This is a genomic window from Enterobacter sp. BIDMC92 (assembly GCF_001030225.1).
GTDB classification, from domain to species: Bacteria; Pseudomonadota; Gammaproteobacteria; order Enterobacterales; family Enterobacteriaceae; genus Enterobacter; species Enterobacter sichuanensis.
This window is the reverse complement of record NZ_KQ087598.1, coordinates 3,424,728-3,481,703: the sequence shown is the minus strand read 5'-3', so window position 1 is coordinate 3,481,703 and position 56,976 is coordinate 3,424,728. Positions and strand designations below refer to the sequence as shown.

The 56,976-nt window shown below is 55.8% G+C and carries 54 protein-coding genes, 2 tRNA genes, 1 other RNA gene and 1 pseudogene (1 of these 58 cut by a window edge); 32 read left to right on the top strand and 26 right to left on the bottom strand.

The genetic code is table 11. The annotated features are described in order from the left end of the window. Both SP99_RS16290 and celB read right to left on the bottom strand, forming a co-directional pair. A protein-coding gene (locus SP99_RS16290; RefSeq protein ID WP_047959200.1) for a glycosylasparaginase crosses the window boundary here: on the bottom strand, window positions 1-377 show its start. The gene continues 580 nt to the left of window position 1, outside the view; the window shows 377 of its 957 coding nt (coding positions 1-377); the start codon lies at window positions 375-377; its stop codon lies beyond the left edge, outside the window. Window positions 378-380: 3 nt separating this feature from the next. Further along, window positions 381-1,700: a PTS cellobiose transporter subunit IIC gene (gene celB / locus SP99_RS16285; protein WP_025758948.1), complete on the bottom strand. Its 1,320-nt coding sequence runs from the start codon at window positions 1,698-1,700 to the stop codon at window positions 381-383. Window positions 1,701-1,847: 147 nt separating this feature from the next. On the opposite strand from celB, the gene SP99_RS16280 reads away from it, so the two are divergent. Beyond that, the gene (locus SP99_RS16280) at window positions 1,848-2,672 is read left to right on the top strand and encodes a homeodomain-like domain protein (RefSeq protein WP_047959199.1); all 825 of its coding nucleotides are present in this window, start codon (window positions 1,848-1,850) and stop codon (window positions 2,670-2,672) included. Here the strand turns inward: SP99_RS16280 and arsC are convergent. Together arsC and bepA are read right to left on the bottom strand one after the other, a co-directional pair. Beyond that, window positions 2,669-3,025, bottom strand: a complete 357-nt coding sequence (gene arsC / locus SP99_RS16275; protein ID WP_047959198.1) for an arsenate reductase (glutaredoxin) — start codon at window positions 3,023-3,025, stop codon at window positions 2,669-2,671. The two genes, SP99_RS16280 and arsC, sit on opposite strands and share 4 nt — an antisense overlap. A gap of 18 nt (window positions 3,026-3,043) precedes the next feature. Continuing rightward, window positions 3,044-4,507 carry a beta-barrel assembly-enhancing protease gene (gene bepA, locus SP99_RS16270; protein WP_045284557.1) on the bottom strand — a complete coding sequence of 488 codons (1,464 nt, stop codon included), beginning with the start codon at window positions 4,505-4,507 and terminating at the stop codon, window positions 3,044-3,046. Between the two features lie 221 nt (window positions 4,508-4,728). Between bepA and SP99_RS16265 the strand changes: the two genes are divergently transcribed. Then, on the top strand, window positions 4,729-5,793 hold the full coding sequence (locus SP99_RS16265; RefSeq protein ID WP_045284556.1) for an AI-2E family transporter: 1,065 nt from the start codon (window positions 4,729-4,731) through the stop codon (window positions 5,791-5,793). Between the two features lie 92 nt (window positions 5,794-5,885). Here SP99_RS16265 and bcp read toward each other — a convergent pair whose 3' ends face one another. Together bcp and SP99_RS16255 are read right to left on the bottom strand one after the other, a co-directional pair. Continuing rightward, window positions 5,886-6,356 (bottom strand): thioredoxin-dependent thiol peroxidase, encoded by a 471-nt coding sequence (gene bcp / locus SP99_RS16260; RefSeq protein ID WP_025758956.1) that lies wholly within the window; start codon window positions 6,354-6,356, stop codon window positions 5,886-5,888. Further along, complete coding sequence (locus SP99_RS16255) at window positions 6,356-6,925, bottom strand: glycine cleavage system transcriptional repressor (protein WP_025758958.1); 570 nt, start codon at window positions 6,923-6,925, stop codon at window positions 6,356-6,358. The genes bcp and SP99_RS16255 overlap by 1 nt, the downstream gene beginning before the upstream one ends. Window positions 6,926-7,070: 145 nt before the next feature. On the opposite strand from SP99_RS16255, the gene dapA reads away from it, so the two are divergent. The 6 genes from dapA to ypfH all read left to right on the top strand — a co-directional run bounded on the left by dapA (window position 7,071) and on the right by ypfH (window position 13,528). Further along, a complete protein-coding gene (gene dapA / locus SP99_RS16250; protein WP_008501633.1) occupies window positions 7,071-7,949 on the top strand; it encodes a 4-hydroxy-tetrahydrodipicolinate synthase in 879 nt (292 codons plus the stop codon). 16 nt (window positions 7,950-7,965) lie between these two features. Continuing rightward, complete coding sequence (bamC, locus tag SP99_RS16245; RefSeq protein WP_047959197.1) at window positions 7,966-9,000, top strand: outer membrane protein assembly factor BamC; 1,035 nt, start codon at window positions 7,966-7,968, stop codon at window positions 8,998-9,000. A 109-nt stretch (window positions 9,001-9,109) separates the two neighbouring features. Continuing rightward, window positions 9,110-9,823, top strand: a complete 714-nt coding sequence (gene purC, locus SP99_RS16240) for a phosphoribosylaminoimidazolesuccinocarboxamide synthase (protein WP_047959196.1) — start codon at window positions 9,110-9,112, stop codon at window positions 9,821-9,823. A 120-nt stretch (window positions 9,824-9,943) separates the two neighbouring features. Continuing rightward, window positions 9,944-10,813, top strand: coding sequence for a KPN_02809 family neutral zinc metallopeptidase (ypfJ, locus tag SP99_RS16235; protein WP_047959195.1), 870 nt, complete (start codon window positions 9,944-9,946; stop codon window positions 10,811-10,813). Beyond that, window positions 10,813-12,759 (top strand): tRNA(Met) cytidine acetyltransferase TmcA, encoded by a 1,947-nt coding sequence (locus SP99_RS16230; RefSeq protein WP_047959194.1) that lies wholly within the window; start codon window positions 10,813-10,815, stop codon window positions 12,757-12,759. The genes ypfJ and SP99_RS16230 overlap by 1 nt, the downstream gene beginning before the upstream one ends. Window positions 12,760-12,832: 73 nt before the next feature. Next, a complete protein-coding gene (gene ypfH / locus SP99_RS16225) occupies window positions 12,833-13,528 on the top strand; it encodes an esterase (protein WP_047959193.1) in 696 nt (231 codons plus the stop codon). A 38-nt stretch (window positions 13,529-13,566) separates the two neighbouring features. Here ypfH and SP99_RS16220 read toward each other — a convergent pair whose 3' ends face one another. The 3 genes from SP99_RS16220 to SP99_RS16210 are packed head-to-tail and all read right to left on the bottom strand — an operon-like array spanning window position 13,567 to window position 15,277. Further along, the gene (locus tag SP99_RS16220) at window positions 13,567-13,764 is read right to left on the bottom strand and encodes a YpfN family protein (protein ID WP_008501627.1); all 198 of its coding nucleotides are present in this window, start codon (window positions 13,762-13,764) and stop codon (window positions 13,567-13,569) included. Between the two features lie 24 nt (window positions 13,765-13,788). Beyond that, entirely contained in the window at window positions 13,789-14,916 is a 1,128-nt protein-coding gene (dapE, locus tag SP99_RS16215) for a succinyl-diaminopimelate desuccinylase (RefSeq protein ID WP_025758963.1), read from the bottom strand. Between the two features lie 10 nt (window positions 14,917-14,926). Continuing rightward, entirely contained in the window at window positions 14,927-15,277 is a 351-nt protein-coding gene (locus SP99_RS16210) for an ArsC family reductase (protein WP_045284553.1), read from the bottom strand. A 387-nt stretch (window positions 15,278-15,664) separates the two neighbouring features. Between SP99_RS16210 and ypfM the strand changes: the two genes are divergently transcribed. Continuing rightward, window positions 15,665-15,724, top strand: a complete 60-nt coding sequence (gene ypfM, locus SP99_RS24740) for a protein YpfM (RefSeq protein ID WP_015572204.1) — start codon at window positions 15,665-15,667, stop codon at window positions 15,722-15,724. 109 nt (window positions 15,725-15,833) lie between these two features. Here the strand turns inward: ypfM and acrD are convergent, their stop codons facing one another. Beyond that, a complete protein-coding gene (gene acrD, locus SP99_RS16205) occupies window positions 15,834-18,947 on the bottom strand; it encodes a multidrug efflux RND transporter permease AcrD (protein ID WP_045286569.1) in 3,114 nt (1,037 codons plus the stop codon). Window positions 18,948-19,089: 142 nt separating this feature from the next. Continuing rightward, the gene (gene narQ, locus SP99_RS16200) at window positions 19,090-20,784 is read right to left on the bottom strand and encodes a nitrate/nitrite two-component system sensor histidine kinase NarQ (protein WP_047959840.1); all 1,695 of its coding nucleotides are present in this window, start codon (window positions 20,782-20,784) and stop codon (window positions 19,090-19,092) included. A gap of 152 nt (window positions 20,785-20,936) precedes the next feature. Between narQ and aegA the strand changes: the two genes are divergently transcribed. From aegA to SP99_RS16185, 3 genes are all read left to right on the top strand, one after another. Continuing rightward, entirely contained in the window at window positions 20,937-22,913 is a 1,977-nt protein-coding gene (gene aegA / locus SP99_RS16195) for a formate-dependent uric acid utilization protein AegA (RefSeq protein WP_047959192.1), read from the top strand. 66 nt (window positions 22,914-22,979) lie between these two features. Then, the gene (nudK, locus tag SP99_RS16190) at window positions 22,980-23,573 is read left to right on the top strand and encodes a GDP-mannose pyrophosphatase NudK (protein ID WP_047959191.1); all 594 of its coding nucleotides are present in this window, start codon (window positions 22,980-22,982) and stop codon (window positions 23,571-23,573) included. A gap of 105 nt (window positions 23,574-23,678) precedes the next feature. Then, window positions 23,679-24,722, top strand: coding sequence for a DUF1176 domain-containing protein (locus tag SP99_RS16185; RefSeq protein WP_047959190.1), 1,044 nt, complete (start codon window positions 23,679-23,681; stop codon window positions 24,720-24,722). Window positions 24,723-24,818: 96 nt separating this feature from the next. Here the strand turns inward: SP99_RS16185 and tkt are convergent, their stop codons facing one another. Together tkt and tal are read right to left on the bottom strand one after the other, a co-directional pair. Then, entirely contained in the window at window positions 24,819-26,807 is a 1,989-nt protein-coding gene (gene tkt, locus SP99_RS16180; protein WP_047959189.1) for a transketolase, read from the bottom strand. A 19-nt stretch (window positions 26,808-26,826) separates the two neighbouring features. Then, window positions 26,827-27,777 (bottom strand): transaldolase, encoded by a 951-nt coding sequence (tal, locus tag SP99_RS16175; RefSeq protein ID WP_025758795.1) that lies wholly within the window; start codon window positions 27,775-27,777, stop codon window positions 26,827-26,829. A gap of 246 nt (window positions 27,778-28,023) precedes the next feature. On the opposite strand from tal, the gene maeB reads away from it, so the two are divergent. Continuing rightward, window positions 28,024-30,303: an NADP-dependent oxaloacetate-decarboxylating malate dehydrogenase gene (gene maeB / locus SP99_RS16170; protein WP_025758794.1), complete on the top strand. Its 2,280-nt coding sequence runs from the start codon at window positions 28,024-28,026 to the stop codon at window positions 30,301-30,303. A gap of 54 nt (window positions 30,304-30,357) precedes the next feature. Here the strand turns inward: maeB and hemF are convergent, their stop codons facing one another. Further along, a complete protein-coding gene (hemF, locus tag SP99_RS16165) occupies window positions 30,358-31,257 on the bottom strand; it encodes an oxygen-dependent coproporphyrinogen oxidase (RefSeq protein WP_047959188.1) in 900 nt (299 codons plus the stop codon). Beyond that, window positions 31,257-32,132, bottom strand: a complete 876-nt coding sequence (gene amiA / locus SP99_RS16160; RefSeq protein WP_045286561.1) for an N-acetylmuramoyl-L-alanine amidase AmiA — start codon at window positions 32,130-32,132, stop codon at window positions 31,257-31,259. The genes hemF and amiA overlap by 1 nt, the downstream gene beginning before the upstream one ends. A 212-nt stretch (window positions 32,133-32,344) precedes the next feature. Here amiA and SP99_RS16155 point away from each other — a divergent pair, with 212 nt between their 5' ends. The 10 genes from SP99_RS16155 to pdxK all read left to right on the top strand — a co-directional run bounded on the left by SP99_RS16155 (window position 32,345) and on the right by pdxK (window position 40,691). Continuing rightward, on the top strand, window positions 32,345-32,770 hold the full coding sequence (locus tag SP99_RS16155) for a GNAT family acetyltransferase (RefSeq protein ID WP_023308738.1): 426 nt from the start codon (window positions 32,345-32,347) through the stop codon (window positions 32,768-32,770). After that, window positions 32,757-33,206 carry a DUF2919 domain-containing protein gene (locus SP99_RS16150; protein WP_047959187.1) on the top strand — a complete coding sequence of 150 codons (450 nt, stop codon included), beginning with the start codon at window positions 32,757-32,759 and terminating at the stop codon, window positions 33,204-33,206. Before SP99_RS16155 ends, SP99_RS16150 begins: the two co-directional genes overlap by 14 nt. 63 nt (window positions 33,207-33,269) lie before the next feature. After that, on the top strand, window positions 33,270-33,845 hold the full coding sequence (locus tag SP99_RS16145; protein WP_047959186.1) for an RpoE-regulated lipoprotein: 576 nt from the start codon (window positions 33,270-33,272) through the stop codon (window positions 33,843-33,845). A gap of 92 nt (window positions 33,846-33,937) precedes the next feature. Next, window positions 33,938-34,837: a Dyp-type peroxidase gene (locus SP99_RS16140; RefSeq protein WP_045286559.1), complete on the top strand. Its 900-nt coding sequence runs from the start codon at window positions 33,938-33,940 to the stop codon at window positions 34,835-34,837. A 176-nt stretch (window positions 34,838-35,013) separates the two neighbouring features. Next, window positions 35,014-36,027, top strand: coding sequence for a sulfate ABC transporter substrate-binding protein (locus SP99_RS16135; RefSeq protein WP_047959185.1), 1,014 nt, complete (start codon window positions 35,014-35,016; stop codon window positions 36,025-36,027). Then, window positions 36,027-36,860, top strand: a complete 834-nt coding sequence (gene cysT, locus SP99_RS16130; protein ID WP_045286558.1) for a sulfate/thiosulfate ABC transporter permease CysT — start codon at window positions 36,027-36,029, stop codon at window positions 36,858-36,860. Before SP99_RS16135 ends, cysT begins: the two co-directional genes overlap by 1 nt. Continuing rightward, complete coding sequence (cysW, locus tag SP99_RS16125) at window positions 36,860-37,735, top strand: sulfate/thiosulfate ABC transporter permease CysW (RefSeq protein WP_025758780.1); 876 nt, start codon at window positions 36,860-36,862, stop codon at window positions 37,733-37,735. Before cysT ends, cysW begins: the two co-directional genes overlap by 1 nt. Beyond that, window positions 37,725-38,819, top strand: a complete 1,095-nt coding sequence (gene cysA / locus SP99_RS16120; RefSeq protein WP_047959184.1) for a sulfate/thiosulfate ABC transporter ATP-binding protein CysA — start codon at window positions 37,725-37,727, stop codon at window positions 38,817-38,819. The genes cysW and cysA overlap by 11 nt, the downstream gene beginning before the upstream one ends. A gap of 118 nt (window positions 38,820-38,937) precedes the next feature. Continuing rightward, window positions 38,938-39,849 carry a cysteine synthase CysM gene (gene cysM, locus SP99_RS16115; protein WP_025758777.1) on the top strand — a complete coding sequence of 304 codons (912 nt, stop codon included), beginning with the start codon at window positions 38,938-38,940 and terminating at the stop codon, window positions 39,847-39,849. Between the two features lie 5 nt (window positions 39,850-39,854). Further along, complete coding sequence (gene pdxK, locus SP99_RS16110) at window positions 39,855-40,691, top strand: pyridoxine/pyridoxal/pyridoxamine kinase (protein ID WP_047959183.1); 837 nt, start codon at window positions 39,855-39,857, stop codon at window positions 40,689-40,691. A gap of 44 nt (window positions 40,692-40,735) precedes the next feature. On the opposite strand, the gene crr is transcribed toward pdxK, so the two are convergent. The 5 genes from crr to cysZ form a co-directional block, all read right to left on the bottom strand. Beyond that, complete coding sequence (gene crr / locus SP99_RS16105) at window positions 40,736-41,245, bottom strand: PTS glucose transporter subunit IIA (protein ID WP_003861316.1); 510 nt, start codon at window positions 41,243-41,245, stop codon at window positions 40,736-40,738. A gap of 40 nt (window positions 41,246-41,285) precedes the next feature. Next, on the bottom strand, window positions 41,286-43,013 hold the full coding sequence (gene ptsI, locus SP99_RS16100; RefSeq protein ID WP_047959182.1) for a phosphoenolpyruvate-protein phosphotransferase PtsI: 1,728 nt from the start codon (window positions 43,011-43,013) through the stop codon (window positions 41,286-41,288). A 44-nt stretch (window positions 43,014-43,057) separates the two neighbouring features. Further along, window positions 43,058-43,315 (bottom strand): phosphocarrier protein Hpr, encoded by a 258-nt coding sequence (gene ptsH / locus SP99_RS16095; protein WP_000487600.1) that lies wholly within the window; start codon window positions 43,313-43,315, stop codon window positions 43,058-43,060. A 317-nt stretch (window positions 43,316-43,632) separates the two neighbouring features. Next, window positions 43,633-44,604, bottom strand: a complete 972-nt coding sequence (gene cysK, locus SP99_RS16090; protein ID WP_014884739.1) for a cysteine synthase A — start codon at window positions 44,602-44,604, stop codon at window positions 43,633-43,635. Window positions 44,605-44,767: 163 nt separating this feature from the next. Next, a complete protein-coding gene (gene cysZ, locus SP99_RS16085) occupies window positions 44,768-45,529 on the bottom strand; it encodes a sulfate transporter CysZ (protein WP_025758773.1) in 762 nt (253 codons plus the stop codon). Window positions 45,530-45,759: 230 nt separating this feature from the next. Here cysZ and zipA point away from each other — a divergent pair, with 230 nt between their 5' ends. The 3 genes from zipA to SP99_RS16070 all read left to right on the top strand — a co-directional run bounded on the left by zipA (window position 45,760) and on the right by SP99_RS16070 (window position 49,045). After that, window positions 45,760-46,743: a cell division protein ZipA gene (gene zipA / locus SP99_RS16080; protein WP_025758771.1), complete on the top strand. Its 984-nt coding sequence runs from the start codon at window positions 45,760-45,762 to the stop codon at window positions 46,741-46,743. 69 nt (window positions 46,744-46,812) lie between these two features. Next, the gene (ligA, locus tag SP99_RS16075; RefSeq protein ID WP_047959181.1) at window positions 46,813-48,828 is read left to right on the top strand and encodes an NAD-dependent DNA ligase LigA; all 2,016 of its coding nucleotides are present in this window, start codon (window positions 46,813-46,815) and stop codon (window positions 48,826-48,828) included. A gap of 1 nt (window position 48,829) precedes the next feature. Further along, window positions 48,830-49,045 (top strand): DUF3820 family protein, encoded by a 216-nt coding sequence (locus SP99_RS16070; RefSeq protein ID WP_003861328.1) that lies wholly within the window; start codon window positions 48,830-48,832, stop codon window positions 49,043-49,045. Here the strand turns inward: SP99_RS16070 and SP99_RS16065 are convergent. Beyond that, entirely contained in the window at window positions 49,042-50,037 is a 996-nt protein-coding gene (locus tag SP99_RS16065; RefSeq protein WP_023325832.1) for a bile acid:sodium symporter family protein, read from the bottom strand. The genes SP99_RS16070 and SP99_RS16065 overlap by 4 nt on opposite strands. Before the next feature lie 89 nt (window positions 50,038-50,126). On the opposite strand from SP99_RS16065, the gene SP99_RS16060 reads away from it, so the two are divergent. Continuing rightward, a complete protein-coding gene (locus tag SP99_RS16060; protein WP_047959180.1) occupies window positions 50,127-51,062 on the top strand; it encodes a LysR family transcriptional regulator in 936 nt (311 codons plus the stop codon). Here the strand turns inward: SP99_RS16060 and SP99_RS16055 are convergent. Further along, window positions 51,059-51,397, bottom strand: coding sequence for a FlxA-like family protein (locus SP99_RS16055; protein ID WP_025758767.1), 339 nt, complete (start codon window positions 51,395-51,397; stop codon window positions 51,059-51,061). The genes SP99_RS16060 and SP99_RS16055 overlap by 4 nt on opposite strands. A gap of 87 nt (window positions 51,398-51,484) precedes the next feature. Between SP99_RS16055 and SP99_RS16050 the strand changes: the two are divergent. The 5 genes and pseudogenes from SP99_RS16050 to SP99_RS16030 all read left to right on the top strand — a co-directional run. Beyond that, window positions 51,485-51,700, top strand: a pseudogene (locus tag SP99_RS16050) (hypothetical protein); the annotation flags it as partial. 37 nt (window positions 51,701-51,737) lie between these two features. Beyond that, on the top strand, window positions 51,738-52,505 hold the full coding sequence (locus SP99_RS16045) for a LysR family transcriptional regulator (RefSeq protein ID WP_047959178.1): 768 nt from the start codon (window positions 51,738-51,740) through the stop codon (window positions 52,503-52,505). 193 nt (window positions 52,506-52,698) lie between these two features. Then, a complete protein-coding gene (pyk, locus tag SP99_RS16040) occupies window positions 52,699-54,126 on the top strand; it encodes a pyruvate kinase (RefSeq protein ID WP_047959177.1) in 1,428 nt (475 codons plus the stop codon). After that, on the top strand, window positions 54,127-54,861 hold the full coding sequence (locus SP99_RS16035; protein WP_047959176.1) for a TSUP family transporter: 735 nt from the start codon (window positions 54,127-54,129) through the stop codon (window positions 54,859-54,861). It begins immediately after the preceding gene. A gap of 5 nt (window positions 54,862-54,866) precedes the next feature. Next, the gene (locus tag SP99_RS16030) at window positions 54,867-55,793 is read left to right on the top strand and encodes an AEC family transporter (RefSeq protein WP_047959175.1); all 927 of its coding nucleotides are present in this window, start codon (window positions 54,867-54,869) and stop codon (window positions 55,791-55,793) included. Here SP99_RS16030 and SP99_RS16025 read toward each other — a convergent pair. The 4 genes from SP99_RS16025 to SP99_RS16015 form a co-directional block, all read right to left on the bottom strand. Continuing rightward, window positions 55,717-56,379: an HD domain-containing protein gene (locus SP99_RS16025; RefSeq protein WP_047959174.1), complete on the bottom strand. Its 663-nt coding sequence runs from the start codon at window positions 56,377-56,379 to the stop codon at window positions 55,717-55,719. The genes SP99_RS16030 and SP99_RS16025 overlap by 77 nt on opposite strands. A 267-nt stretch (window positions 56,380-56,646) precedes the next feature. Continuing rightward, a non-coding RNA gene (locus SP99_RS23915) (RtT sRNA) lies at window positions 56,647-56,774 on the bottom strand. 29 nt (window positions 56,775-56,803) lie between these two features. Next, a tRNA-Lys gene (locus SP99_RS16020) sits at window positions 56,804-56,879 on the bottom strand. A gap of 4 nt (window positions 56,880-56,883) precedes the next feature. After that, window positions 56,884-56,959, bottom strand: a tRNA-Val gene (locus tag SP99_RS16015). Window positions 56,960-56,976 lie beyond the last annotated feature (17 nt).

Genomic DNA, 56,976 nt, shown 5'->3' with positions numbered 1-56,976 from the left:
GCGCGGTCTGTGAGCATGGTTTTGTCCGCAAAGCCCTGGCTCAGGGCCCATTCGCGCGCCCCCTGGCCGACCAAAAGGCTGTTATACCGCTGACGGCTGAGCGCCTGCGCCACGCGCACCGGGTTGGCGATATCCACCAGATTACCCACGGCACCAAACGCCAGCGTGTCGCCGTCCATGTACGCCGCGTCCAGCTCAACCTCGCCGTTTTCAGTAGGTAACCCACCGTAGCCGACGGATTTATAAAACGGAAAATCTTCGACGGCGGCAACGGCATCCACCACTGCCGCAGAGACCGGTTTTCCCGCAGCCAGCGCAGAGGCAGACTCTGTGACGCCTTCAAGCGCCATTCGCCAGGTGGCGATAATTCCCCACATGCTTTACTCCTGTTTTGCAAGTGTCGTGTCGGTTTGCGTAACGGTCGCCACTTCCGCCGCGCGGTACTGCTTGTCCACAATGCGCATGAAAGGCAGATACAGCATGGCGCCAATCAGCAGATTGATAAGCTGCATCACGCTGCCGCTGAGGTGCCCGGTGACGATAAAACCGCTGATCACCGGCGGCAGCGTCCACGGGATAAACACCCCGGTGGTTACGGCGACCGCGCCAATTTTCATCGCTGCGTACTGCACGCTCACCAGCACCAGCGGCACAAGATTGAAGGGGATAAGCATGATCGGGTTCATGATTACCGGCAGACCGAACAGAATCGGTTCGTTGATGTTAAACACCGACGCCCCCGCGCCCAGGCGGGCGACTTCACGCATGTTTTTGCTGCGGGCGAAAATCAGCATCGCAATCACCAGCGACAGCGTGGCCCCTGCGCCACCCATCCAGATCATGTCAAAAAACTGTTCAGTAATGATATGCGGCGGCGTGGTGCCAGCCTGAATGGCGGCGATGTTATCAGTCTGGTTCTCCATCCACAGGGGACGAATAATGCCGTTAATCATCGAGCCGGAGTTAATGCCCACTGACCACAGAATGGTAATGCTGAACACCGTCATCAGCGCGCCAAAGTAAGAGGTGCCGTAGTGGCGTACCGGCGTGGCCACAACCTCATAAATAAACTGATGGATCGTGTTGTAATGGGTGTTCTCAAAGACGATGCGGATAACCAGCACCAGGATCATCACCAGCAGCGCCGGGATCAGCGCGGCGAACGACTCCTGTACCGCAGGCGGCACGCCGTCCGGCATTTTGATGACCAGATTTTTGCGCTTCAGCCAGCAGAACAGCTCCGTCCACAGCAGCGAGCCAATCATCGCCACGAACAGTCCTTTACTGCCAATCCACTCCACCGGCATCACGGTAATCCCGCCGTTCTCCGCCACTTTGATAAACGGCGTCAGGATCAGAAACGCAACCAGCGCCAGGATGCCGCAGGAGATGCGGTCTTCGCCGTAGTGTTCGGCCAGGCGGAACGCCACCAGGAAACTGATAAACAGCGACATGGTGGAGAACACCGCGTTGAACGGAATTTCGATGATGGCGCTCCAGCTCTCACCAAAGGCCTGAGACATAAACTGCTGATAGGTTTGATTCGGGAATGACGAGATCACCAGCAGAATCGAACCGACAATGATAAACGGCATGAACGACACGTAGGCGCCGCGAATGGCCCCGAGGTGACGCTGCTGTGCCGTTTTGGCTGCCAGCGGCATCAGCTTTGCTTCGAGAAATCCCAGAACATTGTTCATTGTGAACTCCGTACAAGATTGAGTGGTGCGGTTTATGTTATGTCTGTGGATTATCAGTGAAGCGTGGCGGGCGAAAGGTGAAATCGGTCACAAAGCAACCGCGTGTGCTATATAAATCTCATATGATTAGTTAATGGAATTGTTGCGATGGAAATTAAACTGCATGCTAATGCCACCACCACGCCACGTATTCGCCGTTATCTCCAGCAGTCCGATAAGAGCGACAGAGAGCTGGCGACTGAGCTGGGGATCTCCATCACCACCGTCAGGCGCTGGCGCAACCGTGAGCAGGTTTCAGATAAGCAGACAACGCCAAAAGTGATACACAAAGCGATGAGACAAGAGCAGGCTGTGCTGGTGAATGCGCTGCGCGACATCCTGAACGCGCCGCTGGATGAACTGCTGCTTCTGGTTAATAACGTACTGGGGATCCGCGTGTCCCGGGCAACGCTGAATCGCTATCTCAAACCCGCTGGCGCCAAACCGAAACGTGCGCCGCTGCGCGGTAAAAAAGCGCTGAAGGCCGGTATCGTGCCTCAGCAACTGATGCTGCATCATTTGCCGTTATCGCTTCATATGGACGACGGTGGGGAGCAACATCTGCTGTGGGCGCGGGAGCCGGTGAGCGGCTGGTGCTATGCGCGGCTCTATGCAGGGTTGTCGCCGCAGCTGTTGACGCGATGGACGCAGGCGCTGCTTGAGGCCTGTCCGGCCCCTGTACAATCTGTTGAGACTTTTGGTTTTGAGGTCACCCTGCCGGACAGTGAAATTGCCATCAACGTGCATCCCCGGGCCTCCCGGGCGGTGCAGGTCGCGGTACCCTTGCAGGACATTATTCCGCAGGTGAAAACGACGCCTGTCGGGGAGCTGTTGATTCAACTGTGTGAGAGTTACAACCGGGGAAAAGCGCAGAAGACGTTAGGTGAAAGCACGCCGCAGGCCTTTCTGGAAGCGCTGCGGCGTAACGATTAGAGGATCTCGAGCACATCTTCCGGCGGGCGACCAATGCGTGCCTGGCCGTTGGCCACCACAATAGGTCGTTCAATCAGCTTTGGATTTTCAACCATGGCCTGAACCAGCTCGGCTTCGGTGAGGCGGCTGTCGTCCAGGTTAAGCGACTTATACAGATCTTCTTTCTTGCGCATCAGCTCTCGTGCACTGCCCATCCCCAGCATGTGTAGCAGCTGACGGAGGGTTTGGGCATCAGGCGGGGTGTCGAGATACAGCACTACCTCAGGCTCAACGCCGTTAGATTTCAGCAGGCTCAGGGTATCGCGGCTCTTGGAGCAGCTAGGGTTGTGATAGATTTTTACGGCATCTGTCATGACGTACATTCTCCTTTATTACATCTTCTCGTACGGCTTAAAGCGCTGCTGCAGGCCGCGCAGCTGATCGATACGCGCGTCGTAACGGGCCTGCTGGAGGCTGCCGAGTTTGACCTGCGCGCTGGCGCTGCTAAGTGTGGAAATCGCCTGATCGAGGCGCCCCACCAGGGCAAAGCCTTCGGCGCGCGCCGCCAGCTCCTGATCGCGGTTGCCCAGTTGGGCTTCAGCCTGAGCAAGTAGGTCCCAGCCGTTTTGATCGTCTTTATTATTAAAGGTGTAGCGGTTCAGAATGGTCGCCGCTTCCCCAGGCTGGCCGCCCTGTAAGTAAGCGTTCGCCAGGTTAAGCTGCAGTACCGGGTTGGTACGAACGTCTTTCGCCCCTTTCAGGCGGTTAATCGCATCGGCAGGTTTCTTCTGACCCAGATCGATATCCGTGGACAAATCGAGATACCACGGGTTATTCGGATCGGCGGCCAGAAGCGGCTGCAGCGCTTTACGCGCCTCGTCGTATTTACTGGCTTCCATCGCCTGCAGCGCCTGGCCATACTGCGCGGCGTTTTTCTCACGCACGTTGCCTTTCGCCAGGGCATCCAGCAGGTCGCTGGTGAGCTGGTTACGTCCGGAATTGTACATCCCCAGCGTTCTCACTTTCGCCATGTAGAAATCCTGCGAAGACTGGACCACCACCGGACGCATCTGGTTGGCACGGTTACGCGCATCTGACAGACGGCTTTCCGGTAACGGGTGCGTGAGCAGAATTTCCGGTGGGCGGGAAGAATAACGGGCCTGATCGAGCAGTTTTTCCAGGAAGCTCGGCATGGCCTGCGGGTCGAAGCCCGAGCGCTGCAGCACCTGGATGCCGATGCGGTCCGCTTCCTGCTCGTTTTGCTGGGTAAAGCTGATCATTCCCTGACGCGTACCGGCCAGCGTACCGGTTAAGGCTGCCATCCCGGCCTGCGGGCTGGCCATTGCCAGCAGAATAGAGCCCAGTGCGCCCACCCAGGTGAGCGGTGCGTTACGCTTCTGGTCTTCCATCGCACGCGCCAGGTGGCGCTGCGTGACGTGCGAAATTTCGTGCGCCATCACCGAGGCCAGCTGGCTTTCGTTGTCTGAGTAACGGAATAACGCCGAATGCAGCACCACGTTACCGCCAAAGAAGGCGAAGGCGTTGATTTCGTCATTATTAATCAAATAGAAGTGGAACGGCGTTTTTACCGAGTCGGCGTGCGCCACCAGACGCATCCCCAGCCCGTTGATGTACTGTACCAGCAAAGGGTCGTTAATCAGCGGAGCGCTGCCGCGCAGCTGGCGAACATAGTAATCGCCCATTTGCATCTCTTGCCCAATCGAGAGCGTGCTTCCTGCTGTGGTGCCCATGTCCGGCAATGAATCGGACGAGTCAGCAAAAGCGGGTAATACCTGACCGACCGTCACTGCGGCAATCAGTGTTGCAACCAGTGTTTTTCTCAACTGCCTGAACATAACCACTGTCCTGTATATTGGATGTGCTAATTTGACCGATGAAGCGGCATATCGTTCATCTCTGCTGCCCAGCGAGTGTAGCCGTGTTGCCGCATGAAGAAAATCCCATTCATCATGCTTTTGCGGATTGTGACCGGGATACAAAAAGCGAAAGTCTTTTTTGTGACAGTTAGATACAATTCACCGTCTCACTCCCGCCATTCGATTCAGGGAAGGGTTGTATGCTCGAAATGTTAATGCAGTGGTACCGGCGCCGGTTCAGCGACCCGGAGGCCATTGCTCTGCTGGTTATTCTGGTTGCCGGGTTCGGTATTCTGTTCTTCTTCAGCGGTCTGCTCGCCCCTCTGCTGGTGGCGATTGTGCTGGCCTACCTGCTGGAGTGGCCAACGGCGCGTCTGGAACATATTGGCTGTTCCCGTCGCTGGGCGGCCAGCATCGTCCTGGTGCTGTTTGTCGGTATCCTGCTGTTGATGGCCTTCGTGGTGATGCCGGTGGCCTGGCAGCAGGGGATCTACCTGATCCGCGATATGCCCGGCATGCTGAATAAGCTTTCTGATTTCGCCGCCACGCTGCCGCGCCGTTACCCGGCCCTGATGGATGCCGGGATCATCGACGCGATGGCGGAAAATATGCGCGCCCGCATCATGACTATGGGTGATTCGGTGGTGAAGTACTCTCTGGCGTCGCTGGTGGGGCTGCTTACCCTGGCGGTCTATCTGGTGCTCGTGCCGCTGATGGTCTTCTTCCTGGTAAAAGATAAAGACCAGATGCTCAACGCCGTTCGGCGTATTCTGCCGCGCAATCGCGGTCTGGCGGGGCAGGTCTGGGAAGAGATGAACCAGCAGATCACTAACTACATTCGCGGCAAGGTGCTGGAGATGATCGTCGTGGGGGTCGCCACCTGGATTGGATTCCTGATCTTCGGTCTGAACTACTCGCTGCTGCTGGCGGTGCTGGTGGGGCTGTCGGTTCTGATTCCGTACATCGGCGCGTTTGTGGTGACCATTCCGGTGGTTGGCGTCGCGCTGTTCCAGTTTGGCCTGGGAACTGAGTTCTGGAGCTGCTTCGCGGTGTACCTGATTATTCAGGGGCTGGACGGTAACCTGCTGGTACCGGTGCTGTTCTCCGAAGCGGTGAACCTGCATCCGCTGGTGATTATTCTGTCGGTGGTGATTTTCGGCGGGCTGTGGGGATTCTGGGGCGTGTTCTTTGCCATTCCGCTGGCGACGCTGATTAAAGCGGTGGTGCACGCGTGGCCGGATGTGCCAGCGGTGGAGGAGAAGTAGATTTTGTGCGGCCTGATGCCCTCACCCCGACCCTCTCCCACAGGGAGAGGGAGAAGGTCGGGTAAGGCGAAGCCGCCACCCGACACTCACTTTCAGGCACTTTGTTTCAGCCAGTTCAACACTACATCGTGGTGGTTGCTGGTTTTGAAGTCGTCAAACACGTGTTCAATTTTACCGTCAGCGTCGATCAGGAAGCTGATGCGGTGAATGCCGTCGTAGGTTTTACCCATAAACGTCTTCTCGCCCCAGATGCCGAACTGTTCGCACACCTGATGATCTTCATCAGAAAGCAGCGTGAAGTTCAGCAGCTCTTTTTCAGCAAATCGTGACAGCTTTTCGGGTTTATCCGTGCTGATACCCAGCACTTCCACGCCGGCTTTTTTCAACTCGTCCATGTTGTCGCGTAAGCCGCAGGCCTGTACGGTGCAGCCGGGGGTCATGGCTTTCGGGTAGAAATAGACCAGAACACGCTGTCCCTGGAAGTCGGTCAAATTTACTTGCTCGCCGTCTTGATCCGGTAAGCTAAATTTCGGTGCGATGTCACCGGCTTTCAGTGGATTCATTACTCAACTCCATCCTGTTCGTGCTGCGAATAATTTACGACGCTTATACTGCCCTGCGCGTTTAATTCTGTACAGAGGGCTTTGAACGCTTGCTCGATATTTGACGCATCCTGTGAAGCAGGGCTGTGTGCGGTAATCTGAATAAAGAGCGTGGGTACGGTGTTCTCGTCGCCCGGCTGTGTGCGGGAAACGAGCTCGGCGATGTTCATCTGATGGCTGTCAAACAGCGCGGTAAAGCGCTCGATCAGATGGGGGGAATCAGGGACTTCAACCTGCACCCAGACGGTAGCGGGCATGGCCGGACGTGGGCGCGCGGTGGTACGTTTCATCACGATGAGCAAATCCAGCTCCGCGCCTTTCAGCGGCAGGGTGGATTCGATAAGCGTAATGGCATTCCATGTTCCGGACAGCAGCATAATAAACGTGAACTCTTCGCCCAGCATCGCCAGACGGCTGTCTTCGATATTACAGCCGCAGCTGCTCACGTGACGCGTGATGGTGTTCACGATACCCGGCCTGTCGGCACCCAGCGCAGTGATAACCAGGTAATGTTGTGATGAGGTTGTCAAACCTGTTCTTCCTTTGCATGGTTAAGTCTTCCTAAGGAAAGCATAAAAAAAACATGCATACAACCGCCTGAGGGCCTCAGGTCGCTTGCTTTTATTACAGTTCCAAACGTACCATTGAGACTCTTGTTCGCACAGAGGATGGCTCATGTTCACGGGAAGTATTGTCGCGCTTGTAACACCGATGGATGAAAAAGGTAACGTCTGCCGGTCTAGCATGAAGAAGCTGATTGATTACCATGTCGCCAATGGAACCTCGGCGATCGTTTCGGTAGGGACTACCGGTGAATCTGCAACGCTGAGCCACGATGAGCACGGTGATGTGGTTATGCTGACCCTCGAACTGGCTGACGGACGTATTCCGGTCATCGCGGGGACAGGGGCAAATGCAACCGCAGAAGCGATCAGCCTGACTAAACGTTTTAACGACAGCGGCATTGTCGGCTGTCTGACGGTGACCCCTTATTACAACCGTCCTACCCAGGAAGGTTTGTTCCAGCACTTCAAAGCCATCGCTGAACATACTGACTTGCCACAAATTCTGTATAATGTGCCGTCCCGTACCGGCTGCGATATGCTGCCGGAAACCGTTGGTCGTCTCTCGGAAGTAAAAAATATTATCGGTATTAAAGAGGCGACAGGGAACTTAAGCCGCGTTCATCAGATCAAAGAGCTGGTTTCAGACGACTTTATCCTGTTGAGCGGTGATGATGCGACCGCGCTGGACTTTATGCAGCTCGGTGGCCATGGCGTGATCTCCGTAACGGCAAACGTTGCGGCGCGCGATATGGCTGAAATGTGCAAACTGGCCGCCGCCGGTCACTTTGATGAAGCGCGTGTCATTAATCAGCGTCTGATGCCGCTGCACAATAAATTATTTGTCGAACCCAATCCGATCCCCGTGAAATGGGCGTGTAAGGAGTTGGGGCTTGTAGCAACCGATACGCTGCGTCTGCCAATGACACCGATTACCGACCACGGTCGTGATATCGTCAGGGCAGCGCTGAAGCATGCCGGTTTGCTGTAAAGTTTAGGGAGATTTGATGGCTTATTCAGTACAGAAGTCGCGCCTGGCGAAGGTTGCGAGTGTTTCGCTTGTTATGCTGCTCGCTGCCTGTAGTTCAGACTCGCGCTACAAGCGCCAGGTGAGCGGTGATGAATCCTATCTGGATGCGACCCCGCTTGCTGAACTTCACGCACCGGCTGGTATGATCCTGCCGATTCAGAACGGCGATTATAATATCCCCGTGACCAACGGCAGCGGCCTGGTCGGTAAAGCGCTTGATATTCGTCCGCCAGCACAGCCTCTGGCGCTGGTGAGCGGGGCGCGTACCCAGTTCACCGGTGATACCGCGTCTCTGATGGTTGAGAGCGCGCGCGGTAGCACCCTGTGGCCGCAGGTTGTCAGCGTTATTCAGTCGAAGAACTACACCATCGATAAACGCGATGACGCCAGCCAGACGTTAACCACCGACTGGATCGAATGGAACCGTCTGGATGAAGATCAGCAGTACCGCGGCCGCTATCAAGTCTCCGTCAAACCACAGGGGTATCAGCAAGCGGTTAACGTGAAGCTGTTGAACCTGGAGCAGGCGGGTAAACCGGTTGCAGATGCCGCGTCCCTGCAGCGTTACAGCACCGAAATGCTGAACGTGATTGCCGCAGGTCTCGATAAGACTGCCACCGATGCCGCCAACGCCGCGCAGAGCCGCAATGGCGTGACCTTCGATGTGCAAAGCGGTGCGGATGATACCGGTCTGCCAATGCTGGTGGTGCGTGCACCGTTTAACCAGACCTGGCAGCGTCTGCCAGCGACCCTGGAAAAAGTGGGCATGAAGGTCACCGACAGCACGCGTTCAACCGGCAGCATGACGGCAACCTACAAGCCGCTCTCCGACAGCGCGTGGCAGGAGCTGGGTGCGAAAGATCCTCAGCTTGCCTCCGGTGACTACAAGATTCAGGTCGGTGACCTTGATAACCGCAGCAGTCTGCAGTTTATCGATCCAAAAGGTCACACGCTGACCCAGTCGCAGAACGATGCGCTGGTCGCTGTCTTCCAGGCGGCATTCAGCAAATAAAAACGAGGGCTGGTGAATCCAGCCCTTTTTATTTTCGTGCTACGCAAACGTGTGCGTGGCATAATATGCCCAGTTTTGAACACAAATCATCACACCAGGAGTAATGAAGATGCAGAAGCAAGCTGAGTTGTATCGTGGCAAAGCGAAGACCGTATACAGCACGGAAAACCCGGATCTGTTGGTGCTCGAGTTCCGCAATGATACGTCAGCAGGGGATGGCGCTCGCATTGAGCAGTTCGATCGTAAAGGCATGGTGAACAACAAGTTCAACCATTTCATTATGACCAAACTGGCCGAAGCGGGTATCCCGACTCAGATGGAAGCGTTGCTGTCCGATACGGAATGTCTGGTGAAAAAACTGGATATGGTTCCGGTTGAGTGCGTGATTCGTAACCGTGCAGCGGGCTCCCTGGTGAAGCGTCTGGGCATTGAAGAAGGTATCGAACTGAATCCACCGCTGTTCGACCTGTTCCTGAAAAACGACGCGATGCACGATCCGATGGTCAATGATTCCTACTGCGAAACCTTCGGCTGGGTGAATAAAGAGAACCTGGCGCGCATGAAAGAGCTGACCTACAAAGCCAACGACGTGCTGAAAAAATTGTTTGATGACGCGGGCCTGATCCTCGTCGATTTCAAACTGGAGTTTGGTCTGTTTAAAGGCGAAGTGGTGCTGGGCGATGAGTTCTCGCCGGACGGTAGCCGCCTGTGGGACAAAGAAACGCTGGATAAAATGGACAAAGACCGTTTCCGCCAGAGCCTGGGTGGCCTGATTGAAGCTTACGAAGCGGTTGCTCACCGTTTAGGCGTTAAGCTCAACTAACTCCCTCACTTGCCAAAGGATGTTTGCATCCTTTGGCCTCTTACCTTTGTTTCCTATGGTAATCTTGCCGTTAACCGCCTACGATCATAGCTATTATTAATGGAATAGTTCGAGGTGGTTATGCGCTGGCAAGGGCGTCGTGAAAGTGACAATGTAGAAGACAGACGCAGTGATGGTGGTGGCGGTCCTTCAATGGGCGGGCCCGGCTTCCGGTTACCCAGCGGAAAGGGCGGGATAATCCTGCTGATTGTCGTGCTGGTGGCGGGATATTACGGCGTCGATCTCACCGGGTTAATGACCGGTCAGCCGCTGCAACAGCAGCAACATTCTCAGCGCTCCATCAGCCCGAATGAAGATGAAGCGGCTAAATTTACCTCCGTTATTCTCGCCACAACAGAAGACACCTGGAGTCAGCTGTTCGAGAAGATGGGGCGTACCTACCAGCAGCCGAAACTGGTGATGTACCGGGGGGCAACCCGCACCGGTTGCGGTACCGGGCAATCGGTAATGGGGCCGTTCTACTGCCCGGCAGACGGCACCGTTTATATCGATCTCTCTTTTTACGATGACATGAAACGCAAGCTTGGCGCGGACGGCGATTTCGCCCAGGGCTACGTGATCGCACATGAAGTCGGCCATCACGTGCAAAAACTGTTGGGGATTGAGCCAAAAGTACGCCAGCTTCAGCAAAATGCCTCTCAGGCCGACGTGAACCGCCTCTCCGTTAAAATGGAGCTGCAGGCGGACTGCTTCGCGGGCGTCTGGGGCCACAGCATGCAGCAGCAGGGCGTTCTGGAATCCGGCGATCTTGAAGAGGCGTTAAATGCCGCTCAGGCTATCGGTGACGATCGTCTTCAGCAGCAGAGCCAGGGGCGCGTCGTGCCGGACAGCTTCACGCATGGCACCTCGCAACAGCGCTATAGCTGGTTTAAACGCGGTTTCGACAGTGGCGATCCGGCGCAGTGTAATACCTTCGGCAAAGCGATGTAATGCTGCGCTTTGAACAGCTGATAAGCGAGCTTGAGCGCACTGGCCATCGTCGGCTGGTGGTGCTCAGCGGCGATGCGCAGTGGAGCTTAGCCCAGGCAGAAGCGCTGCGTGACGCTCTACCCGGAGACTGGGTAAGGCTTGACGAACATCCTTCAAAAGCCATCAGTAGCCTGCTGGGACGCGAGTTCCGGCATGCTGTTTTTGACGCGTGCTGCGGGTTCGATGTTGCCGCGTTCGCCGCGCTGAGCGGAACGCTGAGCGCCGGGAGCCTTCTGGTGCTGCGGGTTCCGCCGCTTGAGGCGTGGGCCGGGTTTCCTGACCGTGATTCCCTGCGCTGGAGCGACAGCGCCGAAGCGATAGCCACGCCGCATTTTGTCCACCATTTCTGCCGGACCCTTGCCGCCGACCCCGACGCGATTGTCTGGCTTCAGGGCAGCGATTTATCCCTTCCGCCTTTACCCGATGCTCCAGACTGGCGCCCAGCCAGCGGCGCGCCGCAGCGCGAGCAGGCGGCGATCCTGGACGTTCTTCAGAAAATGCCGCGGGGCATCGTGGCCGTTACCGCCGCGCGCGGGCGCGGTAAGTCGGCCCTGGCGGGAATGTTACTCCATCGTATTGCGGGCAGCGCCGTCGTCACCGCACCGACGAAAGGGGCGACAGAAAGTATCGCCCGCTTTGCCGGAGAGCGTTTTCATTTTATGGCCCCGGACGCGCTGTTAGCTTCTTCGCATCAGGCTGACTGGCTGATTGTCGATGAAGCTGCCGCGATCCCCGGCCCGCTGCTGGAAAAGCTGGTGAGCCGTTTCCCTCGCGTGCTGTTGACCACCACGGTGCAGGGATATGAAGGGACGGGCAGGGGATTCTTGCTCAAGTTCTGCGGTCGGTTTGCCGGGTTGCAGCGCTACAGCTTATCAACGCCGGTACGCTGGGCGGCAGGTTGTCCGCTTGAGCGGATCGTGGCCAGCGCGCTGCTGTTTGACGACACGCTGCTTGACCGCCGTCCGGAAGGCGAGGTGCGTATCACCTCTCTGACCCCCGCGGCATGGGAACGCCGTCCGGCGCTGGTCGCTAGCGTCTATGAGCTGCTCTGTGCGGCGCATTATCGCACCTCGCCGCTCGATTTACGCCGCATGATGGACGCGCCCGGGCAACAGTTTGCTGTCGCCGAAGCGAACCCGGTCATCGCCGGAGCGCTGTGGCTGGTGGAGGAGGGCGGGTTGTCCCCTGCGCTTAGCCGCGCGGTGTGGGCGGGGTTCCGCCGTCCTCGTGGAAACCTGGTGGCGCAGTCTCTGGCGGCGCACGGCGGCTCTCCGCTGGCGGCAACGCTCAGAGGCCGAAGGGTGACCCGTATTGCCGTACATCCTCACCGTCAGCGGGAAGGAATTGGTCAGGCGCTTATTCGCAGCGCCAGCGGGGAGGATTATCTGTCGGTGAGCTTTGGTTATACCGAAGAGCTTTGGCGTTTCTGGCAGCAGTGCGGCTTTGTGCTGGTGCGGATGGGAAGCCACCGTGAAGCCAGCAGCGGTTGTTACACCGCGATGGCGCTGCTGGCGCAGAGTGAGGCTGGGCATCAGCTGTGTCAGCAGGCGCAGCAGCGTCTGAAGCGCGATGCGCGGGTGTTATCGGCCTGGAGCGGTGAAAAGATCCCGGTGGAAGATGAGTGGGAAGCTACGCTTAATCATGACGACTGGCTGGAACTGGCGGGGTTTGCTTTTGCGCATCGCGCGTTTTCCACGTCGGTTGCCGCGTTGACACGGTTGTTGCTCGCCGTCGATATGCCGCTTCCGGCACTGCGGGGGAAGATGGAAGGGAAAACGGAAGACATCGGACAAAAAGCGCTGCTGGTAAAGTTGCGCAGTGAAACGGCGCAAGCGCTTGAAAGTCTTGACTCTCTCCGCTGCCAGCAGCTGAAAGAAGCCATTTTGCAATGGCAATTTTTTCAATGACTTCTTCAGTAAAGTGGCATGGTCATTCCCGCCGCGAGGCGTAGAATCCAGGTCATCTATTAAGGAGACCACCATGAAACATGACCATTTTGTTGTTCAAAGCCCTGACAAACCGGCTAAACAGTTACTGCTTCTGTTTCATGGTGTTGGCGATAATGCCGTCAATATGGGGCAGATCGGCAGCTGGTTTGCGCCGGTTTTTCCGCAGGCACTGATTGTCAGCATCGGTGGCGTCGAGCCGTGTGGTCCGAATGGACGGCAGTGGTTCTCTGTTCAGGGGGTGACGGAAGAGAACCGTCAGGCGCGCATTGATGCCATCATGCCCACGTTTATCGACATTGTCCGCTACTGGCAGCAGCAGAGCGGCGTGGGGGCCGACGCAACCGCCCTGATAGGTTTCTCACAGGGGTCAATCATGTCGCTGGAAAGCGTAAAAGCGCAGCCGGGTCTGGTTTCACGGGTGATCGCGTTTAACGGCCGTTTTGCGACACTACCGACCCACGCGACCACGCAGACGACTATCCACCTGATCCACGGTGGGGAAGACCGGGTGATTGAGCTCTCGCATGCGGTCGCCGCACAGGAAGCGCTGATTCGCGAAGGGGGAGATGTGACGCTGGATATCGTTGACGATCTGGGCCACGCGATTGATGACCGTAGCATGCAGTTCGCACTCGACCATCTGCGCTATACCGTACCGAAGCACTACTTTGATGAAGCGCTCAGCGGCGGTAAGCCGGATAATGATAATATTGTTGAGTTTATGTGAGGTTATCCCCTCTCCACAGGAGAGGGGATACAGACCGATTACTTCTTCTGGTCCTTCTTCGGCCAGTCGTCGTCATCGTCCCACTTGTCGTTAAAATCGCGGTGCGGGGGAAGATCCGGTTTGTTGGCGAGAAATTTTTTATGGTCAACGCGCTTAAGGTCTTTAATCACGTTCAGCAATACGCCGACCAGAAAAACCAACACCAGAACCCACCAGTACTTTGAAAGCCAGTCCATTCGCTATTCCTCTCAGAGCGTTCGTCAGGCGACGAGTTGCTCCATAATACGTTGATACATACGGGCCAGCAGTTGTAAATCTGCCGCATTAACACACTCATTGATTTTATGAATGGTCGCGTTCACTGGTCCCAGTTCGACAACCTGGGCGCCCATACGGGCGATAAAGCGTCCGTCTGAGGTGCCACCCGTTGTCAGCAACTGTGGCTTAATTTCATTATAGTGCTCGATGGCGTTGACCACCGCATCCACCAGCTTGCCGCGCTGTGTCAGGAACGGCTGGCCGGAAAGCCACCAGTCCACGGTGTAGCGCAGATTATATTTTTCCAGCAGGGCGATAACGCGCGCCTTGATCATCTCGTCGGTCAGTTCCGTGCTAAAGCGGAAGTTGAACTGGACGAAGTAATCCCCCGGGATCACGTTATTGCTGCCGGTTCCGGCTTTGACGTTCGCAATCTGCATGCTGGTCGGTGGGAAGAACTCGTTGCCTTTATCCCACTCAATCGCCACCAGCTCGCTCAGCATCGGCGCAGCGCGATGAACCGGATTATCAGCCAGATGCGGATACGCAACGTGCCCCTGAACGCCGTGAATGGTCAGGTTACAGGTCAGCGAGCCACGGCGGCCATTTTTCACCACATCACCCACCACTTCGGTACTGGACGGCTCACCCACCAGGCAGTAGTCCAGGCGCTCGTTGCGGGCCATCAGCGCCTCAACAACCTTTACGGTGCCGTTATGGGCGCTGGCTTCTTCGTCAGAGGTGATCAGAAACGCGAGCCGGTTTTTGTGGTTCGGATGTTGCGCGACAAAGCGCTCAGCCGCTACCACCATCGCCGCCAGCGAGCCTTTCATGTCTGCCGCCCCGCGGCCGAACAGCATGCCATCGCGGATGGTGGGTTCAAACGGGGGATTGATCCAGCGGTCCGCATCGCCAGCGGGCACCACGTCAGTATGTCCGGCAAAGGCCAGCGTTTCGCCCTGGCCGCGCCAGGCCCAGAAATTCTGGGTGTCGCCAAAATCCATACGCTCCACGGTAAAACCGATAGCGCGCAGGCGCTCAATCATTAATGCCTGACAACCTGCGTCGTCCGGGCTAAGGGAAGGACGGCGAATAAGCTGCTGAGTCAGCTCAATGACCGGGCATGACATAAACTACACCTCAACGAATAAAGTCGGAATAAAGGGTTTCACTGAAACCCAGCAGCATAGGCTTCCCTGGCGCGCAGAGCAATGGGCGTTTGATGATTGCCGGCATGTCGAGCATCAGTTTTGCCGCGCTGTCGGCGTCATTGATGCTGGCGCGAAGAGATTCATCCAGTTTACGCCAGGTGGTGCCGCGGGTATTCAGCAAGGCTTCCCAGCCCAGCTCGTCGATAGCGGTATGCAGAAATTCTGCATCAAGCCCATCGGCACGGTAATCGTGGAAACGGTACTCTACGTTGTTCGCCTCCAGCCAGCGGCGGGCTTTTTTGATGGTGTCGCAATTTTTAATGCCGTACATCACAACCATGGTGAATCCTTTTGTCGTTCTGGTGATTAAATGTTCAGTAAATTCGAAGATATATCCTTAAGTGGAATATAACACATTCAGGAATCGTCTGGATTTATGCGTCATCTTAATTCAACTAACAACTGTACGCTGAATATTCTTTCATCCTTTAAGCATAGATGTCCATAAGCTTTAAATGTCGAATAAACTCAGCGGGTAAAATAAAACTCACCCGTCCGTAGGGTTATTTCAGAATATTGCTGGCCGTCACAAAAAATTGAGGGCTCTCCGTTCATATTTATCATAAATCCCCGTATGACGTGGGGTACAATCGCAGCAATTGGTTAAATAGTCTTCACAATGATGATACGTTTTTGTAGAATGCGCATAATAATAAGAGAGGTTGTTATGATTGAACGTGAACTGGGGAACTGGAAAGATTTTATCGAAGGCATGCTTCGTAAATGACATTCAGTAAGAATTGCAAGAGCACTTAAATAAGTAAAATAACCATAGTGTGAATAAATCACACAATAAAAAGGCGGCCGAATAAGCCGCCTTTTTTTATTTCAACCACTTACTCCGGACGTTCCTTTAGCGGGAAGCGGCGACGCACCAGCACAAAGAACAGCGGAACAAAATAGATGGCCAGGACGGTCGCCGAAATCATACCGCCCATGACCCCTGTGCCGACCGCATGCTGGCTGCTGGAGCCTGCGCCAGTGCTGGTTGCCATCGGCAGTACGCCAAAAACAAACGCCAGCGAGGTCATCAGGATCGGGCGCAGGCGCTGACGGCAGGCGTGCAGCGTGGCGGCCATCAGCTCGTGGCCTTTGGCATTCATCTCGTTGGCAAACTCAACGATCAGAATGGCGTTTTTCGCCGACAGCCCAATCACGGTGAGCAGCCCGACCTGGAAGTAGACATCGTTTTCCAGACCACGCATCCAGGTGGCGAGCAGGGCGCCAATGACACCAAGGGGCACCACCAGCATGACCGAGAACGGCACTGACCAGCTTTCATACAGTGCGGCAAGACAGAGGAAGACCACCAGCAGAGAGAGCGCGTAAAGTGCCGGTGCCTGCGCTCCGGAGAGGCGCTCCTGATAAGACATGGCCGTCCACTCCAGACCAAAACCGGCAGGCAGCTGTTGCACCAGTTTTTCCATGATGTCCATGGCCGTACCGGTACTCACGCCTGGCGCGGCTTCCCCGACGATTTCAACCGCGGAATAGCCGTTATAGCGCTCCAGACGCGGCGAACCGCTCTCCCAGTGTGAAGTCGCAAAGGCAGAGAACGGCACCATTCCCCCGGCACTGTTTCTGACAAACCAGCGGTTTATATCATCCGGCAGCATACGGAATGGCGCGGCGGACTGGACATACACTTTTTTCACGCGGCCGCGATCCATAAAGTCATTCACATAGCTCGAGCCCCACGCCGTTTGCAGGGTGTCGTTGATATCGTTAATCGACACGCCCAGCGCCTGCGCCTTGCGCTGATCGATATCCACCTGAAGCTGCGGGCTGTCATCCAGACCGTTATGGCGAACGCGGGTCAGGCCCGGATCGTTGCCTGCGAGCGCCAGCAGCTTATCGCGCGCCGCCATCAGCGCCGTATGGCCCGCACCGGCGTGATCCTGGAGCTCCATATCAAACCCGGCGGAACTGCCCAGCCCGCTGATGGCCGGTGGGCTGCTGGCAAAGACGCGGGCTTCTTTAATGTGCGCAAAGGCTTTTGTCGCACGCTCGATAATGGCAAACGATGTTCCCGTTTTGCTATCGCGCGCGTCCCAGTCCTTCAGGCGAACGAACATGCGGGCGACGTTTTGCCCGTTCCCGCCCGGGCCGGACCCGACGGTGGAGAAGACGGAGACCACGTTATCTTTCTCTTTGGTGAAGAAGTACTGCTCCACTTTCTGCACCACTTTCAGCGTTTGCTGCTGCGTTGCGCCACTCGGGAGCTGCACCGAGGTGGTGAACATGCCCCGGTCTTCCATCGGCAGGAATGAGGTGGGCAGGTGCAGGAACAGCCAGACCATCCCGCCCAGCAGCACAACGTAAATCATCATCCAGCGCAGGCTGCGGTGCAGCACGCGACCGACGGCAGATTCATACCGGGCGGCATTGCGGTTGAACATCCGGTTAAACCAGCCGAAGAACCCTTTCTGACCGTGATGCTCCCCTTTATGCAGTGGTTTCAGGATGGTGGCGCACAGCGCGGGGGTGAGGATCAGCGCTACCAGCACGGAGAGCACCATTGCCGAGACGATGGTAATGGAGAACTGACGGTAAATCGCCCCGGTGGTGCCGCCAAAGAAGGCCATCGGGATAAAGACCGCCGAGAGCACCATCGCAATACCGACTAGCGCCCCCTGAATTTGACCCATCGATTTGCGCGTCGCCTGGCGCGGAGAGAGTCCTTCTTCGCTCATGATGCGCTCGACGTTTTCAACCACCACGATGGCATCGTCCACCAGCAGGCCAATCGCCAGCACCATCGCAAACATTGTCAGGGTGTTAATGCTATAGCCGAACGCGTAAAGCACCGAAAAGGTTCCGAGCAGCACCACAGGAACGGCAATGGTTGGGATCAGCGTCGCGCGGAAGTTTTGCAGGAACAGGTACATGACCAGGAACACCAGCGCGATGGCTTCCAGCAGGGTTTTCACCACGTCCTCAATCGACGCTTTAACGAAGGAGGTGGTTTCATAGGCGACTTTGTACTCCAGCCCGTGCGGGAAATACTGCGACAGCTCATCCAGACGGTCTAACACCAGTTTCGCCGTGGCCATTTCGTTCGCGCCGGAGGCCAGCTTAATCCCCAGACCGGAGGCCTGGTTGCCATTAAAGCGGCTCAGGTAGTCGTACTTTTCTGCGCCCATTTCCACCGTGGCGACATCGCCCAGACGCACTTCCGACCCATCCTGATTCACCCGCAGGGTGATGTTGCGGAACTGCTCCGGCGTCTGCAGCAGGGATTGCGAATTAATGGTAGCGTTCAGGGCCTGTTTATCAACGGACGGGGTTCCCCCGAGCTGCCCTACGGCAATCTGGGCGTTTTGGGCTTTGATGGCATCCGTCACGTCGGTTGCCGTCATCTGGTAGCTGTTGAGCTTGTTGGGATCGAGCCAGATGCGCATTGAATATTGTGAACCGTAAGCGTCGATATCCCCGACGCCGTTAATACGGCTGAGCGGATCCTGAATATTACTGGCGACGTAGTCCGCGATATCCTGTTTATCCATCGAGCCATCTGTCGAGACAAACGCGATGGTCAAAATATTGGTGTCGCCGGTTTTACGCACGGTCACGCCCTGGTTCTGTACCGCCTGGGGCAGTTTGCGCATGGCCGACTGCAGCTGGTTTTGTACCTGCTGCACCGCTTCATCCGGGTCAGTGCCTGCCTTGAAGCTCAGGGTCACCGTTGCCTGACCGGTGGCGCTACTTTGCGAGGACATGTACATCAGGTTATCCAGACCCGTCATGTTCTGCTCGATAACCTGCGTCACGGTATTTTCCAGCGTTTGTGCGGACGCGCCGGGGTAGTTTGCGGTGACACGCACGTTAGGCGGGGCCAGATCGGGATATTGCTCAACGGGAAGTGACGTAATTGCCAGGACACCTGTCAGACACAACAGAATGGCAATTACCCAGGCAAAAATGGGGCGATCGATAAAAAAATTCGCCATGAAAAAGTGACCTCGTTTTGCTGCTCGTCATTATTGTTTATTGCCCGCATAACTTTAGCGGTAAGGCTCAGGTCAAACGTGGAGAAAAAAAGGAGATAGTGTAAATTATCATGCGCTTTTCCCTGCGCTTCCTCCTTTACTGTTATTTACCCGCCGGTGCCTGCGGCACGGGGAACGTGACGCTGACCAGCGTGCCCCCGTTTTGTGGCTGCGAAAAGTGCAGTGCTCCCCCAAGCCGTTGCGCGCGTTCACGCATAATGTTCAGACCGTAGTGTCCCGGCGGCTCGCTGGCTTCGCCAATTCCGATGCCGTTGTCACGAATGCTGACGCGGTGCGTACCGTCCACAGCCGTCACGCAGCTCACGGTGATCTCGCTGGCCTGCGCGTGCTTAATGGCGTTCAACACCGCCTCACGCACGATCTGTAACAGATGAACCTGCTTTTGCGCGTCGAGCGCCAGCGAGGAGAGGCGACAGTCAAGGTGCAGCTTCGCCTGCGTCTGGCTCTGCAGCGCGTCAAGAGACTCCTGCAACGCCGCGGGTAAATTCGCGTGATTCAGCGTCAGGCGGAAGGTGGTGAGCAACTCGCGCAACTGCTGCCAGGCGTTGTTCAGCTCGCGGGAGAAATCGGTAATGATGGTCTGCGCCGGGGTGTTCTCCTCCGGCACGGCGCGTTTCAGCAGCGTAAGCTGAATGCGCAGATACGACAACACCTGCGCCAGCGAGTCATGCAGTTCGCGGGCAATGGTGGCGCGCTCTTCCATCAGCAGCAGCTGCTGGTAATGCTTCTGCGCCTGGTTAAAGTACAGTCCACGCCCGAGCATGGTCGCCACGCTTCTCATCAGAGGGAGAGGGACGCTGTCCGTCTCGCTTTGCCAGCGCAGCTCGCCGTAGAGCGTGTCCTGCATCACTACCGGCAGGTTTTGCAGTGGGATGTCGCGTGACGCCGTCCCTTCACACAGCCGCCAGTCGTCGCTGGTGCGCAGTTCCAGATAGTTCATCTGCGTATAGTCATGGACAATCTGCAGGATATGCCGGAAACAGTGGCTGTCTATCTGGCCGGTATTCAGCGCCTGAGAGCACTTGAACAGCATGTCGAGCTGCTGGTGGGCGTCATGCAAATGCCGTGTCTTTTCCGCCACCGAGGCTTCAAGCGAGCGGTAGAGCGTCGCTAACTCGCCGGACATGTGGTTGAAGGCGCGCGAAAGCTGGCCCAGTTCGTTCGGCAGGGCGGTATCCGGCGCAGGGGTGGCAAATTCACCGCGCTCAATCCGTTCGCTGGCGGCCACCAGATTGTTAAGCGGTAACACCACCTGACGACGAATGCGGCGCAGGGTAAACAGCGTCAGCAACAGGATCCCCAGCGCGCCGGCCAGGGAGAGCAGGGTCACCGTCTGAATTTTATGCTCGGTGTAGTGCTGCAGGGCGAGCACAAAGGCATCAATGCGGCCGACAAAATCCTCAATGTGGGTCTGATACCAGGCGCTGTCGCCGCGGGCGATGCGTTTATCCATCTCCTGCCAGGCCACCTGCAGCTGCTGAAAGCGGGCGTTAACATTGTCCGGGACGTACCAGCGGTCCAGCTTCTGCAGTGCCGGCGCGCGCAACGTCTGTTGCCAGTGCTCGCGGTGCGCGGCAAGGGAAGGGCTGTTGCGCTGCATCTCATAGCCCAGTCGATAGCTCTGCATGCGCAGCGAACCCGCAATATTAATCGCCTCGGCATCACGCTGGCTGCTGGCCAGCGTCAGCAGTGCGACGGTACTGGTCAGCGCGGATAAGACAATGATCGAAAAGAAAGCCCAGGCAAGGCTTGCGGATACGGGTCGTTTAACGGTCACAGAACGGCTCTCTGAATAAAATTGATCTGCCACAGGTTCACTGGAAATAATTGGGTCTTCCGGGCATTTGCACATTGCCCGAACGCGCCGTGATGCGTAAATACCATACTCTTATAAAGAATAAGGATATTGAAGCAAAAACAGGTGTGGTTATGAATCGTTTTATTATGGCTAACAGCCAGCAATGCATTGGGTGTCGCGCCTGCGAAGTGGCCTGCGTCATGGCGCACAACGGTGAGCAACACGTTCTGAGCGAGCGCCATTTTCATCCCCGTATTACGGTCCTGAGGTCCGGCGGGAAGCGAAGCCCCGTCACATGTCATCATTGTGAAAATGCGCCCTGCGCGCAGAGCTGCCCGAACGGCGCCATCAGCAAACGCGATGACAGCGTACAGGTGAATCAACAAAAATGCATCGGCTGTAAGGCCTGCGCGGTGGCTTGCCCGTTTGGCACGATGGAGATCATCGTCACCCCGCTCGACCACGGCGGCGTGAAGGCCTCGGCGAATAAATGCGATCTCTGCCTGACGCGTCCACAGGGCCCGGCCTGTATCGAAAACTGCCCGGCTGATGTCCTCTCCCTTGCGACGCCTGCCGTGCTGGACACGCTGGTCAAATCGCGCCGCCAGCGTGCGGCCTGCCTGGCGGTCCAGCCCTGGCATGGGGAGGTCGTCAGAGACGATCTTCCGCGCAGCAAACTGCAGCAGATGCAGATGTCCCTGCCACGCGGCGAGCCCGACAAACTGCCTGCCGCGGAACGCGTGTGCCATTTTCACGAAATTTACCTGCCGTTTCGGGCCGAACAGGCCGCCCGCGAGGCGTCGCGCTGCCTGAAGTGCGGAGAGCACAGCATTTGCGAATGGACCTGCCCGCTGCATAACCACATTCCGCAGTGGATTGAGCGTCTGAATGCGGGGGATATTGCCGGCGCGGTCGAACTTTCTCATCAGACCAACTGTTTGCCTGAAATAACCGGCCGCGTCTGCCCGCAGGACCGGTTATGCGAAGGGGCCTGCACGCTTCGTGATGAGGCGGGGGCCGTTACCATCGGCAACATCGAGCGCTATATCGCCGACAGGGCGCTGGCGATGGGCTGGCGGCCGGACATGTCCGCCGTCACGCCGACGGGTAAACGTGTCGCGATCGTCGGCGCCGGTCCCGCCGGGCTGGCATGCGCCGACGTGCTGGCGCGCAGCGGGGTGAGCGTGACGGTCTATGACCGGCATCCGGAAATCGGCGGTTTACTCACCTTTGGCATTCCGGCATTCAAGCTGGACAAATCGCTGCTTGCGCGGCGCAGGGAGATATTTACCGCGATGGGGATCCGCTTTGCGCTGAACTGCGAGGTGGGCAAGGAGGTGTCGATGTCACAGTTAAAAGACGAGTACGACGCCCTGTTCATTGGCGTGGGTACCTATCGCTCGATGAAGGCCGGTATCCCGCACGAAGATGCGCCAGGGGTCTATGACGCGTTACCTTTCCTGGTGGGTAACACGCGGCATGTGATGGGGCTGGACGCAACGGCCAGCGAACCGTTCATCGATACCCGTGGGCTGAACGTGGTGGTGCTTGGTGGGGGCGATACCGCCATGGACTGCGTACGTACCGCGCTACGCCATGGCGCCGCGAAGGTGACCTGCGCCTATCGCCGGGATGAGGCCAACATGCCGGGGTCGAAGAAAGAGGTGAAGAATGCCAGAGAAGAGGGGGCGGCATTTGAATTTAACGTCCAGCCGGTTGAGCTGACGCAGGCTCCTGACGGGAAGGTCAACGGCATCCGGATGCTGCGTACCCGGCTCGGTGAGCCGGATGCGCAGGGGCGGCGTCGGCCCGTTCCGGTGCCCGGCAGCGAGTTTGTAATGGAGGCTGATGCGGTGATCATGGCGTTTGGTTTTAACCCGCACGCGATGCCGTGGCTGCAGGCGCAGGGTGTTGAAACGGATGAGTGGGGACGCATCGTGGCCTCGGTCGAAAGTCGCTACCGTTATCAGACGAGCAACCCACACATTTTCGCCGGCGGTGATGCGGTTCGCGGCGCGGATTTGGTGGTGACCGCGATGGCGGAAGGGCGTCATGCGGCGCAAGGGATACTCGACTGGCTTGGGGTTAGCGGCCCGAAACATCATTAAAGCGGCGGGCGACAAAGCGGGATTCAAGGCGTAGTATAGGACCACTCATTATGTCGTGGAGCCCGTATGACCCTGAAAATTGACGTTATCAAAGACAAAATTCTCTCTGAAAACTACTTTGTCCTGCGTAACATCACCTACGATCTTACGCGCAATAATGGTGAAGTGATCCGCCATAAGCGCGAGGTTTACGACCGGGGTAACGGAGCCACCATTCTGCTCTATAACCGCGAAAAGCAGAGCGTGGTGCTGATCCGTCAGTTCAGAGTGGCGACGTGGGTCAACGGTAACCCTGACGGACGTCTGATTGAAACCTGCGCGGGCCTGCTTGATGACGATGAGCCGGAAGTCTGCATCCGCAAAGAGGCCGTAGAAGAAACGGGCTTTGAAGTGGGCGAGGTCAAAAAAGTCTTTGAGCTGTATATGTCCCCTGGCGGCGTCACGGAACTTATCCATTTCTTCATTGCGGAATACAGCGACGCCCAGCGTACGCACAGAGGCGGTGGCGTGGAGGATGAAGATATCGAGGTGCTGGAGTTGCCTTTCTCCCGGGCGCTGGAAATGATGCGTTCAGGCGAAATCAGGGATGGTAAAGCAGTGATATTGCTGCAGTATTTGCAGAGTACCGGCTTAATGAATGCCACTTTCGAACGGATGTAGAGTGTTTTTCGGATAAATCTATCCGATAAATCCGATTGAGACGACCCGGCCGGAACACGAAGATACTGCCCAGTTACGCGTTTTCGTTCCGGGATTGTGTCATTCATGCGCTATAGCGTCTTTTTATTTTCCCTGTTTTGTCTGCTCCTCGCGCCGCAGGTGAGGGCTGCGCCTGCTCAGCAAGCTTTCTCTGACTGGCAGGTGACCTGCAATAACCAGAACTTTTGCCTGGCCCGCAACACCGGCGAACACCGGGGGCTGGTCATGACGCTCACCCGAAGCGCCGGTGCGAAAACGGATGCCACGCTGCGTATCGATCTCGGCGGGCTGGATACGCCCTCCGTCAAAGAGCCGGAGATTGCCTCCCGGCTGCTGCTGGACAATGTGCCTCTGAAGCTGGACAAGCAGCGCTGGCAGCTCACGCCATGGCACCTGAAAACGGACGATGCGGCCACCATCACCTCCTTTCTGAAAAATATTCAGGAAGGGAAGGCCCTGACCCTGCGCGGCGGTAAGCAGGTGATTTCCCTGAGCGGTCTGAAAGCCGCGCTGCTGTTTATTGATGCCCAGCAAAAGCGTGTCGGCAGTGAAACCGCGTGGATTAAGAAAGGTGACGATCCGCCGTTAAGCGTGCCGCCCGCGCCCGCCCTGAAAAAGGTGGCGACCGTTAATCCTACTCCAACACCGCTTTCCCACGCCGAACTGAATGACCTGCTGGATTATGGCACCGGGCGGATGAACAGCAGCCAGTGCTCGCTCGATCCTAACCGACGCGAAGTGCGCGTCACCGCGTTAACCGATGAAAAAGCGCTGTTGATCGTCAGCTGCGAGGCGGGGGCCTATAACACCGTCGATCTGGCATGGCTGGTCTCACGTAAAAAACCGTTCTCTGCCCGCAGCGTCAGGCTACGTCTGCCGTTTACGCCGTCGAGTGGCAGCAGTGAAATGGAGTTAATGAACGCCAGCTTCGATGAGAAGACGCGCGAACTGACCACGCTGGCGCTCGGGCGCGGTTTGGGAGATTGTGGCATCCAGACGCGCTGGCGTTTTGACGGCCAGCGTTTCCGCCTGGTGCGTTATGCCGAGGAACCCAGCTGCGATAACTGGAATGGGCCAGATGCCTGGCCCACGTTGTGGATCACCCGCTAGCTTTGCCGGGTGGCGGCTTCGCCTTACCCGGCCTACAAAACATCCGAACTGTAGGCCGGGTAAGCGATAGCGCCACCCGGCAATAAACAGACCGCACTACAGCACGCTCAGCGCCTTCTCTACCACGTTCTCAACGGTGAAACCAAAATACGGGAACAGCTTGTCGGCAGGGGCGGACTCACCGTAGCCCCGCATGCCCACAATCGCCCCTTTAAGGCCGACATATTTGTACCAGTAGTCGGCAATACCGGCTTCCACCGCCACGCGCGCCGCGACGTTAGAGGGCAGCACCGACTCACGGTACGCCTCATCCTGAGCGTCAAAAATATCCGTTGAGGGCAGGGATACCACGCGCACCGCGTGACCTTCGGCGGTCAGTTTTTCCGCCGCTTTCACCGTGATTTCCACCTCTGAACCGGTCGCAATCAGGATCACGTCCGGCTTGCCGCCGCTGTCTTTCAGGATGTAGCCGCCGCGGGCGATATTTTTCACCTGCTCCGGGGTGCGTTCAATCTGCGTCAGGTTCTGGCGTGACAGAATTAATGCCGTTGGGCCATTGTGGCGCTCTACCGCCAGCTTCCAGCCGACCGCGGCTTCGACCTGATCGCACGGACGCCAGGTGCTGAAGTTTGGCGTTAAGCGCAGGCTCGCCAGTTGTTCAACCGCCTGGTGCGTGGGGCCATCTTCCCCGAGACCAATGGAGTCATGGGTATAGACCATAATCTGTCGCGCCTTCATTAAGGCCGCCATGCGCGCTGCGTTACGGGCATACTCGACAAACATCAGGAAGGTGGCGGTGTAGGGCACGAAACCACCGTGATGAGCGATGCCGTTGGCAATGGCGGTCATCCCGAATTCGCGCACGCCGTAGTGGATGTAGTTCCCGGCAATGTCCTCTTTCAGCGATTTCGAGCCGGACCAGATGGTCAGGTTACTTGGGGCCAGATCCGCCGAGCCGCCAAGCAGTTCGGGCAGCAGCGGACCAATGGCATTCAGCGTGTTTTGCGAAGCCTTACGGGTGGCGATTTTCGCCGGGTTGGACTGCAGGTTTTCAATCAGCGCCTGGGTTTTATCGTCCCAGTCTTCCGGCAGGCCACCGCTCATGCGGCGAGAGAATTCGGCGGCCAGTTCCGGGTGTGCTTTTTTGTATGCGGCAAACTTCTCGTTCCAGGCCTGCTGGGCCTTTTCACCCGCTTCACGGGCGTCCCACGCCCGGTAAATCTCTTTCGGGATCTCAAACGGCGGATGTTTCCAGCCCAGTTTTTGCCGGGTCAGCGCCACTTCCTCTTCACCCAGCGCCGCGCCGTGCGCCTCTTCCTTGCCGGCCTTGTTCGGTGAACCAAAGCCGATAACCGTGCGGCAGATAATCAGCGACGGTTTGTCCTTCACGCTTTGCGCTTCCTGAATCGCTTTTTTCACCGCCTCAGGATCGTGGCCGTCGATCTCATGCACCACGTGCCAGTGGTAGGCTTCGAAGCGTTTTGCCGTGTCGTCGGTGAACCAGCCGTCGGTTTCCCCGTCGATGGAGATGCCGTTGTGATCGTAGAAGCCAATCAACTTACCCAGCCCCAGGGTGCCCGCCAGGGAACAGACTTCATGGGAAATCCCCTCCATCAGACAGCCGTCGCCCATAAACACGTACGTGTAGTGATCGACAATGTCGTGCCCCGGCTGGTTAAACTGCGCCGCCAGCGTGCGCTCGGCAATCGCCAGCCCGACCGCATTGGCCAGCCCCTGACCGAGCGGCCCGGTGGTCGTTTCTACCCCGGGCGTATAGCCAATTTCCGGGTGACCCGGCGTTTTTGAGTGCAGCTGGCGGAAGTTTTTCAGCTCCTCGAGCGGCAGGTCATAGCCGGAAAGATGCAGCAGGCTGTAGAGCAGCATCGAGGCGTGGCCGTTGGAGAGAATAAAACGGTCGCGGTCGTACCAGGTGGGGTCATCGGGGTTGTGTTTCAGAAAGTCGTTCCACAACACTTCGGCAATATCAGCCATGCCCATGGGCGCGCCGGGATGGCCGGAATTGGCTTTTTGTACGGCATCCATGCTGAGGGCGCGAATGGCATTGGCTAGCTCTTTACGGGACATAGTTCACTCCGTGGCAAGGTTAAAGTTTGGCGGCGAGAAGATCTTCAAGTTTGCGCTGGTCAACGGCGAACAGGCGGATACCTTCCGCCAGTTTTTCCACGGCCATGGCGTCCTGATTGTGCTCCCAGCGGAATTCGGCTTCGGTCATGGCTTTCGGTTTTGGCAGCACGGTAGAGGTGGGGATCAGCTTGCGGATGACCGTCTCTTCTTTGTCCTGTAGCTCTTTCAGCAGGTTAGGGGAGATGGTCAGACGGTCGCAGCCGGCCAGGGCGAGGATCTGCTCGGTACGGCGGAAGCTGGCCCCCATCACGATGGTTTCATAGCGGTGCTGCTTGTAATAGTCGTAGATATTACGGACCGATTTCACGCCCGGATCCTCATCCACCACGTACGGATCCATCGGCTGTTTCGCCTGGTACCAGTCGTAGATGCGGCCGACAAACGGTGAGACCAGGAACACGCCGGCTTCGGCACAGGCGCGTGCCTGAGCAAAGGAGAACAGCAGCGTCAGGTTGCAGTGGATCCCCTCTTTTTCCAGCACCTCTGCCGCGCGGATGCCTTCCCAGGTCGACGCCAGTTTGATCAGAATGCGTGATTTATCGATCCCCTGTTCCTGGTAGAGTTCGACCAGGCGGCGGGCTTTATTGATGCTCTTTTCTTTATCGAATGAGAGGCGGGCGTCCACTTCGGTGGAGACGCGTCCCGGGATGCTTTTCAGAATTTCCGCACCAAAATTAACCGCCAGCTTGTCGCTGGCTTCGGCGACCTGCTGCTCCTGCGTTTTCCCGCGCTGTTTACCGTAGGCAATGGCGTCATCAATCAGATGACTAAAATGGGCAAGCCCGGCAGCCTTGAGCAGAAGCGAAGGGTTGGTGGTCGCATCTTCCGGCTGATAGTGGCGAATCGACTCGATATCGCCGCTGTCTGCAACCACGGTAGTGAATTGTTTGATGCCGTCTAGCTGGTTCATAAATGATTACTCCTTGGAAATAAAAGAGTTAGATGAGTGCGTTAGTTCACACTTCTGAGAAAATCATGATGGACTTAACAAAAAAGCATAGCAGACGGGGGAGGCATTGCTTTTGAGACGGGTAACATGGCTGTTATAAATTGATAACAATTTTTAATGTGTGATGGTGAGAGTTTGGCAGCCTTCAAAGTTTATGTGCTGTCCTGAGGCGATACTATCTGACCGATACGTAAAAGGAATAACAAGATGGACGATCAGTTAAAACAGAGTGCCCTCGATTTTCACGAGTTCCCTGTCCCGGGCAAAATCCAGGTCTCCCCAACCAAGCCGCTGGCAACCCAGCGCGATCTGGCGCTGGCCTATTCGCCAGGCGTTGCGGCACCGTGTCTGGAAATCGAAAAAGACCCGCTGGCGGCCTATAAATACACCGCGCGCGGCAACCTCGTGGCCGTTATCTCTAACGGTACGGCGGTACTCGGTCTCGGTAACATCGGTGCCCTGGCGGGTAAACCGGTGATGGAAGGGAAAGGCGTGCTGTTCAAGAAATTCGCCGGTATCGACGTGTTTGATATCGAGGTGGACGAGCTCGATCCTGACAAATTCATTAACGTGGTGGCCGCGCTGGAGCCGACCTTCGGCGGGATTAACCTGGAAGACATCAAAGCGCCGGAATGTTTCTATATCGAGCAGAAGCTGCGCGAGCGTATGAACATTCCCGTGTTCCATGATGACCAGCACGGCACCGCGATTATCAGCACCGCCGCGATTCTGAACGGCCTGCGCGTGGTGGAAAAAAATCTCTCTGATGTGCGCATGGTGGTTTCTGGCGCAGGTGCTGCGGCCATCGCCTGTATGAACCTGCTGGTGGCGCTGGGTATGCAGAAGCACAACATCGTGGTCTGCGATTCTAAAGGCGTTATCTATAAAGACCGCGAGCCCAACATGGCGGAAACCAAAGCGGCGTATGCAGTCGAAGACGACGGCAAGCGCACGCTCGAGGACGTCATTGACGGCGCGGATATCTTCCTCGGCTGCTCGGGCCCGAAAGTGCTGACCCAGGAGATGGTGAAGAAGATGGCGCGCGCACCAATGATCCTGGCCCTGGCGAACCCGGAACCGGAAATTCTGCCGCCGCTGGCGAAAGCGGTGCGTGAAGATGCCATTATCTGTACCGGCCGTTCCGACTACCCGAACCAGGTCAACAACGTGCTCTGCTTCCCGTTCATCTTCCGCGGCGCGCTGGATGTTGGCGCAACGGCGATCAACGAAGAGATGAAGCTTGCCGCCGTGCACGCCATCGCGGAACTGGCCCACGCCGAGCAGAGCGAAGTGGTGGCCTCCGCCTACGGCGATCAGGATCTGAGCTTTGGCCCGGACTACATCATTCCTAAACCGTTTGACCCGCGCCTGATTGTCAAAATTGCGCCAGCGGTGGCCAAAGCGGCGATGGATTCCGGCGTGGCGACGCGTCCGATACAGGATTTTGATGCTTACATCGATAAGCTCACCGAGTTTGTCTATAAAACTAACCTGTTCATGAAGCCGATCTTCTCGCAGGCGCGTGCCGACGCGAAGCGCGTGGTGCTGGCGGAAGGGGAAGAGGCGCGCGTGCTGCACGCTACCCAGGAGCTGATCACCTTAGGTCTGGCGAAGCCGATCCTGATTGGTCGTCCGAGCGTGATTGAGATGCGCATTCAGAAGCTGGGTCTGCAGATTAAGCCGGGCGTCGACTTCGAGATCGTCAACAACGAATCCGATCCGCGCTTTAAAGAGTACTGGAGCGAATACTACGCGATCATGAAGCGTCGCGGGATCACCCAGGAGCAGGCGCAGAAAGCCGTCATCAGCAACACGACGGTGATCGGCGCGATCATGGTCCATCGCGGTGAAGCGGACGCATTGATCTGCGGCACCATCGGCGATTACCACGAGCACTTTAGCGTGGTGCAGGAGATCTTCGGCTATCGTGACGGGGTTCATACCGCCGGGGCGATGAATGCCCTGCTGCTGCCGAGCGGCAACACATTTATCGCTGACACCTACGTTAACGACGATCCGAGCCCGGACGAGCTGGCGGAGATCACCGTGATGGCTGCAGAGACCGTGCGCCGCTTTGGTATCGAGCCGAAGGTGGCGCTGCTGTCGCACTCTAACTTTGGTTCGTCTAAATCTGCGGCGGCCTGCAAAATGCGTGAGACGCTGGCGCTGGTGCGCGAGCGTGCGCCGGAGCTGATGATTGACGGGGAAATGCACGGTGATGCGGCACTGGTGGAAAGCATCCGCAACGAACGTATGCCGGACAGCCCGCTGAAAGGATCGGCGAATATCCTGATTATGCCGAACGTGGAAGCGGCGCGTATCAGCTACAACCTGCTGCGCGTCTCCAGCTCTGAAGGGGTGACCGTAGGGCCGGTCCTGATGGGCGTGGCGAAACCGGTGCACGTATTAACGCCAATTGCCTCTGTGCGCCGTATCGTGAATATGGTGGCCCTGGCGGTGGTTGAGGCGCAGACCCAGCCGCTGTAATTTTTACCCTCACCCTAACCCTCTCCCTTTGGGAGAGGGCCGGGGTGAGGGGGGTTAAACCCAGTCGCGTACTTTCAGGAACTCACTCAAGGCAGCCTCCGGGCTGCCTTCTTTTGGCTCGTAGCAGTACTCCCAGCGCACCAGCGGCGGCATCGACATCAAAATCGATTCCGTGCGCCCGCCGGTCTGCAGGCCAAACAGCGTCCCGCGATCCCACACCAGGTTGAACTCAACGTAACGCCCGCGACGATAGAGCTGGAATTCGCGCTCGCGCACGCCGTAGTGGGTGTCTTTACGGCGTTCGACGATGGGCAGATAAGCGTCGGTATACCCTTCGCCCACCGCGCGCATAAAGCGGAACGCGGTATCAAAATCAGGCGTGTTCAGATCGTCAAAGAACAGCCCGCCAATGCCGCGCTGCTCGTCGCGATGCTTCAGGTAGAAGTAGTCGTCGCACCATTTTTTAAACTTCGGGTAGATGTCTTCGCCAAACGGCAGGCAGAGGTTCCGCGCGGTGGTGTGCCAGTGCACGGCATCCTCTTCAAACCCGTAGTAGGGTGTAAGGTCGAAACCGCCGCCAAACCACCAGACCGGATCGGACCCCGGTTTTTCCGCAATGAAAAAGCGGACGTTGGCGTGGCTGGTCGGCACAAACGGGTTGTGTGGATGCACCACCAGCGAGACGCCCATCGCTTCAAAACTGCGGCCCGCAAGTTCAGGACGGTGCGCGGTCGCAGACGCGGGCATGGCGTCTCCGTGAACGTGGGAGAAATTCACGCCCGCCTGTTCAAATATACCGCCATTGCGCAGCACCCGGCTGCGCCCGCCGCCGCCGGCTTCACGCTGCCAGTTATCTTCCTGGAATTCACCACCGTCCGCGGCGGCCAGTTTGCGGCAAATCTCATCCTGCAGCTGCAGCAGGAAGGTTTTAACCAGTTGAGCATTGGGTTTCATCAACGTTTCCTGGAGTGCGCTTTTTGGTTATCGAACCAGTTGAAGTAACTGATAATGCCGGAGGCGATGGCGTTGGCGATCTTCTGGCGAAACGCCGTGGTGCCGAGAAGACGCTCTTCATCCGGGTTGGTGATAAACGAGGTTTCCACCAGCACGGACGGAATAGACGGTGATTTCAGCACCACAAATGCCGCCTGTTCGGTGCTTTTACTGTGCAGACGATGCACCGGCTTAATTTTCTTCAGGATGTGCGAGCCGAGCGTCAGGCTGTTTTTGATCGTATCCGTCTGCACGAGGTCGAACAGCACCTGCTGTAACAGGTGATCTTTGTCGGTGGCTTTTTTCCCGGCGACTTCATCCGCCCGGTTTTCACGGTCGGAGAGGTATTTCGCCATGGCGCTACTGGCGCCACGGTTGGACAGCGCAAACACCGAGGCGCCCGCCGCTGAAGGGTTGGTAAAGCCGTCGGCGTGTATCGACATAAACAGATCCGCGCCGTGCTGGTGGGCGATCTCCACCCGGTCATACAGCGGAATAAAGGTGTCGCCAGAGCGCGTCAGACGGGCGTCAATGCCGTTACTGCGTAAAATTGCGCGCACATTTTTTGCAATCGCCAGCACGACGTGTTTTTCTTTCGAACCGTTTTTGCCGATGGCGCCGGTATCAATTCCGCCGTGGCCCGGGTCAAGCATCACCAGACGCTTCGCGCCGGGCTTTTTGGTTTTGGGTTTGCTGTGTCCGTTACTGGTTTTGAGCGTGCTCTCGTCTTTTGCCTGAGCCTGCTTTGCGATGCCCGTTAACGTTAAGGCCGCCAGCCCCGCTTTGAGAACCTGACGACGCGATGTGAGTGCTTTTAATGGTTTGAATGTGCTCATGCGGCCTGAATACTAAAAAATGGGGTCCTGGTGTTATATCGTATCGCGTTTAGCGTTACGACAGTCCTTATTGAGAATTGTTTTACTTTTCATTTCAATACGTGACAAAGTGACATTATGCCAAATTTTGGCGAGATTTTCCCCGGTTATTGGCTAAAGGCACGGTTCACGCCATAATCACTGTTTTTAAACCCGAAAAGGCGGTTAATACCATGGAGATACGCGTTTTTCGCCAGGAAGATTTCGAAGAGGTGATCACCCTTTGGGAGCGCTGCGATCTGCTGCGTCCGTGGAACGATCCGGAAATGGACATTGAGCGGAAGGTGAATCACGACGTCAGTCTGTTTCTGGTTGCGGAAGTCAACGGCGAAGTCGTAGGCACGGTAATGGGCGGTTATGACGGTCATCGCGGCTCGGCCTATTATCTGGGCGTTCATCCGGAATACCGGGGGCGCGGCATTGCCAACGCGCTGCTCAATCGTCTCGAGAAGAAGCTGATCGCCCGTGGCTGTCCGAAAATCCAGATCATGGTTCGGGAAGATAACGACGTGGTGCTGGGCATGTACGAGCGTCTGGGCTATGAACATTCTGACGTGCTGAGTTTAGGTAAGCGCCTGATCGAAGATGAAGAGTACTGAGATCCATCCGGCAGATTATGACGCGCAGGGGCGGGTCAGGTTGCCCTTTTTATTCTGGTGCGTTCTGCTGCTTCAGGCACGAACCTGGGTACTGTTTGTGATGGCCGCCGCGTCGCGCGGGCAGGGTGATACGCTGCTGAATCTCTTCTATCCCGATCACGATGCGTTCTGGCTCGGCTTACTGCCGGGCGTACCGGCGGTGATGGCTTTTTTGTGCAGCGGCCGACGCCAGGCGATCCCACGTTTGTGGCGGGCGCTGCGCTGGCTGCTGATCCTCGCTCAGATTGCGCTGCTCTTCTGGCAGCCGGTACTCTGGTGGTACGGTGAGCCGCTTACGGGCATTGGCATTGCGCTGGTGGTGGCGGATATTGTGGCGCTGCTGTGGCTGCTGACCAATCCGCGTCTTCGCGCCTGTTTCGCCCATCAGGATGATTAATGCGGCACTTTTTGCAGAAGTCGCACTCCAACAAGCGTTGATTTAACACGTAAGGACGTTTCAATGAAATCGCTGCGTTTACTTTTATGCGCTCTCCCGCTGGCCCTGACAGGCTGTTCCACGCTCTCCTCCATTAACTGGTCCGCTGCGTATCCATGGAACTGGTTTGGCTCATCAACGGAAGTGACCGAGCAGGGCGTGGGGAACATTACCGCCGCGACGGCGCTGGATCAGGATGCTATTCAGGACGCCCTGAGCAGTGATTATCGCCTGCGCAGCGGCATGAAAACCGAGAATGGTAACATTGTTCGCTATTACGAAGCGCTGAAGGGTGACACGCTGGCGCTGGTGATCAACGGTGACAAAGGCACGGTAAACCGCGTTACGGTGCTGGATGAAGCCATTCCGACTGCCAGCGGCGTGAAGATAGGAACGCCGTTTAGCGATCTCTATAAGCAGGCCTTTGGCAACTGCGCCAGCGCCCCTTCTGACGATGGTGTGGCGGTGGCCTGTAAGGCGCAAGGCAGCCAGCACATCAGCTATGTCTTTACCGGCACCTGGAGCGGTCCGGAAGGATTGATGCCGTCGGACGACACGCTGAAGAACTGGAAAGTGAGCAAAATTATCTGGCAGCAGTAATTTGCGCCGGAACAAACCGCCTCGCTGAAATCCGGGTATAATACCCGCCATCCATGCCACGCTGACGTGGCATCTTTATTTCAGGAGGAGCGATGTCTCAGGTTCAGAGTGGCATTTTGCCAGAACATTGCCGCGCGGCGATTTGGATTGAAGCCAATGTAAAAGGGGACGTGGATGCCCTGCGTGCGGCCAGTAAAGCGTTCATTGATAAGCTGGCGACCTTCCAGGCTACGTTCCCGGAAGCCCACCTCGGCGCCGTTGTCGCCTTTGGCAATAACGTCTGGCGTCAGCTGAGCGGTGGCGAAGGGGCGGAAGAGCTGAAAGACTTCATTCCCTACGGTAAAGGCCTTGCGCCCGCGACGCAGTACGACGTGCTGATCCACATCCTCTCTCTGCGTCACGACGTAAACTTCTCCGTTGCGCAGGCGGCGATAGCGGCCTTTGGCGACAGCATCGACGTGCAGGAAGAAGTGCACGGTTTCCGCTGGGTCGAAGAGCGCGATCTGAGCGGCTTTGTCGACGGAACCGAAAACCCGGCGGGTGAAGAGACGCGTCGTGAAGTGGCGGTGATCAAAGACGGCGTGGACGCGGGCGGCAGCTATGTGTTCGTGCAGCGCTGGGAGCACAACCTCAAGCAGCTTAACCGCATGAGCGTGCATGACCAGGAGATGATGATTGGCCGTACCAAAGAAGCCAACGAAGAGATCGACGGTGATGAGCGTCCGGTCACCTCGCACCTGAGCCGCGTTGACCTTAAGGAAGACGGCAAAGGGCTGAAGATTGTCCGCCAGAGCTTGCCCTATGGCACAGCAAGCGGCACGCACGGCCTTTACTTCTGCGCCTACTGCGCGCGCCTGCACAACATTGAGCAGCAGTTGCTGAGCATGTTTGGCGATACCGACGGCAAGCGTGACGCCATGCTGCGCTTCACCAAACCCGTGACCGGCGGCTACTACTTCGCGCCGTCCGTGGAGCGTCTGCTGGCGCTGTAAACCCGCTCTCCATACGTAGGCCGGGTAAGCGTTAGCGCCACCCGGCAATTTTCCCCGCACCCTTATTCCCTTTTCTGCTTGTAAATCACCAAACGGTATATAAAACCGTTACTCCTTTCGTCCTCGTTATAAATATTATGACTATAAGATAGTCATCACATTTATAAGGGTGCGCAATGGCCGTTACTGTACTGAAAAAAGGAACTCTGGCGCTGGCAGGTTTACTGCTGGTGGCACAGGCGCAGGCGACTGAGCTGCTGAACAGTTCATACGATGTCTCCCGCGAGCTGTTCGCCGCCCTTAATCCCCCGTTTGAGCAGCAGTGGGCAAAAGACAATAACGGCGATAAGCTGACCATCAAGCAGTCCCACGCCGGTTCGTCCAAGCAGGCGCTTGCCATTCTTCAGGGACTGAAAGCGGACGTCGTGACCTACAACCAGGTGACTGACGTGCAGATCCTGCACGACAAAGGCAACCTCATCCCGGCGGACTGGCAGAGCCGTCTGCCTAACAACAGCTCGCCGTTCTACTCCACCATGGGTTTCCTGGTGCGTAAGGGCAACCCTAAGAATATCCACGACTGGAGCGACCTGGTGCGTTCCGACGTGAAGCTGATTTTCCCAAACCCAAAAACCTCCGGTAACGCGCGTTACACCTATTTAGCGGCGTGGGGCGCGGCGGACAAGGCTGACGGTAACGATAAAGCGAAAACCGAGCAGTTCATGACCCAGTTCCTGAAAAACGTCGAAGTGTTTGATACCGGCGGACGCGGCGCAACTACAACCTTCGCAGAGCGCGGTCTGGGCGACGTGCTGATTAGCTTTGAATCGGAAGTGAACAACATCCGCAAGCAGTATGAGGCGCAGGGCTTTGAGGTGATTATCCCAAAAACCAACATCCTGGCCGAGTTCCCGGTGGCGTGGGTGGATAAAAACGTACAGGCAAACGGCACCGAGAAAGCGGCAAAAGCCTATCTCAACTACCTGTACAGCCCGCAGGCGCAGACCATCATCACCGATTACTACTACCGCGTGAATAACCCGGACGTGATGAACAAACTGAAAGATAAATTCCCGCAGACCGCGCTGTTCCGCGTGGAAGACCATTTCGGCTCCTGGCCTGACGTAATGAAAACGCACTTTGCCAGCGGCGGTGAGTTAGACAAATTGCTGGCGGCGGGGCGTAAGTAATGTTTGCAGTATCGACTAAACGCGTGCTGCCGGGTTTTACCTTAAGCCTTGGGACCAGCCTGCTGTTCGTCTGCCTGATCCTGTTGTTGCCGCTCAGCGCGCTGGTAATGCAGCTGGCTCAGATGAGCTGGGCGCAGTACTGGGAGGTCATCACCAACCCCCAGGTGGTGGCAGCCTATAAGGTGACGCTGCTGTCAGCGTTTGTCGCCTCCATTTTTAACGGCGTGTTTGGCCTGCTGATGGCGTGGATCTTAACCCGCTATCGCTTCCCGGGCCGTACGCTGCTTGACGCACTGATGGATCTGCCGTTTGCGCTGCCAACGGCGGTTGCTGGCTTAACCCTCGCGTCGCTCTTTTCCGTTAACGGGTTGTACGGTGAGTGGCTGGCGAAGTTTGACATCAAGGTGACCTATACCTGGCTCGGTATCGCAGTAGCGATGGCCTTTACCAGTATTCCGTTTGTGGTGCGTACCGTGCAGCCGGTGCTGGAAGAGTTGGGGCCGGAATATGAAGAAGCGGCGGAAACGCTCGGCGCCACGCGCTGGCAGAGTTTCCGCAAGGTGGTTCTGCCGGAGCTCTCCCCGGCGCTGATGGCGGGTATTGCGCTGTCGTTTACCCGCAGCCTCGGTGAGTTCGGCGCAGTGATTTTTATCGCCGGGAACATTGCCTGGAAAACGGAAGTGACCTCGCTGATGATTTTCATCCGTCTGCAGGAGTTTGATTATCCGGCGGCGAGCGCGATCGCTTCGGTGATCCTGGCGGCCTCGCTGCTGCTGCTGTACTCGATTAACACTCTGCAAAGTCGCTTTGGTCGACGTGTGGTAGGTCACTGATGGCGGAAGTTACGCAATTGAAGCGATACGATGTGCCCCGTATTAACTGGGGGAAATGGTTTCTGATTGGGGCGGGCGTGCTGGTGTCCGCCCTCATTCTCGTCGTGCCGACGATTTATATCTTCGTTCAGGCGTTCAGCAAGGGACTGATGCCCGCGCTGGAAAACCTGGCGAACCCGGATATGCTCCATGCCATCTGGCTGACCGTGCTGATTGCATTAATCACCGTGCCGGTGAACCTGGTGTTCGGTACTCTGCTGGCGTGGCTGGTGACGCGCTTTAACTTCCCGGGACGTCAGCTGCTGCTTACCCTGCTGGATATTCCTTTTGCCGTCTCGCCGGTGGTGGCGGGTCTGGTGTATCTGCTCTTTTACGGCTCCAACGGTCCGCTGGGCGGCTGGCTGGATGCGCATAACCTGCAGATCATGTTTGCCTGGCCAGGCATGGTGCTGGTCACCATCTTCGTCACCTGTCCATTTGTGGTGCGTGAGCTGGTACCGGTGATGTTAAGCCAGGGGAGCAACGAAGATGAAGCGGCGGTGCTGCTGGGCGCGTCAGGCTGGCAGATGTTCCGCCGCGTGACGCTGCCGAATATCCGCTGGGCGCTGCTTTACGGCGTGGTGTTGACCAACGCCCGCGCAATTGGCGAGTTCGGTGCCGTTTCCGTCGTCTCCGGCTCCATTCGCGGTGAAACCCTGTCGCTGCCGCTGCAGATTGAGTTGCTGCAGCAGGACTACAACACCATCGGCGCCTTTACTGCCGCAGCGTTGCTGACGCTGATGGCCATTTTGACCCTGTTTTTGAAGAGTGTGGTGCAGTGGCGTTTAGAAAATCAGGAAAAACGTCAGCATCAGGAGGGAAATCATGAGCATTGAGATTGCCAATATTAAGAAGTCTTTTGGTCGCACCCAGGTGCTGAATGATATCTCGCTGGATATCCCTTCCGGACAAATGGTGGCGCTGCTGGGGCCGTCTGGCTCGGGTAAAACCACGCTGCTGCGCATTATCGCCGGGCTTGAGCATCAGACCAGCGGGCATATCCGCTTCCACGGCACCGACGTGAGCCGTCTGCATGCCCGCGACCGTAAGGTGGGGTTTGTGTTCCAGCACTACGCGCTGTTCCGCCACATGACCGTGTTTGACAATATCGCCTTTGGCCTGACCGTGCTGCCGCGTCGTGAACGCCCGGATGCGGCAACCATTAAGGCGAAAGTGACCAAACTGCTTGAGATGGTACAGCTGGCTCACCTGGCGGACCGTTTCCCGGCGCAGCTGTCCGGCGGGCAGAAACAGCGCGTGGCGCTGGCGCGTGCGTTAGCTGTTGAACCGCAAATTCTGCTGCTGGATGAACCCTTCGGCGCGCTGGATGCGCAGGTGCGTAAAGAGCTGCGTCGCTGGCTGCGTCAGCTCCATGAAGAGCTGAAGTTTACCAGCGTGTTCGTGACCCACGATCAGGAAGAGGCGATGGAAGTCGCGGATCGCGTGGTGGTCATGAGCCAGGGCAACATTGAACAGGTTGACGAGCCAGAACAGCTGTGGCGTGAACCGGCGACCCGCTTCGTGCTGGAATTTATGGGCGAGGTCAACCGTCTGCAGGGCACCATTCGCGGCGGTCAATTCCATGTAGGGGCGCACCGCTGGCCGCTGGGCTATACCTCCGCGCACCAGGGCCCGGTTGATCTGTTCCTGCGCCCGTGGGAAGTGGACGTAAGCCGCCGAACCAGCCTGGATTCACCGCTGCCGGTACAGGTGCTGGAAGCGAGCCCTAAAGGACACTACACCCAACTGGTGGTACAACCGCTGGGCTGGTATACCGAGCCGCTGACCGTCGTGATGCGCGACGACGTTCCGCCGCACCGCGGAGAGCGGCTGTTTGTCGGTCTGCAGCATGCCCGTATTTATCACGGAAATGAGCGCATCGAGAAACGCGAGGATATTGCTCTGGCGGAGTCAGCCTGATAGGTTATTAGGATGTTTATCGCCCGGTGGCGCTGCGCTGACCGGGCCTACAGCTAAAACTGCGTCTTGTAGGCCGGGATCGCTGCGCGCCACCCGGCTTTTTTATTGAGTAAAAATCGTGAATACACTCGAACACACCATCGGCAATACCCCTCTGGTCAAACTTCAGCGCATGGGGCCGGCTAACGGCAGCGAAATCTGGGTCAAACTTGAAGGCAATAACCCGGCCGGGTCGGTAAAAGATCGTGCGGCGCTGTCGATGATTGTCCAGGCCGAAAAGCGCGGTGAAATCAAACCCGGCGATGTGTTGATCGAAGCCACCAGCGGCAACACCGGTATCGCTCTGGCGATGATTGCGGCGCTGAAAGGCTACCGTATGAAGCTGCTGATGCCGGACAACATGAGCCAGGAGCGACGCGCCGCGATGCGTGCCTACGGGGCCGAACTGATTCTCGTCACCAAAGAGCAGGGAATGGAAGGCGCGCGCGATTTAGCATTAGCCATGGCTGAGCGCGGCGAGGGTAAACTGCTCGATCAGTTCAATAACCCGGACAACCCTTACGCCCACTACACCACCACCGGCCCGGAAATCTGGCAGCAGACCGACGGACGGATCACCCATTTTGTCTCCAGCATGGGTACCACCGGCACCATTACCGGCGTGTCGCGTTTTCTGCGCGAGCAGGCGAAAGCCGTTACCATCGTTGGGCTGCAGCCGGAAGAGGGGAGCAGCATTCCGGGCATTCGCCGCTGGCCTGCGGAATATATGCCGGGCATTTTTAATGCGCAGCTGGTGGATCAGGTGCTGGATATTCATCAGCGCGAGGCGGAGAATACCATGCGTGAACTGGCCGTGCGTGAAGGTATCTTCTGTGGGGTCAGTTCGGGGGGCGCGGTGGCAGGCGCGATTCGGGTAGCGCAGGAGAATCCCGGTGCCGTTGTGGTGGCGATTATCTGCGACCGCGGCGATCGCTATCTGTCGACCGGCGTTTTTGGTGAAGAGAGTTATTCGCAGGGGGCGGGAATTTAAACGTCATGGAGATGATTCTATTCCGGGATAACACCCGGGCGCAGCAAACCGACATTGTCGCGGTGCAGTCGCAGGTGGTTTACGGCAGCGTCGGGAACAGTATCGCGGTACCGAATATTCGTACCCACAGGCTGAACGTCACCGCCGTACCGACGGTGCTGTTTAGTAACACACCGCACTATGACACCTTCTACGGCGGGGTGATCCCCGATGAGTGGTTCAGCGGCTATCTGAAGGCGCTGGAAGAGCGCGAGATCCTGCGCGAGCTTAAAGCGGTTACTACCGGCTATATGGGCAGCGCCAGCCAGATTGCCCTGCTGGCGCAGTGGCTGAAGGCGGTTAAAGCACAGCATCCAGACCTGCTGGTGCTGGTCGACCCGGTTATCGGCGATATCGACAGCGGGATGTACGTAAAGCCCGATATTCCCGAAGCGTATAGGGAGCACCTGCTGCCGCTGGCGCAGGGGATTACGCCAAACGTCTACGAACTGGAAGTCTTAAGCGGCAAACCGTGTCGTACACCGGAAAGCGCGATTTCAGCAGCGCAGGGATTGCTCTCCGACACACTGAAATGGGTGGCCATCACCAGCGCGCCGGTGGCTGACGATCCGCAAAACATCCACGTGGTGCTGGTTACGCGTGAGGGGATTACCGTCAGCGCGCATCCGCGCGTGGAAACCGATCTAAAAGGAACGGGCGATCTGTTCTGCTCGGAACTGGTGAGCGGCATTGTTGAGGGAAAAACCGTTGCCGATGCCATCCGTATGGCCGGCGATCGGGTGACTGACGTGATGCTGTATACGCAGTCGAAAGGGTATGACGAACTCATCCTCCCCGCATAAACAAAAATGGCGCCCGAAGGCGCCATTTTACTGTGCGGCAAGAATTACTTCTTGATGCGGATAACCGGGGTTTCACCCACGGTGACGCTGCCAGACAGTTTGATCAGTTCTTTGATTTCGTCCATGTTGGAAATAACAACCGGCGTCAGGGTAGACTTGGCTTTTTCTTCCAGCAGTGGCAGATCGAATTCAATGACCGGGTCGCCAACTTTCACACGCTGGCCTTCTTCCGCGATACGTTTGAAGCCTTCGCCTTTCAGTTCAACGGTGTCGATACCGAAGTGAACGAACAGTTCGATACCGCTATCAGATTCGATAGAGAACGCATGGTTGGTTTCAAAAATTTTACCGATGGTGCCGTCAACTGGAGCAACCATTTTGTTGCCAGTTGGTTTGATAGCAATGCCATCACCAACGATTTTCTCAGCAAACACTACATCCGGCACGTCTTCGATGTTGACGATCTCGCCGGAGAGCGGAGCAACAATCTCGATAGTTCCGGAGTCTTTCTTATCATCAGAAACCAGAGATTTCAGTTTATCGAACAAACCCATGATCTTCTCCTAAGCAGTAATTTGGGCCGCATCTCGTGGATTAGCAGATTGTTTTTTCTTCAATGAACTTGTTAACCAGCGTCATTAACTCGTCCGTTGTCGGTTGAGCAAGAGCCTGCTCTGCTAACACCTTCGCATCTTCGAAGTTCGTGTTACGGATAATCTTCTTAATGCGCGGGATGGAAATGGCGCTCATAGAGAATTCGTCCAGACCCATACCCAGCAACAGAAGTGTAGCACGTTCGTCGCCTGCAAGCTCACCACACATGCCAGTCCATTTACCTTCTGCATGAGAAGCATCAATAACTTGCTTGATCAAGTTCAGTACGGACGGTGACATTGGCTGGTAGAGATGTGAAATCATATCATTACCACGGTCAACTGCCAGGGTGTACTGCGTTAAATCATTGGTGCCGATACTAAAGAAATCAACTTCTTTGGCTAAATGACGCGCAATCGTTGCCGCCGCTGGTGTTTCCACCATCACGCCGATCTCAATTGACTCGTCAAACGCTTTACCTTCGTCACGCAGTTCCTGTTTGTAGATTTCGATCTCTTTCTTCAGTGCACGCACTTCTTCAACAGAGATGATCATCGGGAACATAATGCGCAGCTTACCGAAAGCGGAGGCACGCAGGATCGCACGAACCTGATCGCGCAGGATCTCTTTACGATCCATGGCGATACGTACTGCACGCCAGCCCAGGAACGGGTTCTCTTCTTTCGGGAAGTTCATGTACGGCAGCTCTTTGTCGCCACCGATGTCCATGGTACGGACGATAACGGCCTGAGAGCCACAGGCTTCAGCCACCGCTTTGTACGCTGCGAACTGCTCTTCTTCAGTCGGCAGGGCGTCACGGTCCATGAACAGGAATTCAGTACGATAGAGACCTACGCCTTCCGCACCGTTACGCTCAGCGCCATCAACGTCGCGGACGGTACCGATGTTTGCGCACACTTCTACCTGATGGCCGTCCAGGGTAATGGCTGGCAGGTCTTTCAGCTTAGCGAGTTCCGCTTTTTCAGTCGCAACCTGCTCCTGAATTGCGCGCAGTTTCTCGATCTCTTCGTTAGTTGGGTTGACGTAAACCAGATTGTTTACGGCATCCAGAATCAGATAGTCACCGTTTTTCACCTGAGAGGTGACGCTACCGGTACCCACGATAGCAGGCAGTTCAAGAGAACGTGCCATGATAGAGGTGTGGGAGGTACGGCCGCCCGCATCGGTGATGAAACCGAGGACCTTTTTCAGGTTCAGCTGTGCGGTTTCAGACGGGGTGAGGTCAGCGGCAACCAGGATCACTTCATCCTGAATCGCGCTCAGGTCGATAATGGCCAGGCCCAGGATGTTGCGCAGCAGGCGCTTACCGATGTCACGTACATCAGCCGCACGCTCTTTCAGGTATTCATCATCCAGTTCTTCCAGGGCAGTTGCCTGACCTTCGATAACTTCATGGGCAGCCGCGTCGGCCGTCATGCCTTTATCTTTAATCAGGGCTATGATTTCCTGCTCCAGCTCCTCATCTTCGAGCAGCATGATGTGCCCTTCGAAGATGGCTTCTTTTTCTTCACCGAAAGTTTCGCCAGCTTTAGTTTTGATTGCTTCCAGTTGCGCAGATGCCTTGGCACGACCGCTCAGAAAACGTTCAACTTCCTGATCAACCTTGTCGGCAGAAATTTTTTTCCGGTCGATGACGATCTCGTCTTCTTTCAGCAGCAGTGCTTTGCCGAAAGCGATACCCGGGGATGCTAAAATGCCTGAAATCATAACCCTACCTTACTTGTGACTGATATTTAAAAGAACCCGGAAACTTACTCGAGCTCAGCCATCAGTTTTACCAGATGCTCAACTGCTTTCTGCTCGTCTTCACCTTCCGCAGAGATGGTGACTACGGTGCCCTGAGTCAGGCCCAGAGTCTGCAGTTTGAACAGGCTTTTTGCGCTGGCGCTTTTGCCGTTGGAAGTCACAGTGATTTCAGAAGTGAAGCCTTTCGCTTCTTTAACAAACTGAGCAGCAGGGCGGGTGTGCAGACCGTTCGGAGCGGTAATGGTAACTTCTTGCTGGAACATTGTATTTCCCCAACTTATAGGTTTAGTGTTGTGGAACTAAAGTCTAGCCTGGCGACTGAACTTTAGCCTGTATTGTTAGCGCTGACGTTTCGATCGTCATTAAACATTATGCAGCGAAAGCAAGACTTGAACCAAATCATAAAATCGATTCAGCAAGGCTATTTCGTTCACTGATTAATTTCACGCATCAAAATAATTGCTGGTTTAAATACCAGACCCTACGGGGTGAAGCAATGCCAGGAGGGGTAAAAGTTTGAAGCAGGCCACAAAAAAGCACCTGAAAAGGTGCTTTTTTACGCGTTATTAACATGCTGGCATTACTGTTGCAGCTCTTTTTCCGTGAAGAGATCGGCAAACAGTGCGGTGCTCAAGTAACGCTCACCCGAAGAAGGAAGGATAACCACAATATTCTTGTTGGTAAAGGCTTCGTCTTCCTGAAGTTTGAGCGCTGCCGCAACGGCCGCACCGGAAGAGATACCCGCCAGAATACCCTCTTCATCCATCAGGCGACGCGCAGTAGAGATGGCTTCTTCGTTAGTGATGGTCACCACTTTATCAATAAGCTTCAGATCAAGGTTGCCCGGAATGAAGCCTGCGCCAATACCCTGGATTTTATGCGGGCCTGGTTTAAGCTCTTCGCCCGCCAGCGCCTGGGTGATAACCGGGGAGTCAGTGGGTTCAACCGCAACGGTGATCAGGTCTTTTTTACCTTTTGTGCCTTTAATATAGCGCGACACGCCGGTCAGCGTACCGCCGGTACCCACGCCGGAGATAAAGACATCTACCTGGCCGTCCGTATCTTCCCAGATTTCCGGACCGGTGGTCTTTTCGTGAATTTCCGGGTTCGCCGGGTTGCTGAACTGCTGAAGCAGCAGGTATTTCGCCGGATCGCTGGCCACGATCTCTTCGGCTTTCTGAATGGCACCTTTCATGCCTTTCGCGCCTTCAGTCAGGACCAGGTTCGCGCCCAGCGCTTTGAGCAGCTTGCGACGCTCAATGCTCATGGTTTCAGGCATGGTCAGCGTCAGTTTATAGCCACGTGCCGCCGCCACATAGGCCAGTGCGATACCGGTGTTGCCGCTGGTCGGTTCCACCAGCTCAACGCCAGGCTTCAGTACGCCACGTTTTTCAGCATCCCAAATCATGTTTGCACCGATACGGCATTTTACGCTGAAGCTCGGGTTACGAGATTCGACCTTCGCCAGAATGCGTCCATTACCGATACGGTTCAGTCGAACCAGGGGCGTATGACCGATAGTCAGCGAGTTGTCTTCATAAATCTTACTCATGGCCTGTCCTTAACTGTATGAAATTGGGATACCGACCCAGCATACCTGTTGAGCAGGTAGGGGGAAGTAAGGAATTCGCATATCTATATACTGCAAGGAAATAATGGGGATCAGTATGGAATAAGGGGCGGCATAAGCCACCCCTGCTTTACACATTTTTGCATTATTTCCATAACGCGTGCTTAGCACGGTAGCAATCCACCCACATCGCCGTCGCGCCACATACCGCCACCGGCATAATGAACAGATTGAGGAAGGGGATCATCGTGAACAGGCTGGTCAGGGCGCCGAACTGCATATTAGCGACCTTACGGGTGCGCAGGGCGGTGCGCATCTCTTTAAACGGCACCTTATGGTTATCGAACGGGTAATCGCAGTATTGAATAGCCAGCATCCAGGCGCTGAAGAGGAACCACAGCACCGGCGCTACCGTCTGGCCAATGCCGGGCACAAAATAGAGGATAAGCAGCACAATCGCCCGGGGCAGGTACCAGACAAATTTCTGCCACTCGCGCTTCATGATACGGGGAAGATCTTTCATGATCCCCAGTATGCCGGTATCCGGTGGCGTCGCTCCGGTCAGGCGTGCTTCCAGCTGTTCCGCCAGCAGGCCGTTAAACGGGGCGGCTATCCAGTTCGCAATCGTTGAGAAGAAGTACCCAAACACCAGCAGCACGGAGATCACCGCCACCGGCCAGAGCAGGTAGTTAAGCCACTGCAGCCAGTCTGGCACATGGCTCATCAGCGACGGGATCCAGCTCTCCAGCTTTGTGAACAGCCACCAGAACGCACCGCCCATCAGAATAATGTTGATGAACAGCGGCAGAATGACGAAGCGTCGAATACCCGGCAGGGAGACCAGTTTCCAGCCCTGAGAAAAATACCAGACACCGCTGCGCGGGGGAGAAGAAGATGTTGAAACCATAACCAGGCTGTACTCCTTTTTTCACAACCAGTGGAATTGCCTGCCTATATTATCCACTTACGGACCAATGACCAGTTCGGAAATGTTCGAAAAACCAGCAAAAAGCACGATTTCCTTCATCTTTATGCTGCGAATGCTCTGCACGCACTTGCACTTGACGTAAACGGCAAATACTCTTAGTGAGTAAATGTTTGCCGTGGTGGCAAGGTGTTAGAACAACAGAGAATATAATGATGCAGGATTTGCGTCTGATATTAATCATTGTTGGCGCGATCGCCATAATCGCTTTACTGGTACATGGTTTCTGGACCAGCCGTAAAGAGCGTTCCTCTATGTTTCGCGATCGCCCACTGAAGCGCATGAAGTCCAGTCGTGACGACGATGACAGTGAAGATGACATCGATGGCATCGACGACGACGGCGTGGGTGAAGTTCGTGTTCATCGGGTCAATACTGCGCCCGGCGCGGCTCATGGGGAGCATGAAGCCCCCCGTCCAGCGCAGCACCAGTATCAACCGCCGTATGCTTCTGCTCAGCCGCGCCAGCACGCGCCGCAGCCGGTAGAAGAGCCGGTGCGCCAGCCGCCGCAACAGCCTGTCCATCAGCAGCCTGCTGCACCGCAGCCGGTTCAACAGCAGCCTGTGCAGCAGCCCGTGCAACAACAGCCTGCACAGCCGGTACAACAGCCGCAGCAGCCTGTTCATGTGCAGCCTGCACCGCAGCCTGCCCCGGCCCCGCACGTTGAGCCTGAGCCTGTTGCAGAGCCTGAACCGGTTGTTGAAAAACCGCAGCGTAAAGAAGCGGTGATCATCATGAACGTGGCCGCACATCAGGGCAGCCATCTCAACGGTGATGTGCTGCTTAACAGTATTCAACAGGCAGGTTTCAAGTTTGGTGATATGAATATTTTCCATCGCCATCTGAGTCCTGACGGTAGCGGCCCGGCGCTGTTCAGCCTGGCCAATATGGTCAACCCTGGCACTTTTGATCCGGAAATGACCGGTGATTTCGTGACCCCGGGCGTCACTATCTTTATGCAGGTGCCGTCCTACGGTGATGAACTGCAAAACTTTAAGCTGATGCTGCAGTCCGCTCAGCATATCGCCGACGAAGTCGGTGGTGTGGTACTCGACGACCAGCGTCGCATGATGACGCCGCAGAAACTGCGCGAGTATCAGGACCGCATCCGCGAAGTGAAGGAAGCCAACGCGTAATCGTCGCGTTTACTTCAACTCCTCCTCAACCCCCGCATGTCGGGGGTTTTTTCTCATTGATGGTGTGATATGGACTCAATCGAACAACAACTCACTGAACTGCGAACCACGCTTCGCCATCATGAATATCTCTATCATGTTATGGACGCGCCGGAAGTCCCGGATGCCGAGTATGACCGCCTGATGCGCGAGCTGCGTGAATTAGAGGCGCAGCACCCGGAACTTATCACCCCTGATTCCCCCACCCAGCGCGTTGGCGCCGAGCCGCTGGGGGCATTCAGCCAGGTACGTCATGAAGTACCGATGCTGTCGCTGGATAACGTCTTCGATGAAGAGAGCTTCCTGGCGTTTAACAAGCGCGTACAGGATCGCCTGAAAAGCAACGACTCTCTGACCTGGTGCTGTGAGCTGAAGCTGGATGGCCTGGCAGTCAGCCTTCTCTACGAAAACGGCGTACTGGTGCGTGCTGCGACCCGAGGGGATGGCACCACGGGGGAAGACATTACCACCAACGTGCGAACCATTCGCGCGATCCCGCTGAAGCTGCAGGGTGACAACATTCCAGCGCGTCTGGAAGTGCGTGGCGAAGTGTTCCTCCCGCAGGCGGGCTTCGAGAAAATCAACGAGGAAGCGCGCCGCACCGGTGGGAAGGTGTTTGCAAACCCGCGTAATGCGGCGGCAGGCTCCCTGCGTCAGCTGGATCCGCGCATCACCGCGAAGCGACCGCTTACTTTCTTCTGCTACGGTGTCGGTATTCTGGAAGGCGGCGAGTTGCCGGATACGCATCTCGGCCGTCTGCTGCAGTTTAAGGCATGGGGGCTGCCGGTAAGCAACCGCGTCCAGCTTTGCGACTCACCGGAGGCGGTGCTTGCGTTCTATCACAAGGTTGAAGAGGACCGTCCGACACTCGGTTTCGACATTGATGGTGTGGTCATTAAGGTAAACTCGCTGGCGCTGCAGGAGCAGCTGGGCTTTGTGGCGCGTGCGCCGCGCTGGGCGGTGGCGTTTAAGTTCCCGGCCCAGGAGCAGATGACCTTTGTGCGCGACGTGGAGTTCCAGGTAGGACGGACGGGCGCCATCACCCCTGTCGCGCGTCTGGAGCCCGTGCAGGTTGCGGGTGTGCTGGTGAGTAACGCCACGCTGCATAATGCCGATGAGATCGAGCGCCTTGGTCTGCGTATCGGTGACAAAGTGGTGATCCGCCGCGCGGGCGATGTGATTCCGCAGGTGGTTAACGTCGTTGAGTCAGAACGTCCTGACGATACGCGCGAAGTTGTCTTCCCGACCCATTGCCCGGTGTGTGGCTCTGACGTTGAGCGTGTGGAAGGTGAAGCGGTGGCGCGCTGCACGGGCGGTTTAATCTGTGGCGCGCAGCGTAAAGAGTCACTGAAGCACTTTGTCTCCCGTCGGGCGATGGACGTCGACGGCATGGGCGACAAGATTATCGACCAGCTGGTTGAGAAAGAGTATGTCCATACCCCCGCGGATCTCTTCAAACTGACCGCGGGCAAGCTGACAGGTCTTGACCGCATGGGGCCAAAGTCGGCCCAAAATGTGGTTAACGCCCTGGAAGCGGCTAAAGAGACCACCTTCGCCCGTTTCCTTTATGCGCTCGGCATTCGTGAAGTGGGTGAAGCGACGGCAGCAGGGCTGGCGGCGTATTTTGGTACGCTGGAGGCGCTGGAAAACGCGAGCATCGACGAACTGCAGAAAGTTCCGGATGTCGGCATCGTTGTCGCCACGCATGTCTTTAACTTCTTTGCTGAAGAGAGCAACCGCGAGGTCATCGGCAAACTGCTGGCAGAGGGCATCAAATGGCCTGCGCCGGTCGTCGTCAACGCCGAAGAGATCGACAGCCCGTTCGCCGGTAAAACGGTGGTGCTGACCGGCAGCCTGAGCCAGCTATCCCGTGATGATGCAAAGGCACGTCTGGTCGCGCTGGGAGCTAAAGTGGCGGGCAGCGTGTCGAAGAAAACCGACCTGGTGATCGCCGGGGAAGCCGCCGGTTCCAAGCTGGCAAAAGCCCAGGAGCTGGGGATTGAAGTTATCGACGAAGCGGAAATGATGCGTCTGTTAGGAGAGTAAGGTGGAGAAAGAGCAGCTCGTCGAGATCGCTAATACGGAGATGCCGTTCGGTAAATATAAGGGCCGCAGGCTGATTGACCTGCCGGAGGAGTATCTCCTGTGGTTTGCCCGCAAGGATGAATTCCCGGCCGGGCGACTGGGCGAGCTGATGGCTATCACGTTACTGATCAAAACGGAGGGGCTGACCCAGCTGGTCCAGCCCCTGAAACGTCCTTAAGCCTTCGCGGCGCGGGTCTCTTCCTGCGCCAGTTTTTCCGTCTGGCGCTTATAGCGACGCGCCAGCACCGCGCAGACCATCAGCTGGATCTGATGGAAAATCATCAGCGGTAGCACCATCATCCCAATCACCGAGGTCGGGAACAGAATGTTGGCCATCGGGATACCGTTTGCCAGGCTCTTCTTCGAACCGCAGAAGACAATGGTGATCTCATCCGCTTTGTTGAATCCGCACTTGCGTGCCACAAAGACGTTCACGGCAATCACAATCGCCAGCAGGATGAGGCTGACCACCACGATAAACAGCAGAGAGCCTGCGCCCACCTTGTGCCAGATCCCGTTCACGACCGCTTCACTGAAGGCGGAATAGACCACCAGCAGAATCGACGACTGATCGGTTTTTGAAATCCATTTCTTGTGCTTTGCCACAAACGCGCCGGTCCACGGTCGGGAGAGATGGCCCAGCACAAACGGCAGCAGCAATTGCAGACAGATTTTGCCCACCTGCTCAAGGTTACCTTCCGCGCCGTGCATGTTCATCAGCAGGCCGACCAGCAGTGGGGAGACGAAAATCCCCAGCAGACTGGATGCCGATGCCGAGCAGACGGCGGCCGCTACGTTCCCTCCCGCCAGAGAGGTAAACGCAATGGCGGACTGCACGGTGGCCGGCAAAATACACAGATACAGGAAACCGGTGTAGAGCGCAGGGTCGACATTAACCGGCGCCCACCAGGCAAACAGCACGCCGAGGATCGGGAAAAGAATAAAGGTGCTGCACATCACCCACAGATGCAGTCGCCAGTGGCTCCCGCCGGCGATAATGGCTTCGCGGGAGAGTTTCGCCCCATGCATAAAGAACAGCAGGGCGATGGCGGCCGTGGTTAGCCCTTCAAAGAACGGGACGAATCCCCCGCGAGCGGGAAAGAAAGAGGCCAGTAATACGGTAACGACCAGGGTAAGCGTAAACGGATCAACAATACGAAATAGTTTCATAATGACTCCTGAAAACAGATGTCGCTATTGTGCTTTTTTCCATTTGAGAAATAAAATTGATTTATTGCATCCATTCATGAACTAAACAGATGAATTACTCGTTACGCCAGCTTCGTATTTTCGTTACCGTCGCGCATGCCCGCAGCTTTAGTCGGGCAGGGGAGATGATTGGCCTGAGCCAGTCGGCGGTCAGCCACAGTGTGAAAGAGCTGGAGAATCAGACCGGCGTGAGGCTGCTTGACCGTACCACGCGCGAGGTTGTCCTGACCGAAGCGGGGCAACAGCTGGCTTTGCGCCTCGAACGGCTGCTGGATGAACTGAACAGCACGCTCAGAGACGTCGGGAGACTGGGGCAGCAGCTTTCGGGTACGGTGCGGGTCGCAGCCAGCCAGACAATTTCTGCACACCTTATCCCGCAATGTATCGCAGAGGGCAACCAGCGTTATCCGGATATCGATTTTGTGTTGCATGACAGGCCGCAGCAGTGGGTGCTGGAAAGCATCCGCCAGGGAGATGTGGATTTCGGTATTGTTATCGATCCCGGCCAGGTGAGCGATCTGACGTGTGAGAGCGTGCTTTCAGAGCCTTTTTTACTGCTCTGTCGGTACGACGATCCGCTGGCAATCTTGCCGGAGGTCAGTTGGCAGCGCCTGCAGGGCGCAAATCTGGTATTACAGGACTATGCCTCGGGCAGCCGTCCGTTGATTGACTCCGCGCTGGTGAATCAGGGCGTAACGGCAACGATCGTACAGGAAATTGGTCACCCGGCGACGCTGTTTCCGATGGTGGAAGCCGGAATCGGGATCAGCGTGTTGCCGGCTCTGGCGCTTCCCCTGCCGCAGGGAAGCCGGCTGGCCGTGAAGCGACTCACGCCCGTTGTGGAGAGAAAGCTGATGCTGGTCCGGCGAAAAAATCGTTCCCTCTCGGGTGCCGCCCAGGCCATCTGGGAAGTGGTGCGTATCCAGGCACAGCGATTAACCGAGGCCCGCATACGCGACCCACTGTTTAACGCATCAGAAGATTAGATGTAGATATCGATCTGATGCGAGTCTGACGGACTGTTCACACCTTCCACTTTGCCGAGCTTTTGATCCTGTTTCTTCTGCGCCTCTTCCGCCTGCTGGCGCTGCAGCGCGGCGAGCTGCGCCTGCAGCACTTTGATCTGGGTCTGAATCAGTTCCTGCTGCTTTTTCTTCTCATCCGTGCTGCCGGGGCTGTTCGCCAGCTCTTTTAACTGCTGAGTCAGCTTTTTGATCTTATCGAGAATGCGGCTGATTTGCGCGGCGATATCGTTACTGCTGGAAGTACCGCTCCCGCCGCTGGTCTGAATAGGTTGGGTTGAAGCCTGAATGGTCGTCATACTTTTTCCTCGCGTTATAAAACAGAGGTATCGGCACCGACGGGATTAGCTTGAGGAAAACTGCCATATCTGGCAGGGAGTTACATTGCGTATGTCGGTTCGGTATTGAGCGGTATAACCGTAGATTATTTCTCGGTGGACGGGGTGAAAGAGTGGCAGACGATCTGGCTGGTGTTTGCAACCTACGCGCTGGCGCTCGCGGTGGTGTTTTATTTCAGTTTTAACTATCGCCATACCTGTAAAAATAGCGAGATGCGTACAGTTGCGCACTCAATTTCCCCTGTGGAGGGTGAAAGGCCTTAAGGCAGGCGCATCAATGTTATCGCCAGGATATGTTTTGATGGAACGCGTCTATCGTACCGATCTCAAGTTGCTGCGCTACTTTCTGGCCGTGGCGGAGGAACTACATTTTGGACGGGCTGCGGCCCGTCTCAATATGTCTCAGCCGCCGCTCAGCTTGCATATTAAAGAACTGGAAAGCCAGCTGGGCACGTTACTGTTCATTCGCCACTCGCGAAGTGTCGCCCTGACACATGCCGGTAAAGTGCTGATGGAAGAGTCGCGCCGGTTGCTCGCCAGCGCAAACCAGGCGTTGGCTCGCGTCGAGCAAATTGGCCGGGGGGAGTTTGGGCGCATTGAGCTGGGGATTTTCGGCACTGCGATGTGGAGCGAGGTGCGCACGGTAATACACGCTTTTTTAAAAGCGCATCCGAATGTAGATGTCGTGTTTCGTGAAAAATCCCCGGTCATGCAGATGGCGCTGCTTGAGCGGCGGGAGCTGGACGTGGGCATCTGGCGAATGGCAACCGAACCCACCGCGGGGTTAACCAGCGTGCGGTTGTATGACGCCGCTTTTCTGGTGGCGATGCCGGAAGATCACCGTCTGGTGAGCGAATCAGCAATTGCGCTCTCAGCATTGCAGGACGAGTATTTTGTCACGATGCCTTCTGCGCATTCTGATTGGGCATTTTTACATCGCGTCTGCCAGCAGGCCGGGTTTTCGCCGCTGATGAAGGAGCGTATACCGGCCGATTTGTATGTGGTGTATGACGAGAAGCAGGCGACGCCTGCGGTGAAGACATTGATTGCGACGTTGACGGCTGGCTGAGGGGATAAAACGCTTTTTATCTTCTTATTGAAAATATGTATAAGAAATCCCTGATTATGGAAATGTTGAAATTACAGGTTCGGATCATCATAAAATTGCTGTAATAATTATTAGGTATATTAAATAGTTTAATATCATTAACTGAATTGTCATAAAACTGTCATAAAGAGCTTTCTTATACAAGGAGTTATTTATGACAGGTTCACGCGTTATTGCTACTATCGGCCCGGCTTCAGACAATACTGACACGTTACTTAAATTACGCAAAGCAGGCATGTCCGTTGCTCGATTAAATGGTTCTCATAATACCCCCGAATGGCATGCAGAAACGGTTAAGCTTCTGCGTAACACCGTTCCTGATGTTCCTGTACTGCTGGATATTCCTGGAAGGAAAATTCGGACACTCCAGTTGGCTCATGAACCTTCGTTCAAAAGTGGCGATACAATAATACTGACAACAGATACCCGCCATGACGGTACAGAAAAAATTCCCGTCGGATTTGATCGGCTTCATGAGAAATTATCCGTCGGCGACGGCGTTTTCGCAGATGACGGAACGCTTTCATTTGTTGTTGACAACATTCAGGGAAGAGATATTTATTTGCGGGCTAATATGGATGGCAAATTAAGGAGTCGTAAGGGAATAAATGTTCCTGGTATCGACCTTGGGCAGTCTTTGGTAACAGATAAAGATCGAGCAATGATTGAATTTGCTAAATCAATCGGTGTTGATTATATCGGAATCAGTTTTGTTGAAAGCCGGGAGCATATTGAAGCCATTCGTGATCTGATTGCTGCACCCGTTCCGCGTATCGTGGCAAAAGTAGAAAACCGTGGGGGGATTACTCATCTTGCTGAAATTGTAGATTCGGCAGATGTGATTATGATTGACCGTGGCGATCTTGCCGTTGAAACATCCATTGATCATGTGGCCCTTTATCAGAAAAAAATCCTCCGTGAAGCGGCTCGCGCAGGTAAGCCCACCATTGTTGCGACTGAAATGCTCCACAGCATGATTGAAAATCCTTTACCAACAAAAGCGGAAGTCAGCGATATCACTAATGCTATATTGGATGGCGCTTCAGCTGTTATGCTTTCCGGTGAAACGGCTGTGGGTCGCTATCCGGTTGAGGCTGTTGATCGGATCAGTCGTATTGCGACACTCGCGGCTACGGGGCGCCACTCACCTTATCATACCGTCAAAGAGCCAACAGACAGCGATCTCAGACATACCATTCGTGCGCTTGCAAAGGCTTTACCGCTGACTCGCCTGGTCGTCCTTTCCCGTACGGGTTACGCCGTGCGCATTGCTGCTATGTCTGATGCCGGATTGCCTGTATTAGCCATAGGAACACATCCAGAATTGACACGTAGCTGGAATCTACTTCCGAATGTGACCAGCGTGTATATTAAAAACGAGGATGAAATATCACTACAGGGCGAAGATCAACTTTTGAGAAAATTAACCCATAGTGGATATCTTCTTGAAGATGATTATGTCGTGATTATCTCTGCTCAACAGGACAGTAATAGCCTTAATGGAAATGTAATTCACACTCTTAATGTAAAAGCCTGGCTTCAGCATCAGTTGATAAAACGCAATGAAGCAGAGGTGGCATAAATGGAACACGAATATCTCTTCTTGCCTGTTATTATGCTGTTTTCAGTGGTTCAATCTATCTTTGGCATGGGTATTCTGGTCTTTGGGACACCAGCACTTCTCCTGCTAGGGTATGATTTTTCGTCTGTCCTGGGCCTGCTTTTGCCTTCATCGGTCCTGATTTCATTGACTCAGTTATATACTGGTCGTGGATGGCGTGTAGACAGGAAAGAAATTTTAAATATGGCCTTGTGTGCGGCTGCTGTGATTATCTTTCTGAGTGTCATTATTACTTCAGGTGGAAAGTTTAATTTTGACTTCATTATTGGTCTGGTACTCATATTTTCTGCAGTAGTGAGATTGAGTACAAATTTTAGACAGTTTATCAGTGCCAGGCTTATTAAATATCAGCGCCTTTATGTGCTAGTGATGGGGGCTTTGCATGGGGTAACAAATATGGGTGGGGCATTATTGGCTCTCTATGCCTCAACCATTCAAAACGAAAAGACAGCCATACGCGCAGAAGTCTCACGCTATTATCTGATGTTTGGCATAATACAATTGCTTACGCTTACTATCCTGAAACCACATTCTCTGAGTCTCTCCGGCTTTATGGCCGCACCATTTGCACTATTTGTTTACTGGGGAGTAGGGAACGTACTTTTCCGTCGCGCTAGCCCATCCGTATATGAAGGTCTGCTGACAGCCTTTATTGCGGTATATGGCATTCTGGTGCTAACGAAGGGATATATCTGACGACCATGATTACGACTCTGCTCGCTCTTATTCCTGTCATGTTTCTGATTGCCCTGGGCTATATGCTGCGCTCGCGCAATTTTATTGATATGCAATTTTGGTTGCCCTGTGAGAAGCTCAATTACTTTTGGCTGTTCCCTGCGCTAATGTTCTCCCAGGTTGCCTCGGCTGACCTGGGGGAATTTCCGGTCAAGCCTATCGCATGGTCTATCCTTGGGGCAGTGCTGCTGGCAGCACTGTCTCTTTGGATCTGGCGGGGATTAAGCAGACAGTCAGGTCCTGTATTTTCCTCTGTCATTCAGGGAGCATTACGGCCGAATACCTATATTGGGGTGGCGGCAGCGGCAGCAACCTATGGCACTACCGGGTTGGCAGTCACGTCGATTAGTATCGCTGTAGCGATTCCTCTTTTGAATGTGGCATCCATTATTGTACTGATGTATTACGGTCAGGGTTCGAAACCCGCGCAGGCACAAATCATCAGGGCGCTGGTACGTAACCCTGTCATAATTTCGGTGCTTGCTGGGCTGCTTTTTAATGTCGCGAGTTTGCATTTACCGCAGATTGTATCCGACATTTTGCATATTCTGGGAGGTGCTTCTCTGCCTCTGGGGCTACTGGCTGTAAGTGCCGGGCTGGATCTGAAAGCGGCCCGTGCTTCTCACGGTGCCGTGTTGCAGTCGACAATCGTTAAGCTTCTTTTTGTTCCTCTGGTGACACTACTCATTGGTATATGGTCAGGAATAAGTGGTCCTGTACTGGCAACTGTCGTACTCTTCAACGCTCTTCCTTGTACTCCCTCTGCCTACATCATGTCCAAACTGCTTGGTGGAGATTACCGCCTCTCAGCAGGCATTATTTCTGTTCAGACGGTACTGGCTGCGGTAACGATTCCGGCAATTCTTTTTCTGACCACGTTGTCACCGAGCTGAGTGGCGTGTGCTGTTCATACTGCGCCCAGCTCTCTACGAACCATGCATCGCTTCCCTGCTGCTGACACAGCAGGGCAAGTCCTTCATCGCATAGCGCGCGGGCTTGTGCATACAGGATTTGATCTCCGGCTGTGAGGACACTGAGCAACCTTTTCATCTCTAAAATATATTCGCAGGCAAAAATCGGGTCGCGCGCCACAACATCTCTTGCATTATCTATAAGATCGCATAACTTTATCGTTTGTGCTCCGGCATTTGCCCGCGCGCTGTGAATGAGATTGGCATTCTTGCGGTCAATACGAGAGCCTCCCGTTCGCCGGGTCCTGACATCCGTCAGCATTTCAACATATTGTCCGACCTCCGCGCCGAACAACGAATCGATGGTTTCCAGTGTAACTCCCGTATCCTCAACGACATCATGGAGCCATGCCGCTGCGATCATTTCTTCGGTTGGATTTATGCTTTGTAGTAATTTGACGACGGATGCAGGGTGGACAATATAAGGTTCGCCTGTGAACTTACGTTTTTGACCGGCTTTACGATGAGCCTGGGTTGCAAAGCGTCTGGCACGTTCGCTGAGTTTCATTGTTTTTTCACCTAAATCGTTATTTTATATTGCCTTTTTTGCGTCTTTTCCAGACCGAAATGTTATATCTTATCCTTCATTTAATTAAGACGTCTGCCAGACGAGAAAAACGCATAATTTTTAAAGGAATACGGTTTTCCGCTCGCCCTTCGGGCCGTCGCCGAAAACGGCTCCTGTGCCTCACTACGTTCGGCTCGAACCTGCAACAGGTTCGAATCGTATATATCGCAGAAAGCAAAAAAGCGCCTTTAGGGCGCTTTTTTACATTGGTGGGTCGTGCAGGATGACTCGGCTTCGCCTCGCCCTTCGGGCCGTCGCCGAAAACAGCTCCTGTGCCTCACTACGTTCGGCTCGAACCTGCAACAGGTTCGAATCATATATATCCCAGAAAGCAAAAAAGCGCCTTTAGGGCGCTTTTTTACATTGGTGGGTCGTGCAGGATTCGAACCTGCGACCAATTGATTAAAAGTCAACTGCTCTACCAACTGAGCTAACGACCCGAAATGGTGGGCGATGACGGGCTCGAACCGCCGACCCCCTCCGTGTAAAGGAGATGCTCTACCAACTGAGCTAATCGCCCATTTCGGAACTACTTCG

Coding starts and splice junctions, on each gene's coding strand:
- celB (WP_025758948.1), bottom strand. CDS start 1,700: ATGAACAATGTTCTGGGATTTCTCGAAGCAAAGCTGATGCCGCTGGCA.
- SP99_RS16280 (WP_047959199.1), top strand. CDS start 1,848: ATGGAAATTAAACTGCATGCTAATGCCACCACCACGCCACGTATTCGC.
- arsC (WP_047959198.1), bottom strand. CDS start 3,025: ATGACAGATGCCGTAAAAATCTATCACAACCCTAGCTGCTCCAAGAGC.
- bepA (WP_045284557.1), bottom strand. CDS start 4,507: ATGTTCAGGCAGTTGAGAAAAACACTGGTTGCAACACTGATTGCCGCA.
- SP99_RS16265 (WP_045284556.1), top strand. CDS start 4,729: ATGCTCGAAATGTTAATGCAGTGGTACCGGCGCCGGTTCAGCGACCCG.
- bcp (WP_025758956.1), bottom strand. CDS start 6,356: ATGAATCCACTGAAAGCCGGTGACATCGCACCGAAATTTAGCTTACCG.
- dapA (WP_008501633.1), top strand. CDS start 7,071: ATGTTCACGGGAAGTATTGTCGCGCTTGTAACACCGATGGATGAAAAA.
- bamC (WP_047959197.1), top strand. CDS start 7,966: ATGGCTTATTCAGTACAGAAGTCGCGCCTGGCGAAGGTTGCGAGTGTT.
- purC (WP_047959196.1), top strand. CDS start 9,110: ATGCAGAAGCAAGCTGAGTTGTATCGTGGCAAAGCGAAGACCGTATAC.
- ypfJ (WP_047959195.1), top strand. CDS start 9,944: ATGCGCTGGCAAGGGCGTCGTGAAAGTGACAATGTAGAAGACAGACGC.
- SP99_RS16230 (WP_047959194.1), top strand. CDS start 10,813: ATGCTGCGCTTTGAACAGCTGATAAGCGAGCTTGAGCGCACTGGCCAT.
- ypfH (WP_047959193.1), top strand. CDS start 12,833: ATGAAACATGACCATTTTGTTGTTCAAAGCCCTGACAAACCGGCTAAA.
- SP99_RS16220 (WP_008501627.1), bottom strand. CDS start 13,764: ATGGACTGGCTTTCAAAGTACTGGTGGGTTCTGGTGTTGGTTTTTCTG.
- dapE (WP_025758963.1), bottom strand. CDS start 14,916: ATGTCATGCCCGGTCATTGAGCTGACTCAGCAGCTTATTCGCCGTCCT.
- SP99_RS16210 (WP_045284553.1), bottom strand. CDS start 15,277: ATGGTTGTGATGTACGGCATTAAAAATTGCGACACCATCAAAAAAGCC.
- acrD (WP_045286569.1), bottom strand. CDS start 18,947: ATGGCGAATTTTTTTATCGATCGCCCCATTTTTGCCTGGGTAATTGCC.
- aegA (WP_047959192.1), top strand. CDS start 20,937: ATGAATCGTTTTATTATGGCTAACAGCCAGCAATGCATTGGGTGTCGC.
- nudK (WP_047959191.1), top strand. CDS start 22,980: ATGACCCTGAAAATTGACGTTATCAAAGACAAAATTCTCTCTGAAAAC.
- SP99_RS16185 (WP_047959190.1), top strand. CDS start 23,679: ATGCGCTATAGCGTCTTTTTATTTTCCCTGTTTTGTCTGCTCCTCGCG.
- tkt (WP_047959189.1), bottom strand. CDS start 26,807: ATGTCCCGTAAAGAGCTAGCCAATGCCATTCGCGCCCTCAGCATGGAT.
- tal (WP_025758795.1), bottom strand. CDS start 27,777: ATGAACCAGCTAGACGGCATCAAACAATTCACTACCGTGGTTGCAGAC.
- maeB (WP_025758794.1), top strand. CDS start 28,024: ATGGACGATCAGTTAAAACAGAGTGCCCTCGATTTTCACGAGTTCCCT.
- hemF (WP_047959188.1), bottom strand. CDS start 31,257: ATGAAACCCAATGCTCAACTGGTTAAAACCTTCCTGCTGCAGCTGCAG.
- amiA (WP_045286561.1), bottom strand. CDS start 32,132: ATGAGCACATTCAAACCATTAAAAGCACTCACATCGCGTCGTCAGGTT.
- SP99_RS16155 (WP_023308738.1), top strand. CDS start 32,345: ATGGAGATACGCGTTTTTCGCCAGGAAGATTTCGAAGAGGTGATCACC.
- SP99_RS16150 (WP_047959187.1), top strand. CDS start 32,757: ATGAAGAGTACTGAGATCCATCCGGCAGATTATGACGCGCAGGGGCGG.
- SP99_RS16145 (WP_047959186.1), top strand. CDS start 33,270: ATGAAATCGCTGCGTTTACTTTTATGCGCTCTCCCGCTGGCCCTGACA.
- SP99_RS16140 (WP_045286559.1), top strand. CDS start 33,938: ATGTCTCAGGTTCAGAGTGGCATTTTGCCAGAACATTGCCGCGCGGCG.
- SP99_RS16135 (WP_047959185.1), top strand. CDS start 35,014: ATGGCCGTTACTGTACTGAAAAAAGGAACTCTGGCGCTGGCAGGTTTA.
- cysT (WP_045286558.1), top strand. CDS start 36,027: ATGTTTGCAGTATCGACTAAACGCGTGCTGCCGGGTTTTACCTTAAGC.
- cysW (WP_025758780.1), top strand. CDS start 36,860: ATGGCGGAAGTTACGCAATTGAAGCGATACGATGTGCCCCGTATTAAC.
- cysA (WP_047959184.1), top strand. CDS start 37,725: ATGAGCATTGAGATTGCCAATATTAAGAAGTCTTTTGGTCGCACCCAG.
- pdxK (WP_047959183.1), top strand. CDS start 39,855: ATGGAGATGATTCTATTCCGGGATAACACCCGGGCGCAGCAAACCGAC.
- crr (WP_003861316.1), bottom strand. CDS start 41,245: ATGGGTTTGTTCGATAAACTGAAATCTCTGGTTTCTGATGATAAGAAA.
- ptsI (WP_047959182.1), bottom strand. CDS start 43,013: ATGATTTCAGGCATTTTAGCATCCCCGGGTATCGCTTTCGGCAAAGCA.
- ptsH (WP_000487600.1), bottom strand. CDS start 43,315: ATGTTCCAGCAAGAAGTTACCATTACCGCTCCGAACGGTCTGCACACC.
- cysK (WP_014884739.1), bottom strand. CDS start 44,604: ATGAGTAAGATTTATGAAGACAACTCGCTGACTATCGGTCATACGCCC.
- cysZ (WP_025758773.1), bottom strand. CDS start 45,529: ATGGTTTCAACATCTTCTTCTCCCCCGCGCAGCGGTGTCTGGTATTTT.
- zipA (WP_025758771.1), top strand. CDS start 45,760: ATGATGCAGGATTTGCGTCTGATATTAATCATTGTTGGCGCGATCGCC.
- ligA (WP_047959181.1), top strand. CDS start 46,813: ATGGACTCAATCGAACAACAACTCACTGAACTGCGAACCACGCTTCGC.
- SP99_RS16065 (WP_023325832.1), bottom strand. CDS start 50,037: ATGAAACTATTTCGTATTGTTGATCCGTTTACGCTTACCCTGGTCGTT.
- SP99_RS16060 (WP_047959180.1), top strand. CDS start 50,127: ATGAATTACTCGTTACGCCAGCTTCGTATTTTCGTTACCGTCGCGCAT.
- SP99_RS16055 (WP_025758767.1), bottom strand. CDS start 51,397: ATGACGACCATTCAGGCTTCAACCCAACCTATTCAGACCAGCGGCGGG.
- SP99_RS16045 (WP_047959178.1), top strand. CDS start 51,738: ATGGAACGCGTCTATCGTACCGATCTCAAGTTGCTGCGCTACTTTCTG.
- pyk (WP_047959177.1), top strand. CDS start 52,699: ATGACAGGTTCACGCGTTATTGCTACTATCGGCCCGGCTTCAGACAAT.
- SP99_RS16035 (WP_047959176.1), top strand. CDS start 54,127: ATGGAACACGAATATCTCTTCTTGCCTGTTATTATGCTGTTTTCAGTG.
- SP99_RS16030 (WP_047959175.1), top strand. CDS start 54,867: ATGATTACGACTCTGCTCGCTCTTATTCCTGTCATGTTTCTGATTGCC.
- SP99_RS16025 (WP_047959174.1), bottom strand. CDS start 56,379: ATGAAACTCAGCGAACGTGCCAGACGCTTTGCAACCCAGGCTCATCGT.